Source organism: Levilactobacillus sp., from assembly GCF_022646225.1.
GTDB lineage: Bacteria > Bacillota > Bacilli > Lactobacillales > Lactobacillaceae > Levilactobacillus > Levilactobacillus suantsaiihabitans.
Map to the genome: position 1 here is coordinate 346030 of NZ_JALCJA010000002.1, position 57671 is coordinate 403700.

The window sequence follows — 57671 nt, forward strand, 5'->3', positions numbered from 1 at the left end:
GAAGGGTAGGGGTCTCAACGCCAGGCAACAAAAAACGAGCCTGGGACAAATCCTCCCCAGGCTCGTTCGCATTACCTTGACATAGCTGAAACGTGCGCCAACAGGCAGCCGGTTCAGCTTAAAACTGCTAACCGGCTGATCGCCTGTTGACGCACTCTCTTTTTATTCAAGCTGTTTGACCAATTTCGGATTGTAGACCAGTTTCTGGATGTGCTTGGTGATCTGGCCCATCCGCGGAAAGCCGCTAAAGCCGCTCTGGCCGTTGCCGTGGGTCATGATGACCAGCACGTAGCGTTGGCCGTTGGGCAGGGTGACGATGCCGGCGTCGTTGTTGGTATCGGCGAGCCAGCCGACCTTATCAGCGACGACCGTTCCCTTGGTGGCCGCGGCCGCACCGGCGGGAATGCCGTCACGGTAGACCTGTTGCTTCATCAGCGACAGTAACCAAGTGCGGTTGTGGGCGTTATTAAATGGTGCCTCGGCCCGAGCCAATTTGACCAAAATTTTACGCAGACTAGTCGCCGTTGTGGTGGCCTCGTTGCCGGCGACAAAGGTCGGTGAGTAGAGCCCTTCGCTGGCCAGGTAGGCGTTGATGCCGTCGAGGCCATAGGTATCCAAGATGCTTTCCGGAAAATCATTGGCGCTGTTGACGATCATTCGGTGGAAGCCGTCTTGATTGGTGGTCGTCCAGGTGTAAGCGTGCTGTTGCGTGAGGTGGAACAGGTAGGCCGCAATGAACAGTTTGTAGGTGCTGGCCGAGACCTCCGGCGTGTGCGCGTTGGCGGAAGTCGCCAGTTTGCCGCGCTGGTAGAACTGTTTGGCCACGGCTGATTGTGCAGAGTGACTGCCAGATACAGCGCCTAAATTGTAAAAACTGACGCTGGTATTGCCGTCAGCGGTAACGTGTTTCAAGTATGTATGGAGCTGCTTTTTGACGTGCCGCTGTTGGCGGGTAATCTGCCGGCTAGTAGCGGGTTGATGAGGGGTGACGGCTTGGGCCTGTGAGGTATTCTTCTGGCGCGCTTGAACGCTGAAGATACCGGTAAAGCCCAGAATCACAATGGCCGCCGCCATGACAACGATACGGTATTTGAATAAGAGTTGACCGAGGGAGGCGGTCCGAGCATGTTTCATTGGCATATGATCACTTCTTTTGGGGTTGGTCTTCTGAACTAATTAATGGTTTTAATTATACGCCCATTTTGCGATGGCGTATACGTGAAAATGAAGGGGTGGCAAAATAACTGTCCTGGCCAGCCAGCATTGGGTGAGGGGAGTCAGCAACTAATTTGGCTGAAAGAGGCTAGGTCACTAATCTCAGGATTGGATGAGTGGCCTAGCCCTTTTCATACGCCTTGTTTGGCACCGCGTTACACTTCTTGAACCAGCCCGTCAAAGAACCGCTTCAACGAGGTCTTGCCGCCGGTCGTGCGGGTGCCCTCCAGCAGCAACATTTCACTACGCACGTTTTTGTACTCGTACAAGGTATTGGCGTATTCGACCACGATTTCGTCGCCCATACCGTCCAGACTGATGTTGGCCAGATTGGTCAGGCCCGTCTTGATGGCGCGGCGAATGCGTTGGAACATGATCTTCTTTTCCCGGTCGTCGATGTGGTAGGCGGCGTTGAAGTCGATTTCGCGAAAGCTCAGGTTTTGGTCGAGCATGATCTGGGCCACCGCCAGGATGTCGGAGGAGCCCGCCTCGGAGGTGATGCCCAGAAAACGTAGAATAGAAAGAATCTTTTCCTTTTGTTGTTGCTTCTGATCCACGACCGGGGCCGTGGCGACCGCACCGCCGCCGACCAGCGACTGGATGTTATTGAGCTTGGTGGCCATCTGCACGCTTTGGGCGACCTTTTCGACCACGGTCTTCACCTCAATGACGTTGATGGGTTTATCAATGAAGAATTCAATGCCCGCTTCATAGGCCTCGGCACGCAGATCACTGTCCTTGACCTGAGAGATCATGATGGCGCGCAACGCGGGTTTGAGCGCCTTAAGTTTCTTAACGAGTTCAATGCCGGAAATGCCCGGCATCAAGAGGTCGGCCAAGACAATGTCCACGTCCATCAACATGATGTCGGCCAGGGCCTTTTTGGCGTCGTGGGCAATGCCGACCACCGTATTGTCGGGGTTCTTTTCTAGGATTTGACGCAGAATCATGGGAATCGAGGGGTCGTCATCAACAATGTAGAAATTCATTAGGCATCTGCCTCCTGTTCTAAGCGTTTTTTACTGAGTTTCACGGCAAAATTCGTCCCCTTGCCCAGCTCGGAATCGACGTGAATGTCGCCGTCAAATTGCTCTTGGGCAATGATCTTCACGTGTGACAAGCCAATGCCGCGGTAGACGTCGCCGTTTTCATTGAACTTGGTGGTAAAGCCGGGCTGAAAGATCATGGCCAGCGTGTCGGGGTCCATACCACTGGCGTTGTCACTGACGTTAAGCAAGATGTCGTTGCCGCGGTCCACGACGCTGACCACCACGGTGCCGCTGGGCTGGTCCGCCATGGCGTCGACGCTGTTGAAAATCAGATTGGATAAAATCGAGACCAGGTAGTAATGGTTGGGCACCATCAGATCCACGTGGTTGTGGACCTCAATCGTCACGTTAGGAAACTTGGGCTTGATGGATTCCCGGATGTAGTCGGTCGTGACCTTAAGGATATCTGCGAGCTGCATGGCCGTATCGTGGTCGTCATTGAAATAATCGCCCAGGCCGCGAATCACGTTTTGATAATCCTTCTTGATCTCATGAACGTCGCGGGCAATTTGGAGGGCCTTATCGCGTTCGGCCTCACTGACGTTGGCCTGTTGCAGGTCCTGATTCAGGGTGTAGGCGTTCTTCATGACGTTTTCAATCTCGCTGATGTTTTTGCGCATGAAGTAGACTTCGCTGTTGACGGCCGAGGCAACCCAGATGAAATGGTAGTAGCGCTGTTCATGGTTTTCCTGACGCAGCATCAGTTGGAAGTAATGGTAGAGAAAGGCCAACAGGCAACTGACGGTGCTGCGAATCAGGGCGGTGACGAAGAGAATTTGAAAGAGTTGGTAGGTGTAGTGCGCAAAGCCGGTGAGCAGGCTGACTTCCAAGAGGTTGGCGACGTAATCGCAGAGCACGATGGTTAGGAAAAAGGTCGTGTTGCTTCGTTGGCCGCGACGCCAGTACAACAGGTAATATAGCAGGCCGTAACAGAGGTAAAATGCCATGTCGGCCAAAATATAAATGACGTTATCGTGCGAATTCACGTCGTGGCTGATGAACAGCAACAGCCCACGAAACACGGGTGAGGCGATGGCCACCGCTACCGTAAGCGAGATGGGGTTGAAGTCGCGGTTGAAGTACAAGATGACCGGCAGGATGAAGACGGACAGGGTGACGATGAATCCTGGGGCATATGTTTGAAAATTCACTTGCGAGGCTAAAGCAATACAAACCGCGGATAGCAAGATGCGCTGGTAACGCTCGTGGGTAAAGAAACGGGACTGCTTAAACATGAATTGGACTCCTTAGAAAAAGTTTTAACAAAGTTTTGAAGATCTGTGAAGTTTTATGAAACCGCTTACTATACTTATGATTGTAAATAACAAAGGAGGAACTTACAATGTTTAATCTTCGTAATCGTAGCTTTTTAACTTTATTGGACTACACCCCTAAGGAAATGGGCTTCTTACTGCAATTGGCAGAAGACTTGAAGAAGGCCAAATACGCCGGGACGGAACAACAAAAATTAACGGGTAAGAACATTGCGTTGATCTTCGAAAAGAGTTCCACGCGGACGCGCTGTGCCTTTGAAGTCGGTGCGCACGACCAAGGCGCCCACGTCACTTACTTAGGACCAACCGGGACCCAAATGGGCAAGAAGGAATCCGCTGCAGATACAGCTCGCGTGTTGGGCGGTATGTACGACGGGATTGAATATCGTGGGTTCTCCCAACGGACGGTCGAAACGTTAGCCAAGTATTCCGGCGTGCCGGTTTGGAACGGCTTGACCGATGAAGACCACCCGACTCAAGTGCTGGCGGACTTCTTGACGGCTAAAGAAGTACTGAAGAAAAACTACAGTGACATTCACTTTACTTATGTGGGTGATGGCCGCAACAACGTGGCCAACGCCTTGATGATCGGTGGCGCAATCATGGGGATGACCTTCCACCTGGTTTGCCCAAAGGCCTTAAAGCCAACTAAGGAACTGCGGGACAAGGTCAACGCCATTGCGGCCAAGACCGGAGCGGACATCTTGATCACCGATGACATCGACGAAGGGGTTAAGGGCTCTGACGTGCTCTACACCGACGTTTGGGTCTCCATGGGTGAACCAGATTCCGTTTGGAAAGAACGGATCGAACTGTTGTCACCATACCAAATCAACAGCGAAATGATGAAGAAGACGGGCAACCCGAACGTGATCTTTGAACACTGCCTGCCGTCCTTCCACAACGCCGAAACCGGTGTGGGTAAGGAAATCGCTGACAAGTACGGCATCACCGAAATGGAAGTGACCGACGAAGTCTTTGAAAGCGATGCTTCGGTCGTCTTCCAAGAAGCTGAAAACCGGATGCACACCATTAAAGCAGTGATGGTCGCAACCTTAGGCGAATAATCGGAGGCAGACACATGGCTAAAATCGTAGTGGCTCTAGGCGGTAACGCCTTGGGCAAATCTCCAGAAGAACAATTAAACTTGGTGAAGCACACGGCCAAGTCCTTGATTGGCCTGGTAGCGGCCGGCCATAAGGTGGTCATCAGCCACGGTAACGGTCCGCAAGTCGGGGCCATCAACTTGGGCATGAACTTTGCCGCCGAACACGGCCAGACTGCGGCCTTCCCATTCCCGGAATGTGGGGCCATGAGTCAAGGCTATATTGGCTATCATTTGCAACAAAGCTTGCACAATGAGCTCCACCGCCAGGGCATTCAAAAGGATGTCGCTTCGGTGGTCACCCAGGTCGAAGTCGACGAGAGCGATCCGGCCTTTGACCACCCGACCAAGCCAGTGGGTTCCTTCTACAGCAAGGAAGCGGCCGACCAGATCGTGGCCGAGAAGGGCTACACCTTTGTGGAAGACGCTGGCCGCGGGTATCGGCAAGTGGTGCCGTCACCGTTGCCAAAGTCGATCATTGAAATCAAGAGCATCAACGACTTGATTGAAAATGACAACTTGGTCATCGCTGGTGGCGGAGGCGGGGTGCCCGTCGTGACTACGGCAGACGGCCTTAAGGGCGTGCCAGCCGTGATCGACAAGGACCGCTCCAGTGCTCTGTTGGCCGCTAACATTTCGGCAGACCAACTGATTATTTTGACCGCCGTGGACGATGTGTACGTCAACTACGGCAAGCCAGAACAACAAGCACTGCGGGAATTGTCTAGTCAAGACGCGCAACGCTACATTGACGAAGGTCAGTTTGCGCCCGGCAGTATGTTACCGAAGATCGAGGCCTGCCTGGGCTTCGTAGCTGGCGGTAACGGACGGATGGCCCTGATCACGTCACTCGATCACCTCGACGATGCCTTAGCGGGCAAGGTCGGGACGTTGATCAAAGCTTAAGTCATTAAATTAACGGAACGTGGTCCAATTGTGCGGAGATGTTGGTGACACCCGTTCTTGGACCACGTTTTGTGTTGGCTAAGCCATCAATCACTTTAAGGGGTGAACTTAATGGATGCATCAGTAGAACCAAAGCCGAAGAAGAAATTCAAATTACGGATGCCCGGCGCGTTTGTGATCTTATTCATTCTGACCATCGTCGCCGTCATTGCGACCTGGGTCATTCCGGCCGGCTCATATTCTAAGCTATCATACAGTGGGTCGCAGCTTCAAATCTCGCGGCCATCCGGGAAAACGGTCAAGGTCCCGGCAACCCAAGAACAGCTGGATAAGCTGGGCGTTAAGATCAACATCAAGGAATTTACGTCCGGTGGCATCACCCAAGAAGTCTCGATTCCCAATACGTACCACCGGCTGAAACAACGGCCGGCTGGTCTGGGCGCCATTACCAGTAGTATGGTGCGCGGGACCATCGAGGCCGTGGACATCATGGTATTTATCTTCGTCTTAGGGGGCCTAATTGGCGTGGTTAAAGCCAGTGGGGCCTTCGAATCCGGCTTGATGGCCTTGACGAAAAAGACCAAGGGCCACGAATTTATGTTGATTTTCCTGGTTTCCATCCTGATGGTCCTCGGGGGTACGCTCTGTGGGATTGAAGAAGAGGCCGTGGCCTTTTACCCAATTCTGGTGCCTATCTTCATTGCGATGGGCTACGACTCGATCGTCTGTGTGGGGGCCATCTTCCTCTCCAGTTCGGTCGGGACGGCCTTCTCGACCATCAACCCGTTCTCCGTCGTAATCGCGTCAAACGCGGCCGGTATCAACTTTACCGAGGGAATCAGTTGGCGGATCGGGGGGTTGGTCGTCGCCGCCATCTTCGTGATTTTCTACCTGCACTGGTACAGCAAGAAGGTCAAGGCAACGCCGTCGTTCTCCTACACTTACGAGGACAAGAGTTCCTTTGATAAAATGTGGTCCGTGGCCTCCGATGACACCAGTAATCAAGCCTTTACGCTGCGCAAGAAGATCATCTTGATCCTGTTCGTCATCACGTTCCCCATCATGGTGTGGGGCGTTATGTCACAGGGCTGGTGGTTCCCAACCATGGCCTCGTCATTCCTGCTCTTCGCGATTATCATTATGTTCATGACCGCTACCGGGAAATATGGTATCGGTGAAAAGGGCGTCGTGGATGCCTTTACGAACGGTGCGGCCAGTCTGGTCGGGGTTTCTCTGATCATCGGGCTCGCGCGGGGCATCAACCTGGTCATGAACGAAGGGATGATCTCGGATACCATCCTGCAATACTCGTCATCACTGGTGGCACACGTGAGTGGTTCGGTCTTCATCATCGTTATGATGCTGATCTTCTTCGTCTTGGGCTTCATCGTGCCATCCTCCTCTGGCTTGGCTGTGCTGGCGATGCCAATCTTCGCGCCATTGGCCGATACGGTCGACATTCCGCGGTTCGCCGTGGTAACGGCCTACCAATTCGGGCAATACGCGATGCTCTTCTTGGCCCCAACCGGCTTGGTCATGGCCACCCTGCAGATGTTAGACATGAAATACTCGCACTGGTTCAAATTCGTTTGGCCAGTCGTCGCGTTCGTGTTGGTCTTCGGTGGCGCCATCCTGGTGATGGAAGTCATGTTCAGTTAAAGGTTGAAGGACAGAAATTAGCTAGAATTAGTGTCACTGTACGACTCATGGCGTTAGGATTAGTCGCTGACCGCGTCATAGCAGAAACTGGTCGCCTACCGTTCGCCAAATATGGGTTGGAACGCTGGGGCGGACGGGCCGAGCCAAAGGACGGTCTCGGCACCTCGCTTTGAGCCGAAGCCCACGTCTCAAAGACGCCAGTTGTCTAAGCGGCCTGAATCGCGCCGCTAAGACAACTCCCACGGCTGAACCCATATTTGGCGAACTCTCGGCTAAGGTAGTGCTTGCCAATAACAATTAGCTTACCCCTTGGTAGCAGCGAATTTATTAGCTAGCTTTCGACCAACACAGTGTTCCTAATAGATGGCAACTTGCCGGAAACTTGGCTTCACCGCGTTTAGGTGTCCGAACACCGCCATTCCGGCATCACCGCGTTAATTCTATTTTCAACCTTTAGTTAAATATTACTGCCAACTATCACAGCAGAACGATTTGAATCAACGGGAAAGGTCGACTTGCGGGTCGGCCTTTTTGATGTGGGTGTAAGCTTAGACACAGGCAGCAGGAAATTTATTGAATAAATTACGCGCCACCACCAATAAAAACTGATAAACTAAAGATATCGACAAAAATAAAGCGGTTACATAATTTCAAGGAGGAGTTAGACATGAAGTATCGGCATTTAGGTAAATCAGGGTTGCGCGTCAGTGAATTGGCGTTGGGCAGTTGGATGACGGACGTTAGCGACGGTGCCAAGCAGGACCTGGCGGCGCAGAGCATTAAGTTGGCCTATGAAAAGGGCATCAACTTCTTTGACTGCGCGGACGCCTACAGTGGTGGCGCGGCTGAACGGTTCTTAGGCAAGACGCTCAAGCAATTTCCGCGCAAGGAACTGGTCGTCTCCAGCAAGGTCTTCTTCCCGACCGGCGATGGCGTCAACGACCGTGGCCTGTCGCGCAAGCACATCACGGAATCCGTGAACCAATCGCTGACGAACCTACAGACGGACTATTTGGACCTGTACTTTTGTCACCGCTTTGACCCGGAAACGCCGCTGGCAGAGACCTTGAGTACCCTGAGCGGCTTGGTCGACCAGGGGAAGATTTTGTATTACGGCGTCAGCGAATGGCGGCCAATTCAGATTCTTGAGGCGCAACTAATTATTCAGGAACGGGGCCTACACCCAATGACGGTGGTTCAGCCGCAATACAACATGTTCGACCGCTACATCGAACACGAACTGCTGGACGTTTGCGAAAAATTAGGCTTGGGTGTCGTGCCATTTTCGCCGCTGTCTCAAGGTTTGTTGACGGGTAAATACCGCAAGGGTCAACCGATTCCGGCTGGCTCACGGGCCACGTACCAAGGCCAGATCAAGGCGTTACTGACCGATGACAACCTGGACAAGGTGGAGGCGCTAATCAAGATGGCCAAGGAATTAGACACCGACCTGGCCACGTTTGCCTTGGCCTGGGGCTTGCGTGATTCCCGAATCTCCAGCTTGATTACCGGTGCCAGCAAGCCGGCGCAGTTGCAAAACAACTTGAAGGCACTGGACTTAGAGATTCCGGCTGAGTATGACCAACGAATCAATCAGTTATTTGGGTTTAAGAAGTTCTCGCGGCAAATCGGCTAATACGTAATCTGATTCAATGAAAATAGAGTTCTCCACGTAATTGTTCGTGAAGAACTCTATTTTTTCTACTATTGGTTAGAATGCTATTCTTTAATTGATTGGCCGCCATCAATGACTAGTTGGGCACCGGTAACGAAGCGACCTTCATCGGAGGCCAAGAATAGAGCAGCATAAGCGACGTCTTCTGGTTGGCCTAAGTAGTGTAACGGAATGTTGTCGACGACTTGCTTTTTGATTTCAGGATTATCCGTGAAGTCCTTAATCATTGGTGTTTCAATGAATCCCGGATGAATGGAGTTGACTCGAATGTGATCAGGACCAAAGTCTTTGGCTGCACCCATTGTCAGCAAACGAGTGGCGCCCTTAGACGCGGCGTAAGCGCTGAAACCACCAATCCCATGAATACCAGCAAGTGAAGAAATGTTCACGATGGAACCGGCGCCTTGTTTCTTCATCGCGGGAATGACGTGTTTAATTCCCAGCATGTTGCCTAAGGCATTGATATTCATAACTTTATCCCACTCAGAAACGGAGAGTTCTTCGGGTGGTAACTGGGCGCCAGTAATGCCGGCATTATTGATTAAAATATCAATCTTGCCAAATGCTGCCAGCGTCTGATCGACCACAGCTTGCCAGGAATCTTCACTAGAAACATCTTGGGTGATAGCGAGCGCCTCATGTCCCTCGTCCTGAATCGCTTTAACAGTAGCAGTTAAGTCATCTTCGAGTACGTCTGTGGCAACAACTTTAGCCCCTTCTTTGGCAAATAACTGGGCTTCGGTAGCACCTTGACCGCGGGCAGCCCCCGTAATAATTGCAACTTTACCCTGTAAACGTCCACTCATAAGAAACACCCTTTCTAAGTTATCATTTGTGATTACGCTTACATTCTATAAAAAAATAGGCGTTGGCGTAAATTTTAATCAAAGGTGCCACCTAAAATAGATGCGTAAATGGCACACTAATTAATTAAGTGTGCCATTGCCGTTTTGCAGAATTTTTTTGTGAATAGTCTGATTGTTGAGTGTAAAGAAGGGGGCTACAATCAGTTGATAATAGAGATAGGCCATCTCACTGGCTGGTTCCTGAAAGTCGTGACGAATCCAGTCAGTGATTAAGGCTTGAGCACCATAGCCCAGGCAATGTAGTACCAAATCAGTTGCGCGACGGGGGTCAATGGTGCTGGCTGGAGCGAGTTCCCTTAATCGTTGTTCGGTAATGCCGCGCGAATTGGTGATAATGGCCGTGGTGAAGTTAAAATGACTACTAGTGCTCAGAAACTTTAATAGGGCATGATGGGCATCCAGATAACGAAAAAGATGCGCCACAAATGCGGTGTCGGCCCATTTGCTGGCAGAAAAAAGTGGCACGAATAACTGCAAAGTATCATTCCAGAGTTGATGTTCCAAGGCAGCGATTAGCGCATCGATGCTGGTATAGTAACGGTAAAAGGTTCTGCGAGAAATACCGGCTTGTGCCGTGACGGCCACTACCGTGAGTTTTTGGTTAGGAGCTTGCTCCAGCACGGTCATGGCGGCCGTTATAATTTTCTGTTGCGTTAATTGTTTTTTAGTCAGCATAATTTTCTCCAGTGAAATTCGTCTAAATTAGCCTGATTATAGCATGGATAGCGGTACAGTGTGGTATCCTTATTATTCGTAAGCCCCCGCGTAAACGGGGAAAAGGAGGGACCACTTTGGCATTAACGACCGCCAAAAATTATTTATTACTGACTGAACGCATCGACAAGCGGCCCATGCTGCGGACCCGGTTCACGACACAGGCCTACTTGGTCTTGGCCGCTGTCTTGGACTTGGTGGACCAGGGCATCTTGGCCGCAAATGCTGGGCAGATGACGATTGCCGATGCGACGCGGTTTGACCAGCTGCCGCAGTACTTGAACGCCTTTAAGATTCGGCTGACGAGTGATTTGGCCCAAGATTCGCAGCTGAAGACGGCGTTGAAATTGGTCACCAGTTGGGACATCGTCAATGCGCTTTACGACGGCATTGGCGCCGAGACGCTGGCGGAGCAGACCACCGAGCGGGTGATTTTCCAAAACAACCTGAAGCCCCACGTCATCTATGAACCCACGGCTGCGAGTCGCCAGACTGTCATCACGGCGCTGAAACAGCAGCTGCTGAGCGCCCGGCCAACCACCGCAGCGGTGAATCTGTATCTGATTCTCGCCCAACAAGGCGCGCTGGCCTGGCTGTATTCGGCCGATGAAGTGGCGCAACTGCAGGCAGCCGCCGTCCAGCACACCGACTGGGGGACGGTTCAAGACCTGGTCAGTTTAGCGGCTGAGATTATCCAAGCGAAAAAATTTGAAATGGACGGCTGGCTGAGCTAAGGCCAGTTGGTCGTCAAGTGAGGGCCCTTCGTTAAAATAACGAGGGACTCTTTTTTTGTGCCACTGAATCGTTCAGAAGGTTGATAAATCAACAAATTACCCCATTGGACGGTATCCTTATTAACTGAACAATTATGCAGGTTAGGCTTGTTTTAGCTTGGCGCGCGACATATGATGGAATTGTGAAGTAATTCTCAAAAGGAGATGGGTGGCATGTCATTAACGATTGCTGCTTTACGAGAAGCGCCGGGAGAAAACCGGGTCGCCCTCTCGCCAGAAGTCGTGCGTAAATTGGTAAAAGGTGAGTTTCAAGTCCTGATCGAAACGGGGGCTGGCGACCGGTCCTTCTATCCGGACGCCGTCTTTGAGGCCGCGGGGGCCAAGATTTGTGACCGCCAAGCCGCGATTCAAGGCGCGGATGTGTTGGCCACGATTGGGCAACCCGGCAAGGACGTCGTCGATCAGCTGAAGGCCGGCCAGACCTTGTTAGGGTTGTTACAACCACTGACGGATCTGGACTATGTGCAGGAGCTCGCAGCCAAGAAAGTCAATGCGTTGGCCTTTGAACTACTGCCCCGGACCGTGTCGCGGGCCCAGACCATGGATGTCTTGAGCTCGCAAGCCAGTGTGGCCGGGTACAAGGCCGCGTTGCTGGCGGCCGACCGGTTTTCACGGTATTTACCCATGATGATCACGGCTGCCGGGACCGCCAAACCTACCAAGGTATTGGTCTTGGGGACCGGGGTAGCTGGCCTACAAGCCATCGGGACGGCCAAGCGGCTGGGCGCGATGGTGTCGGGCTATGACATTCGACCGGCCTCTCGTGGTGAAGTGGAATCGCTGGGAGCCACGTTTTTGACGACCTCCGTTTCCGCCACTGGTGAAGGCGGGTACGCGCGCGCCTTGACGCCAGAAGAAACGGCGCAACAACAGGCTGAGTTAGCCGCCTTCATTGCGCAAAACGACGTCATCATCACGACGGCGCAGGTTCCCGGACGGCGGCCACCGCTGCTGGTCACCCAGAAGTCCGTGGATGCGGCCAAGGCCGGTACCTTGTTCATTGACTTGGCAGCCAGTGCCCTCGGTGGCAACGTGGCCGGGTCCCAACCGGACAAGACGGTGACGACGGCCCAGCAGGCCCAGATCATCGGCGCCGGGGATATGGCCAGCCAGTTGCCCGCCTCCGCCTCGGATATGTTTGCTAAGAACGTTCAGGCGGTCTTAAGTGCCATCGTTCAGGACGGTAAATTGGTCTTGGACGTGGACGATGAGGTGATTGGTGAGCTGTTGGCCACGACCAATGGTGAAATTATCAGCAGTCGGGTTCGCGACGCGCTGAAATTGCCGGCGCGCCCAGCGGCTAAGCCAGCAGAATCAACCGAAACCAAAGGAGTTGATTAGGCATGAGTCAGGAATTATTTACGAATTTAGCCATTTTTGTTCTCAGTCTATTAGTGGGATTCGAAGTCATGAGTAAGATTCCCGCGACCCTGCAAACGCCCATGATGTCTGGGGCCAACGCGATTCACGGCGTGGTCGTGGTCGGGGCCTTTGTCATTGCCGCGGAAGCCAACAGTGCGCTATTTTACGTGCTGGCCTTTCTCGGGGCCTTCTTTGCCGCAGTCAACGTGGCTGGTGGTTACACCGTGACCGACCGGATGTTGGGCATGTTTGACCGGAAACCGGCCGCGAAGAAGGGGGAGGCTGAGCAGAAATGAGTGCGCTACAAACAGTTTCAGCGTTAATTTATTTAGTTTCGGCGGTCTGCTACGTCTTAGGGGTCCACTTGATGCGTTCGCCTAAGACGGCCCGGCGGGGGAATGGCCTCTCCGCCGTGGGGATGTTTCTCGCCGTTATTACAATTATTGTGACGATCGTGGTCGAGGGCAAGATTGATGCCATCGGCTGGATCGTCTTGTTGCTGGGCCTAGCGCTGGGAATCCTTTACGGGGTCGTCAAAGCACGCAAGGTGCCGATGACCGACGTGCCCCAGTTGGTCAGCCTCTTCAACGCCGTGGGTGGTGGCGCGGCTGCCACGATTGGGATCTTCGACTATCTGTTGAAGGGCGACGGCGCTAATCTGAGCGTGGCCTTTTCGCTACCAGTCTTGCTGGACGTCATCATCGGGGGCATCACGTTCTCCGGGTCACTGATTGCGACGGGCAAGCTGTCCGGTCACGTTTCCGGGAAGCCAATCAGTTTTCCGGGCGCTCGGCTGCTAAACATCGTCGTGGTCCTGGCTATTCTGGTCTCGGCCTACCTGGTGATCGGCTTGCCGACCAACGTTTGGTACGTCACGCTGGCGTTAGCGATGAGTCTGGTCTTTGGCCTGCTGATGACCTTACCAATCGGTGGGGCGGACATGCCCGTGGTCGTGTCGCTGTTAAACGCCTTCACCGGGTTGGCTGTGGCCTTTGCTGGTTTTGTCATTAACAACCAGGTCCTGATCATTGCCGGGGCCTTAGTCGGGGCCGCCGGAACCATTTTGACCTTACAAATGGCCGATGCCATGAACCGTTCCGTGGCCAACATCTTGGCCGGAGGCTTTGGGACGGGCGATAGCGACGGTGGCGCTGCTGCGGCCGATGTGCCTGTCGACGTGAAGGAGACTTCCGCCGACGACATTGGCCTACAACTGGCCTACGCCCACAGCGTCATGATCGTGCCAGGCTACGGGTTAGCCGCCGCGCAAGCCCAACACGAGGTTGCCGAATTGGCCAAGGTCTTGACGGACCAAGGCATCGTGGTCAATTACGCGATTCACCCGGTTGCTGGGCGGATGCCTGGACACATGAACGTGCTGCTGGCCGATGTCAACGTGCCGTATGACCAAATGAAGCAGTTGGATGACGCCAACCCACTGTTTGAGAGCACCGACGTGTCCTTGGTCATTGGGGCCAACGACGTCACGAACCCACTGGCCCGCGAAAGTGGCAACGCCATTTCCGGAATGCCAATCTTGGACGTCGACAAATCTAAGTCGGTCGTGGTCATCAAGCGGTCGATGAGTACCGGGTATGCCGGCGTGCAAAACCCACTGTTCGCCATGGACAACACACAGATGTTCTTCTCCGATGCCAAGAAGGGGCTGCAAGAGATTGTGGCTGCGACGAAGCAGTATTTGGCGTAATCAAGAGTGGGCCAACTGGCGGTTAGCTGGTAGCGCCGATAGTCAAATCTAAGGATTTCAGTGAAAAACGCGTCCTAACAAAATTCGTCCTGGTCGACGAACGCTGTTGGGGCGCGTTTTTGTAACCGATTGTTCTCATTTTAGTAACAGAGGGGTTGCCAGACCTGCGTCCCTATGTTATAGTGTACTAGCGAAATATAACACTAGGGAGGTAGGACAAATGCAGTTCGATGATAAGGTGCCAATTTATTACCAAATCAAAAATTATCTTTATCATGAAATGATGACCGGTCAGCTGAAACCCGGGGATAAGTTGCCGGCAGTTCGCCAGCTAGCGGTCGATCTCACGGTCAACGTGAATACGGTGCAACGCGCACTCGGGGAAATGATTACGGAGGGTATTCTGGAGTCCAAGCGGGGCAAGGGCAACTTCGTCACGATGGATGAACCCCGGATTACCCAGTTAAAGGAGCACTTGGTCATGGAGCAGTTGGAGCGAGTCTACGAACAATTACATGCATTGAACTTAACCGATGAACAAATCATCGAGAGCTTGAAACGATTTATCGCCCAAAGGAGGCAGCAGAATGACTAATGTGTTAGCAATCGAACAACTCACTTACAAGCACAATTTGAAAACGATTTTGAATAATGTAGATTTGACCTTGCAGACGGGTAAAATCGTGGGCCTCCTGGGCGAAAACGGCGCGGGGAAGACCACGTTGATGCGTCTGGTGACGGGCAGTGCCAAAGGGTCTGGGACCATCGCCGTGTGTGGTGACAGTGTGGCTGCCCACCACAAGAGTCACGTCAGTTTCACCGAACAACTGCGGGGCTTCAAGAGCAACACCCGAGTGGACCGCGTTGCCAATTTTTATCGGCTGGTCTACCCGGATTTCGATGGCCAACGCTTTGAAGAGCTGGTTACCTTCCTGCAGATTGACACCAGCCTGAAGCTGGGTGCGCTGTCCAAGGGGATGAAGGAAAAGGTGGTCATCGCCTTGACCCTAGCGCGGCAAACGCAGCTGTACCTGCTAGACGAACCCTTCAGTGGCATCGATTCCATGAGCCGCAAGAAGATTATTAGCAGTATTATCAAATGGAAGCCAGCCGACGCTACCATGGTCATTTCCGACCATTACGTGGCTGAGATTGCGCCGATTTTAGACGAGGTCGTCATCGTCAAGGACCAAACGATTTACGCCCATAAGGCCAGTGACGCCATTCGTGAAGAATTTGGCATTGGGATTGAAGCTTACTACGAGAGTTTGTATGAAGGGAGTGTCAGCCATGACTAGTTTTGGCAAAGTCTTTCAAGTGATGAGTCGCGAACGGTTCCGGACCACCAACAAAATCCTCTTGGCCGAACTGGCCGTGATGGCTGGAACGTTACTGTGGAGCGTGGTGACCCGCGGTATTCAAAGCGGTGAGTTCTTCGGCGTGGCAGCGGCTTGGTCGGGACCGGCGTTCCTGGCGGCCTTTATTTTCATGAGTGTGGCCAACGAACACGTTTATACCCGCGACACTTACCGGTTGATTCCGATTGGGGAAACGAAATTATATCTCACGAATTTGTTATCATCCTTCTTGATGTTCCTGTACTTCGGTGTGATTCAGGTCGTGCTTTACGCCATCACCAGTACGATTGATGCCAAGTTCTTGAACAGCCTATTTGCAGATCTGATGGATCCTCGCTATCCGTTGGGTGAGGCCATCAAGGTTGTCATTGGCCTGGGGCTGATGGGGCTCGCGCTGGTCGTTCTCGGCTGGACGACGATTTCGCTGGTCCACCTGGTGGTCAGTGCCACCAACAACTTCCTGCCCAATGTCAGTCGACGGGCCATTGACACCGTGCTCTACATCATCGTCATCTACCTGGTCGTGCGCGTGGCGGCCTTCATGATGCATGAGTTCAATAACTTGAGCGACATGATGAGTGCTAGCGGTCAGACGCTGTTCGGCATGAACATTGTGGGCTTCCTGGTCATTGCGGCGATTGAAGCTGTCATCAACGTGGTCCTGCTGAAGAAGTGGGTTGAAACGATTCCGAATTAATCAGTGGAATAGAAATTGCTAAACGAGAGTGGAACGGCTGCCTTTTGGCGCACGTTTCGGCCATTTAAATTGACGCATAAGGGTCTGGGATGTTTTATCCCAGGCCCGTTTTTGTGGGTGAATGGTTTTTTAAAGTGATGTTTGAAATTAGTGAAAAATTTTAAATTGCTGTGCATGTAACGAAAGTACGGGATCGGGTCTTCTTGTAGGATCATGCACAAGTTCAATAGAAATTATTTGCTAAAGAAGCTAGATACGTGTGCGTCAGTACTAGGTATTCAATTTTTTTGAATGGAGTATCCATTTTTATTTGATTGAATATTCACAATATAAGCATAATAATAGGGCTGTATAAGAGATTGAAGCTTTAATTTATAAAAATTGTTCTTTGAAGGGAGTTGGAATAGAAGAAGTCAGCAGAGCAATGAAAGCGCAATCATCGAATGGTGATTGATAATTGGTTATCAGCAAATCCAAAGAAAGAAGTGAATGTGAAATGGCTTTCAAGAGAATGTTTGATTCAGTTGAGTGTCACGAAGGTGAACCAATGCGGGTTATTACGAGTGGTGTGCCTACAATTCCTGGAGATTCTGTGTATGAGATGGAAGAATGGCTGAAGAAAAATGATGATCAAGTCCGTCTATTGATGCTACGCGAACCTAGAGGTATTCCAGCCACATGTGCAAACTTGATCGTGCCTGCTAAAAATCCCAAGGCCAAGGCAGGTTATATCATTATGGAACAAACGGAATATCCAATGATGAGTGGGGGCAATACAATTGCGGTTGCCACCGCCTTACTAGAAACTGGCCAAATTCCAATGACAGAACCAGTCAGTGAATTCGATTTGGAAGCGCCTGCTGGCTTGATTCACATTAAAGCTGACTGTAAAAACGGCAAAGTAACCCGTGTCACCTTTAAGAATGTTCCGGCCTTTCCAGTATACTTAGACAAAGAAATTGACGTACCACACTTAGGAAAGGTCAAAGTTGATATTGCTTGGGGTGGGATGTTCTATTGCTGTATTGATGCAACGCAATTCGAAGGCTTGCATCTGGTACCAGAAATGGGGAGTGAAATTGCTAAAATCTCCTCGTTAGTGACGACAGCAGCAATCGATCAATTGCCGGTTAACCACCCTGACTATCCAGGAGTTGGTATTACATTGTCAATGATGCATGAGCCATCAGATGATCCTGATGTTTATATGCGTACTTCCAACTGGTACCCAACTGGAAAAGTTGATTTTGATAAGCCAGAGACTTGGAAGGGTGCCTTAGACCGAGGTGTCTGTGGTACCGGGACTTGTGCCCTAATGTCGATTGAGCATGCCAAGGGACGCTTGAAATTAAATCAACCGTTCATTAACGAAGGTTTGCTAGGAATTCGATTTGAAGGTCGAGCCATTGAAGATACCGAGATCCACGGTCATAAAGCTATTGTGCCTACTGTGGGGGGACAATGCTGGATTTATGGATTTAACAAGTGGGTCTTGGATGATACGGATCCGTTCCAAAACGGCTTTACCATCGGTGATATTTGGTGAGCAATTAAAACCCTGATGGGAGGAGCGATGTTGTTTGGAACTATCAAAATTATCTTCGTTTAGAAAATGGCTAATGATTGGACTACTAGCATTCTTCGGTCGAGCGATTGCCAACGTTCCTTACTTACGCGAAGTGTATTATGATCAGATTATTAGTGCACTGCACATTACGAACACACAGCTGGGATTGCTGTCTAGTGCGGTGGGAATCGCTAGTTTAGTTGGTTACTTTTTTGGTGGCTTTTTGGCCGACAGAATTAGTTCGAAGAAAATGATTATGGTCTCTGGTGTTGTCGGGGGATTATTCTCTCTGTGGTACATGGCTCTGCCGTCTTTTCCCATTTTATTATTGATTCATGCTGTATTAGCCTTAGATGGCACGCTGATTTTCTGGGCAGCGTATGTCCGGATTATTCGGATATTAGGAGGTAGTGAAGGACAAGGGAAATATTATGGCTTTGCGGAAGGTATTCGTGCAGGGTTTGGTATTCTTCTTCCCATTACCACGACATTTATTTTGGCGCAATTTGTGAATGTTAAGCTGGGAATGAAGTCAGTCTTATTATTTTATGCAATTTGTTACTTTGCGACTAGTATCTTGGCAGCTTTCGTCTTGGTTGATGTTCGTGAAGATACCCAGCCAGATCAGCCGCAGGCCAAAATAACTAAGGCAGACTATGTTGCGCTATTAAAAACGCCAGGACTATGGCTAGTCTCGTTCTTAATTTTTGGCACTTACTTAGTCTTTTCACTTCAGTCGTACACGACGCCCTATTTGACAGGAATGGGAGTCTCAAATGGTGTTGTCAGTATGGTGGCAACGTTCCGCTCCTACGGGGTTGGTGTGATTGCTATGCCGCTGTTTGGAATCATGGCAGATAAGTGGCTGAAGTCCTCAGCCAAAGCTTGTGTGATTGGCATGACGTTGCTATTGCCATGTGCGCTAGCGATGCTATTTATCCCTAAGTCTGCACCAGTGGTTATCATCATAATGACCTTAGCTATTGGATTCTTAGCTAGTGGCACGCGCGGCGTTTACTATGCCACGCAAGATGAAGCACGGATTCCGGTTACGATGACGGGGACTGCAGCTGGCATCATTTCTACTATTGGATTTTTACCTGATGCATACGTCTTTACGCAAGTTGGTGCTTGGCTGGATAAGTATCCGGCTACGCAGGCTTATCATATGATTTGGATTTACATGGCAATCGGTTGTTTAATTGCCATCGCTGCTGGTGGGGGCATTCTGTGGCTAGCCCTTCATCAGGGAACCAAGGTTAAGTCTAATGTTCAGACGCAGGATGTTGCATAGTCAGTAAAAAGCACCACTCTAGATTTTCTAGGGTGATGCCTTTACTGGTTATGCAGGGATTGTGGCGAGGAAAACTTTGCTGCGAATCAACTGACCAAGGCGCTGAACAATATCTCGATGTGTCTGATCCTTGCTAGTTAGTCCGACTTTCAGTTTGAACGGACAGTCGATTAAGTCAGTGGAGAGAATACGCATGTCAGTGGTAATGAGCGATTCGGGAAGTAAGGAGACGGCTACACCAGCTTGTACCGCTGAAGCAATGTTATCCATCATGGTGCTTTTAAATACCACTTTAAAGTTAGCGTCAGTTTTTTTCAGACATCTTAAGGAGTAGTTATTCACAATGCAATTATCTGAGAATAGCGCAACTGGGAGGGATTGGGAAGCGTCAAGAGTTAGATCATGACTAGCTACCCAGAACATTTTCTCTTCCCAGAGGGGGTAATCGTCTGAATATTGCGGTTCCATAGCAACTAAGGAGATGTCAACTTTCCCTTCAGCCATTTGTTTCCGTAAGATACGGCTACGAGAGGCAACAATGTCAAAATTGTAATCGTTAAATTCTTGTTTGATTGTCGGATAGACTTTTTTGACGAGAAAGGCAACATAATCTGTGGGAACGCCAAGAGTGAGGGCGCCTTGCCAATCAGCATTGTTCAGCGAATTGAATGCGGAATCATTTAGCTCTAAGATTTGTTGGGCGTATTTATACAGCGTTTCACCGGCCTGAGTCAGTGTAAGGGTATCTTTTTCCCGAATAAAAAGGGGTTCGCCCACTTGCTCCTCCAATTTTTTGATCTGGGTACTGACAGAAGAGTGAGAACGGTAGACCATTTCAGCGGTCACATTAAACTTTTTAGTTTCAGCGGCAATGACGAAGGTATTCAAGTATTCGAGATTAAAGCGTTCTTGCATTCTATCAAATCCTTTTATATTTTCGAGTTCCTTGTGCAAATCGTAGCATATAATCATTGCTACTTCAACGCTTAGTGAAAGCGTTTTAATTTATTGAACTCTAGGTTCATTATCATTTGATTGTCACTGAGCATGAGGAGCATATAATCGAAGATGGAAATACAAGTTAGGGATGCGCATCCGATAGCTGTATTGAGATTTAATTAATTTTGTGAATTTTTGAGCTACTAGGAGGAAATGAACATGACTGATATTCCAGAAAAAATGAGCGGTGTTTACTTAACGGGTAATGGTGGTTTTGATAAATTAGAGTACCGAGAAGATATTCCAGTGCCAACCCCTGAAGCCGGTGAAGTCTTGGTTAAAATCGGTGCAGCTGCGGTCAACAACACGGATGTTAATACGCGGACTGGTTGGTATAGTAAGAAGGTTAAAGAGGAAAGTAATGCCGGTGGCGTCAAAGGGTTCAAAGAAGACGTTCATGAAGATGGTACTTGGCTGGGTGAAGCCATGCATTTCCCACGTATCCAAGGGGCAGATGGCAGTGGCGTTATCGTTGCGGTTGGGGATGGTGTCAGTCCTGATCGAATTGGACAACGTGTCTTGATTCGGACGATGCAAGAGCTACCAGCTAGTGATGAGGGCTTGGAATGCATTACGTTTGGTTCTGAATGTGATGGTAGCTTTGCGGAATACACCAAGACCTTGTCATCAGAAGCATTTGAAATTCATTCAGATCTAAGTGATGGAGAATTGGCGACTTTCCCATGTTCATATTCAACGGCAGAAAACTTAGTGGTTCGGGTTGGCGTGAACAAGGGTGACGTTGTTTTAGTCACCGGAGCTTCCGGCGGTGTTGGCTCAGCACTGGTTCAATTAGTTAAGATTCGTGGTGCTAAGGTCATTGCCGTTTGTGACCCAGGGCAAGAAGATCGGGTCAAGGGTTATGGCGCTGATGAGATTCTGCTACGTGGTGATAGCTTTGTTGAGAAGATTGGTAAGATGAAGGTTGACGTTGTTTTGGACATGGTTGCTGGTCCACAATGGCCGGAATTGTTGGAAGTCTTGAAGAAAGGCGGTAAATATGGTGTCGTTGGTGCTATTGGTGGGCCAATGGTGGACTTAGATGTACGTAACCTGTACTTAAAAGACTTGAGTTTATTCGGGAGCACCTATCAGACTAGAGAAGCCTTCACGAACTTAATTAGCTATATTGAGAAAGGTCAAATTAAGCCAGTCGTTGCTAAAGAATTTCCATTGAAGGATATCGTTGAAGCGCAAAAAGTCTTTCTGTCCAAGACGTTAGTCGGTAAGATTGTTTTGAACGTGAACCCTCAAAACTAGAAAAGATTAGCTGATGCTCAGAAAGGTGTAGGCATATGCGGCTCAAACAACGGCTTAAATTCATAGACCTCAAAGTGTTTTTAGTTCCAGCAGTTTTAGTTTTGTTGGTTATTGTAGCGGGGGTATTTTATCATAAGCAATTTGGACAATTGGTAAATGCAACCTTTCAATGGTCACAACGGTATTTCAGCTGGCTCTATGCATTGGTTACCTTTAGTTTTATCCCGTTTTGTGTGTGGGCAGCCTGGGGCAAGCAAGGTCAAATTCGGTTGGGGGGCAAGCAAGCTCAACCTAGTATGTCAATGGCAGCTTGGATTTCGATTACGTTTACCTCAGGCATGGCTCTAGGCGTTGTCTTCTACGGTGTTAGCGAAGGTCTGACGAATTATATGAAGCCGCCGCCCTTTACGCACTTACTGCCGCATAGTGCTGCCGCTGCCGAAACCGCACTACAGTATGTATACTTGCACTGGGGATTTCAGGCTTATGGTATTTACACGGCAGCGGGTCTGTGCTTCGCCTTTGCACTGTGGAATTTGAAACAGAAATTTGCGCTTAATTCGGCATTGCAGCCATTATTGCATGAACGAGCAAATGGCTGGATGGGTCAGCTAGTCAATTGGTTGTGCCTATATGTCTTGGTGGCCTCACTGGGAACCAATGTTGGGTTAGGGACATTGCAGTTATCAACGGGATTTCGCTATATGACTAAGTTGGCAATTAAGCCGTTGGTGTTACAGATCCTTATCATTGCCATATTGGGCATAATCGGTATCTACGCGGCCTGTTCCGGTATTCACCGGGGTATCAAGTTAGTCAGTAACATTAACATGAGTGTTTTCGCAACGTTACTGGCTTGGGCGTTTATCTTTGGTGGATCCGTATTCATCTTAAATAATACGTTGTCTTCAATTGGCGGCTATCTGAAGAATTTTGTTGAAATGGGATTATATTTAGAACCTGTGAAACAGACGGGATGGGTAGCCAAAAATACAATTTATTATTGGGCTTGGTGGACAACAGTAGCACCGATCACGGGCTTGTTTTTGGCTCGGTTGGCTAGGGGACGAACGATTCGTCAGTTTGTGTTGGTCAATTTGCTAGTGCCAGTTGGGTTCATCTTCATTTGGTTTGGAACGTTTGGTTCATCAGCCATTTTTACTCAGATGCATCATGTTGATATCTGGCGTGATTTGCAGACGCAAGGTTATCCGGTGGCATTCTTCGCTTACCTGAACACGTTACCTTGGGGAAAATTGGTGATGATTCTGGGATTGATTGCGGTGATTCTCTCATTCGTAACTCAGTACGAATCAATGATTTATTCCATTGCTGAGATGTCAGTAAATCAATCAGAGCTGTTGCCAAATGATCATCGGGTCAATTATCTGAAGATATTTTGGGGCATAGCGATATCATTGATGGGATTCATCCTGATTCAGTCAGGCGGGCTGACCACAGTTCAGACGTCGGTGGTTGTTCTTGGAATTCCGATTCTCTTGATTCTGGTTGCCTATGTTTTTGGGTTTGTCAAAGCAATCAGAAGGTATGATGAAACAATGCTTGCAATCAAGCGTGTGGACGACGCTAAAAACTAAATCGGCCTTGCCGCGGGCACCGGTAAGGCTGACATCAAAAACGACCACCGAGTTTTTTCTCGGTGGTCGTTTTCACGTATTGGTAAGTTGCTGCTAAATGTCTTGTAGCTGTTGCCGAATTGCTGGAATAGCTGCGCCAATAGCAACGGCATGATTGTTGACGGTACCGAGGCGGAGGTAGCTCTCCGTTTCCGGAAAGACAGAGCGCTGCTTGAGTCGTTGCTTGAGATCAGCTAGATTTTCCGCCGTTAAGTATTTCGTCAGATTTCCTGCGATAACCAGCGGAATGTCCACGAACATGTGCAGGTTGTAAATCGCTGCGGCCAGGTAATCTAGGTATTGGTCAAAGCGTTGGCTGACTGCCGGGACGCCTTGGGCAAGCTGATCAAAAAAGTCGGTACAGGATTCGTCCTCATGCAGGAGCGAGTTCAAGGAGCAGTACGTTTCAATGCAACCACGCCGCCCGCAATAGCAAACAGGTCCGTTGCTGGCATTGAGCGTAATGTGTTCCATGGTGCCATTCCGGCCGCTGGGGCTGTTCAACATGTGGCCGTTCACGATAACTGCGGTTCCGATGTGTTCACCAATCGAAAGGAAGATGCCGTCTGTGGGATGCTGGCTGTATTCAGCACGGGCTACGCAGTCGGCGTCATGGTAGAAGGTGACCGGGAAGGGGAGGTATTGCGCAAAGGTTGCGGCCTTCATGCCGGTACAATTAAGAATCTTGCCATAGAGAATCGTGGTGCCATCGCCGTCGATTAAGCCCTGAATACCGATACCGACGTGGGCAATCTGATTTTGACTAAAACCGTGTTCCTGGATCAATGTCAGGATGGCCTGTGCTAGGGCTTGGGCGTATTGATCATCGTTGGCAAAGTCCAAATTACTGGTTTGTAGAGCCATCACTTCATTTTTTAAGTTAAGCACGGCCAGTGTTGCCCGGTGCGCGAAAATTTCAACGCCGATACTCAGGCTGACGTTGGGATCAATCGAGTAGGCAGTCGCCCGGCGACCAATGAGTGATTTCAATTGTCCATTTTTCACGATTAATTTTTGCTCAGTTAATTTTTGCAAGTTAGAGCTAACCGTGGGGAGGCTCAAGTTCAGCTGATCCGCGATGTCTTGCTTAGATAATTTTTCATTGTCGTAGAGTAAATGGTAAATGTCTGAGTAGTTGGAATGTTTGATGGATTGCATATTACTGGTACTCATAGCTAACTCCTTTACATATTTTGTAGGTAACGATGGTGAGAATCCGACGTTAAGCGGCATCCTCAGACACAACCATCTGTTATTACCCTACAGTGTAGCACAAATTGGGCAGAAGAAAGTCGATTTGTAAAATAATGTAACCGCTATCTTTAGGAGGCTGTTTGCCAGTGATTTTGACAAATTAGCTATTGAAATAAATGATCAATTGAAAAGAATTGAAAAATAATTCTCTTGATGGTATAGGACAAAAACAGCTAGCCAATCGACAATTCTGTTAAATTGGACTGATTGTGAAATGAATAATTATAGGGAAAAAGGATTGCGCCCGAAAACGTTTGCAGATATAATAGCAATCGAATTAGTTTTATAAAACGATTTTATAAAACAATGTGAGCAAACTTAGAGAGGTGCTTGTGGTGAAAAAGTATATTTCCTATGCGTTAGGAACGTTTGGTCATGATGCGTTTTACAATACGCTGAGTATTTACTTCATGATGTTTCTGACGAGTCAGCTGTTTACGAACAGCGGCGACGAAAAGATGGTCGGAATCGTGACCACGATGGTTGTCGTGATTCGGGTTGGTGAAATCATGTTTGACCCGATGATTGGGGGCATCGTTGATAATACGAATACCCGTTGGGGAAAATTCCGACCGTGGATCATGATTGGATCCGTGGTAGCGGCTATCGGCTTGGTCTTTCTGTTCTCAGACTACTTTGGTTTAGCCTGGAACAGTCCGATTTTTTACTTAGTCTTGGTAGCGATTACATTCTTGATGATCGATGTTTTTTATTCGTTTAGCGATATTGCGTTGTGGTCGATGTTGCCAGCCGTTAGCCTGGATAACCGGACCCGAACGAAATTTGGGACCGCTTCACGGATTGGGTCAACGTTGGGGGCACAGATCGTCATTGTCATTATTACACCGGCGATTCTGCTGTTTTCACATCTGATTTCTAAGGTGCCCTATGGTCAACAGACCCGTGCTGGTTGGACCGGGTACGTCTTGATCGTGGCCTTGTTGTGTGTGGGTGGTGCGCTGATTACCTGCCTGAACATCAAAGAAGAACATAATCTGATTCGGGCCAACGTGAAGCACACGACGGTATCCGATATTTTCCGGGCCATTGGTCACAATAAGCAATTGCTGTGGATGGCCGCCTCATACTTCCTATTTGCCTTCAGTTACGTGGTCACCAATTCGCTGTTGATGTATTACTTTACTTATCGATTGGGTAACGCAGCGGCCTATACTTGGGTTGGTGTCATCACGTGTATTCTCGGTGTCATTTCTGTGGGTCTATTCCCCACACTGGAAACGCTGATTCACCGTCGGGCTATCTACATTGGTGGGATTGCCTTTATGCTGGTTGGGTACGTGATTTTTCTGCTAGCTGGGCAAAATCTCGGATTGGTCCTGCTGGCAGTATCGTTTTACTTCTTCCCTTACCCGTTGATTTTCTTGGCCACGCTGATGACGATTACCGACAGTGTCGAATATGGTCAGCTGGTTAATGGTGTCCGCAATGAATCCGTTACGCTGTCAGTTCGGCCTTTGATCGATAAACTCGCTGGGGCTGCCTCTAACGGGATTGTGGGCATCGTCGCTGTTGTGGCGGGGATGACAGGTAATGCCAAGCCGTCTGATATTACGGCGGCTGGGGTCTCGCAATTTAACTTATTTATGTTCTACATTCCCATCGTCTTGCTGATTCTAGCGGCACTTCTGTTCTATTTCAAGGTCGATCTGACGGAAGCCAAGCACCAAAAGATTGTGGCAGAATTACAAAAGCGGTTGAAGCGGGATCAGACCCTGAAGGAGGCGGATTCAGAAGTTAATTAATTTACGAAAAATGAAAACGGTGTCAAAAAACCATTGACTTTTAAAAAGAATGGCATTATGCTTATTCACGAATTAAACAAAGTCGTTTTATAAAAAGACTTTGAAATTTAGGAGGAATTATTCATGGGTATTTTAGATCGCATGCGTTTGGATGGCAAAAAAGCCTACGTTACTGGTGGGGCTCAAGGTTTAGGTAAGGCCATGGCCACTGGGTTGGCTGAAGCCGGTGCGGATGTTGCCATTGTTGATATCAACATCGACAAGGCGCAAGAAACTGCCGCAGAAATTGCTAAGGCTACGGGCCAAAAGGCCATTGCCATTCAAACAGATGTTACGGATCCTGACCAAGTTCAAAACATGGTCGACACGGTCGTTAAGGAATTAGGTGGTTTGGATGCTGCATTCAACAATGCTGGGGTTTGCTTGAATGTGCCAGCCGAAAAGATGACCTTCGCCCAATGGCAAAAGGTTGTCAACTTGAACCTGAATGCAGTGTTCCTATGCTCCACGGCAGCTGGTCGTTACATGTTGAAGCAAGGCTCAGGTTCCATTGTGAACACGGCTTCCATGTCTGCACACATCGTTAACCGGCCACAACCACAATGCTCTTACAACGCAACCAAGGCTGGGGTTATTCAATTATCCAAGTCCTTAGCAATCGAATGGGCTAAGAAGGGTGTGCGGGTTAACACCATGAGTCCTGGTTACATGGGAACTGATTTGACTCTGAACTCCGAAGACTTGAAGCCATTGATCAAGACCTGGAATGACTGGGCACCGCTTGGTCGTTTGGGTGAACCAAACGAATTACAAGGTATGGCCGTTTACTTGGCCGGTGATACTAGCAGCTTCTCAACTGGTGCCGACTACTTAGTTGATGGTGCCTTCACTGCATGGTAAATCGCTGTTGGTCCGTCGCTAGCTAGGCGTGTCAGTGAGCACGATATCGCGATGGACGATGAACAGAAATTTTAGGAAAAGAGAGGAACACCACTCATGAAGTATTTAATTGGGACTGACATCGGGACTTCCGGAACTAAGAGTATTTTAATGGATACTACCGGTAAACTGATTGCTCAGGATTTGGAAGAATATGATGTTTTGACGCCCCGACCACTGTGGGCTGAACAATGGCCAGATGTTTGGGACAAAGGCGTGCGCGATTCTATTCGCGCCGTTGTAAAAGCTAGCGGTGTCAATCCGGACGACATTAAGGGTATTGGGTTAAGCGGTTTGTACGGTGGCTCTGGCGTCCCCGTGGACAAGGACATGAATCCAGTACGGCCAGACTTAATTTGGATGGATCGCCGAGCGGCTAAAGAAACGGAATGGGTTAAAGCCAACGTTGATTTGAAACGGTTATCTGAAATTACCGGGAATGACGTTGTTGACCCTTACTACGGCTACACGAAGGTTTTGTGGATCAAGAATCATGAACCAGAAAACTGGAAGAAGACAGCGATGTTCTTGCCACCAAACAACTATGCCATTTACAAGTTGACCGGTGCGGTCTCAATTGATTACTCTGCTGCTGGTAATATTGGGGGATTCTTTGACATCAACACGGGGACCTGGTCCAAGGAAATGATGGACGCGATGGGTGTGCCGATGGATAAGATGCCACAGAAGTTTGTGGATGCCACTGAGGTCGCTGGCCGACTAACGGCAGAAGCTGCGGCCGACTTAGGCCTGAACGAAGGCACGCCAGTCATTGCTGGTGGGGTCGACGTGGGTGCGGCTAATATCGGTATGGGTGTTTTGGAACCCGGTCGTTATGTTGCAGCCATCGGTTCTTCAATGAACGCGGCCTTGGTTAGCGAAAAGCCTATCAAGGGTCGGGGCATGATCGTTTGGCCATACCCTTACAAGTCACGCGAGTTGGTTTATAACTTTAGTGGTTCAGCAACTGCCGGAGCCATTACCAAGTGGTTCCGGGATAACTTCGGGGATGCCGAAGTTGCCGTTCAAAACCAGGGCGGTCATAACGCTTACGTAACCCTTGGTGAAGAGGCGAAGGATGTTCCGGCCGGCAGTCGTGGCTTGGTCGTCTTGCCTTACTTCATGGGTGAGCGGGCACCGGTATGGAACTCCGATGCTAAAGGGATGGTCTTCGGACTCTCACTAGTACACACGAAAGCCGATCTATTCCATGCCTTCCAAGAAGGGGTCTGCTACGCATTGCGGCACAGTATCGAAAGCACGGGTCGCGATTTAGGCGACTACATTGTGATTGCCGGTGGGGTCACCCACTCCAAGGATTGGGTCCAAATGTTTGCTGACGTTACGGGCTATGCCGTTCGGACGCCGGTCGATGATGCGGAAGCTAACCTGGGTGACGTGATGTTAGCTGGCTTGGCAACCGACACCTTGACCACCGATGAGGTTCAAAAATGGCAGGTCTTAGGTGAGAAAGTTGAGCCACGGGCTGCGCAACACGAGACTTACAACAAGTATTACCAATTATATCGGAACCTATACAAGGATTTAGGCAACGATATGCATGATCTATCAGTGATTTCGGGCATTGCGGAATCATAAATACATTGGGTTCAAAAACGGCTACCCCGGACACAGGTGGCCGTTTTTGTGTGCAATCAGTTAACCGGTTGAAGGCTGAAAGACGAAACTACCCAGTGGCCACATTAGTTTGTTGCCCGTAACATTTCCGCCCTAGGTCCGTCTCTCATTGACAAGCCGAAACATCGTTAGTATCCTGAATTAAGCACGTTTCTACAATTCTCATTATCTGGAAGGTCGTTTACCTACATATGCATAAGAACCGCTTCTCCTTTAGCTTGATCATGGTTGGTGCGTTCCTCAGTGTCTTGAACCAAACGCTGATGTCCACCGCCTTACCCGCCATTATGCGGGCGTTCCACATCACGACCGCCCAGGGACAGTGGCTCAACAACGGCTACCTGCTGATCAATGCGTTGATGATTCCCACCACGGCGTATTTGATCAAACGCTACACGACGCGTCAGCTGTATTTGACGGCGTCACTGATTTTCATTGTTGGCTCCCTGATTGGGGCCACGGCGGCCTTTTACCCCGTCTTGATCGTCGGCCGAATGATTCAGGCCTTGGGGGCCGGCATCATCATTCCGCTGGTCAACGTGGTGGTAATGACGTCGACCAAGCCCAGTGAACGGGGCGCTGCGATGGGCATCGTCGGACTGGCCTTGAACCTGGCGCCAGTGCTGGGGCCGACCGTGGCCGGGGTAATTTTGACCCACCTCAGTTGGCCGTATCTCTTTGGGCTGACGTTGCCGCTGATGTTAGTGGACGTGGCCTTGGCACCGAAATTTTTGAAAAATGTGGGCGAACTGCACCAGCAGCGACTCGACCGGACCGGCTTACTGCTGTCCGGGTTTGGCTTGACGGCGGCACTTTACAGCTTCTCCAACGTGGGTGAAACGGCGTTTTGGTCGGTGAAGGGCGTCGTGCCGTTGGTGATTGGGCTGGTGTTACTGGGACTCTTCGTCAAATGCCAGTGGACCAAGCGTTACCCGCTGTTGAACCTGCACGTGTTTCGGTATCGGCAGTTTAATTTACCGCTAATTATTAATATGTTGTTAATGGTCACGATGTACGGTAACGCCATCATCATTCCGGTGTTGGTGCAAAATGTGTTTCACCAGAGCGCCTTCGTGTCGGGGCTGACGCTGCTGCCAGGGTCGGTCTGCACGGCCATTATTTCGCCACTGAGCGGCCGGTTTTATGACAAATATAATTTTCGGCGGATGGTGATGATCGGGCTGACCATCGACATGAGCGGGTCGTTGCTACTGAGTGCGACCGGCAGCCATTCCTCGATGGCTTACGTGGTCGCCGGGCAGACGATTCGCCAGCTGGGCCTGGTATTGGTGCTGATCCCCATTCAGACGCACGCCTGGTCGATGCTGCCGTTGGCCATGATTCCCGATGGTGTCGCGGTGTACAACACGCTGCGACAGGTGGCGGCCTCCTTTGGTACGGCCCTGCTGGTGGCCATCATCAGTCTGACCAGCACCAGCCACATCCACTGGTCGATGAACAGTCAGCTGGTTGGCATCAAGTTCAGCTATTTGCTGTCAACGGGGATGGTCTTCGTCTGCTGGTTACTGGCGCGGCAGTTGAAGAAGGCTGATGGTTTGGGCGAGGTACCTGAGAAATGAACGACAAAAGACGCAACCATCGCCGGCTGCGTCTTTTTTAAATGAATAAGTAATAAAGCCCACTGAGGCCGATGAACGCGTAGATGACCCGTTTCATGGTGGCGACGTTGAGGCGGGGCTGCAGGTGGGCTGCGATGGTCGTCCCGGTGATGGCGCCCAGCATGCCGATGAGGATGAAAGGCACCAGGTGGGCGGTCACGATGCCGCTGGCGACCCGCAGCGTGGTGATGTAAAAGGTATCGATCAAAAAGAATGTTTGCAGGTCGGCCAGGTATTGCGAAAGCGACCGGGCTTTGGACAGAAAGTACAGGGCCATGAGTGGACCGCCGATGCCAAACAGCCCGTTGAAGAAGCCCGAGATGATCATGAATGCCCCGGCAACGAACCAGGGATAGGCGGTGTCGCCGGAATTTTTATGCAATGAAAAGTACAGGGACAGGGCTACCAGGAGGCCGCCCAACATCATCCGCAACAGATGGACATCTAATACGTGACCCAGGTGCACCGACCAGCTGGCCACGCTGGCGTAGACCAAAAAAGGAATGATGATGCGTTTCAAACGAATCTCATGGCGGTTGCGGATCACCAAGGTCACGACGCTACCGAGCATCATCAGCCCCGCCACCCCGGCACTCTGGTCGATGGGCAAGATGTTGGGCAAGAAGATCATCATGATGATGACGGCCCCAAATCCTGTGAGTCCCTGGACCAATCCACCTAAAAATCCCGCAATAATGACAACTAACCAAGCCACACCCGTTTCCTCCTTCACTAGTATCTTTAGTGTGGCCGAAGCCCTGACGAAAGTCAACCGGTCGCTGGGCTTGACAGGGGGACGGAGAACTCGTTTAATAAGGTTAACTAAATGAAGAGGAGTGGTTTGAAATGGATGCGCGCACGACGCCTTACTTTTCTTTTGCGGATGCCAAGACAGCGGTTAGTTACTATCAGGAGGTCTTTGGAGCGACGGATGTTTATCGCCTCAGTCCGGATCGCGACCAGGCGAGAATCTTTGGGGTTCCCGATGGCGTCGACCTTACCGACATTACGATGTACGGCGGCTTTAAGATTCTCGGCCTGAATTTCAGTTTTTCCGATGCCTTTGGCGGACAAACGCAGCCGTCCAACCAAGTCTCGGTCATGCTGGACATCAACAGTGCCGACACCCAGGCGGTGGCCGCACTGGACCAGCTGTACGCCCGGTTGATGGCTTCCGGTAAGGTGACCGTGAAGATGCCGTATGCGCAGCAGTTTTGGGGCAACAAGATGGGGACCATCGTGGATCAGTATGGCATCACGTGGATGCTCAGCTGCTCCCCGTGGGCGGACCAGCGGTAGACATTTGGGACACAAAAAAGCCCTCATCAATCCGAGATGAGGGCACCAGTTGATCCATAGGTTACATTTGGAATGTACAGAGCAACTGGGCAGGCGCGAACCTGCATTGACTAGTGTACCTGTTTTCGTGGCAAATAGCTAGGAAAAGTTGGCAAGTTGGCCAATTTAAGCTCATGCGACTGGAAATAACGGGTAACTGGCGGAGCTGATTGGGCAGTTGACCGGGTAATGCATGCCACAACGAATGGCGGTTCACCTGAATGATTGGCGGGTCGATTCTCTAAGGGGGTCGACCCGATTTTGCTATCTTTTGAACTGGTGCCATGCTATACTCACTCCCAAGACAAATTCGGGGAGAGAGACTATGAAAAAACAACTAACAACATTACTGGCGGTGGGCGTCATGGCGACCACCATGGGGAGCACGTCCGCGCAGGCCGCCACGGAGACGGCTAATCCGACGCCAATTTCAAGTAGCGGCTGGTTACACAGCGATGAATCTCAGCGAGGGGCATTTAAAAACGCCTACTACCGGCTCAAGGCCAAGACACCGGCCAAGCTAGCGGCGTATCGCGCTCAGGGTGGGGCCATGATCCAACGTAAGCTGACCTTGCCCAAGGGCACGATTATTAGTGCCACCAAACAGGGCAAGTATTTGGTGAAGACGGAAAATAGCCAGGCCGCCGACGTGCGCTATGGCCTGAAAGCGGCAACCTTGAAGAAGATGGGGACCGTGGGCCAAGGGACCCTGGTGCTGAAGATCAAGGCTAGCCAGGCGACTAAGATCAAGCGACCGGTCTACGCGCTGCCATACGGCGGTGGGCAATTGCTGAGTGGTGGCTTGAAGGCGCTGAGCCAAGTGCCTAAAATCACCAGTAACCAGATTCGCATCACGGCGGACGGTTACCTGGAATACTACCCGAACCACCCGCACGTTGTGACGGGCGACGGCGGCTATCAGTGGACGTATGCGTTCAACCAGCGGCCTACCAAGAGCGTCAAGATTACCAAGGCCACGGCCAAGGGGAGTCGCGTCTTCTTGTACACTAAGGTGAAACCAGCCGGCGTTGCCAGCAGTCGCGTGGCCAAGACCGGTGCTCACCAATATCGGGTCAAACTGACCAATTTACACACGCCGTACGCCTATACGGATAACTGGCTGGGGGACGACACCGGTGTCGCCAGCATGTACACTATTGGTAAGACGACTGCTTATACCGTCATTGGCGAGGGATTTAATTAAATTAGCAGGCTATTTAAACCTGACAGATAGGGTCTGGGAGGCTTTTCCCAGGTCTTTTTTCTACGCTGAAAATAGCAGCTTTAAACTAAATAGTTAGCTTTTAGTTAGTTTTAGTTTACAAAAGCTAACTATCATGCTAAGATAATGCCATCAAGAACAAGGAGGCCATTTTCAATGACAGAGAAAAGTCGAGATCTGATGAAAATTTTTGGCAAATTACTACAGAATCGGGCGTTACTGATGACGGTAGGACATCAACCGGGGATGGGCGGCCATGGTGGTGGTCGCGGCCAGATGGGACTCTTGCAAGTCTTGAGTCAATCGACCAACGGCTTGACCAATGCCGAAATCGCGGAGATTTTGGACATTCGGCCCAGTTCCGTCAGTGCGCTGATCACCAAGCTGGTGGATACCGGATTGGTTGAACGGGTGCCCAGTGAAACGGATAAGCGGGCGGTAATCGTCAAGCTCAGCACACAGGGACGCGAGCTGTTTGACCAATATGATCAACGCATGGATGATTGGTCGACCAAGTTGTTCGCCGGCTTGACGGCAGCGGAACAGACTCAGTTGACGGAGCTATTGACCAAGCTAAGCCACCATGTGGACGACCTGGACTGGCACGAGATGATGGGTGGCCATGCTCACCCACACTTTGGTCGGGGCGGCCACGGTCCCATGGGTGGTTGGCCACGGTTCTAAAATTTGGAGGCATAAGGGATGGCACAGAGAAGAGCAATCGCCACGACCGCGCGACAACGGCCAACTGGTAAGTTTAATAGCAAAGCATTTTTAAAATTGATTCGGCAAACGCAACCCAAGTACTGGCAGTTGTGGGTCGGCCTCTTCTTGGGCCTTCTAGCCACGGGTGCCCAGTTGGCAGTTCCCAAGCTGGCACAATCTTTGATCAACGGGCTGGGACAGGCGTTGAATCGGCCGCTGCTGATTACCGTCATTGCGTTGTTTATCGTGAGCGCTGCAGTTAGTGCCGTGTCGGGGGCGCTCCTAGGGTTCTTCGGTGAAAACGTGGTCGCCCGGTTGCGAGAAACGTTGTGGCAGAAATTGGTGCGCTTACGGGTCAGCTATTTCGACAACGTCAAGACCGGAGAGATGACCTCGCGGCTGGTCAATGACACCATGCAGATCAAGAATCTGTTGGCCAATTCATTCCCGCAGATGGTGACCTCGTTGCTACAACTGGTGGGGGCCTTGGTGATCATGCTACTGATGGACTGGCGGATGACGACCATCATGTTTGTGGCGGTGCCCGTCGTGATGGCGGTCATGTTTCCCATCATGCGCCAATCCGGCAAGATTGGTCACCAACGGCAGGATGCCATGGCGACCTTTAGTGGTGCGACCGATGAGACGCTCAGTGAGATTCGGTTGGTCAAGTCCTCAAATGCGGAAACTTACGAAACCACGGCTGGCGTTCAGCAGATCAATGATCTTTACCGTATTGGCTTAAAAGAGGCCATCTATGATTCGATTGCGGGTCCCGCCATGACGGCGGCCATGCTCGCAGTCTTCGTGGGCGTTCTGGCCTACGCCGCGGTGCGGGTATCTGCCGGGACTATGTCGATGGGGACCATGTTTTCATTTCTGATGTATCTGTTCCAAATTATTAGCCCCGCCGGCACGTTGGCGCGCTTCTTCACGGATCTGTCCAAGGCCAATGGCGCAACGGAACGGGTGCGGGATCTGCTGGCCGAGCCGGAAGAGCAGTTGACGACTGGCGCTAGTCAATCCGTGACGGCGCAACCGCTAGCCATGCACCACGTGGATTTCGCCTATGAAGACGAGGGCCCGCTGATCTTGCATGACGTGAACTTTGAAGCGCAGCCCAACACGGTCGTGGCCTTTGCCGGACCGTCTGGTGGCGGGAAGTCGACCATCTTTGGCATGATTGAACGCTACTACCAGCCGCAACGCGGGCAAGTCACGATTGGCGATACCGATGTGAACCAGGTCAACCTCACCGAGTGGCGCTCACAAATTGGCTACGTGAGCCAGGACTCTGCCATTATGGCCGGCACGATCCGGCACAATCTGACGTACGGGTCAGCGCAAACCTACAGCGACGAGGAGTTGTGGCATGTCTTGAAATTAGCTTCCGCGGACACCTTCGTTCGCAATATGGCAGATGGACTCGATACGCAGGTCGGTGAGCGGGGCGTCAAGGTCAGTGGTGGGCAACGGCAACGGTTGGCCATTGCGCGGGCGTTCTTGCGCGATCCCAAGATTCTCTTATTGGATGAAGCCACTGCGAGCCTAGATTCCGAGTCAGAGGCTATGGTCCAACAGGCGTTGCGTGAATTGATGAAGGGGCGGACGACGCTGATCATCGCTCACCGCTTGAGCACAATCGTCGATGCGGATAATATCTACTTCATCGAGGACGGCCATGTCAGTGGCCACGGCACTCATCAGGAGTTGATGGCGAGTCTGCCCATCTACCGCGATTACGTGCGGATCCAGTTTAAGGAGTAGGCAAAAGGACCACAATTATTGGCAGCTGCCAGTAGTTGCGGTCCTTTTGGCGTACGCAAGATTATTTAACGAGCTTTACAGCGTGTTGGGTGTAGGCCAAGTGCCAACCCTTAGGGAGTCCGGAAACGTGACTGAACTTGCCTTTGTGATTGTGGAATGACAGGAGCTTGGTGCCATTCTTCAGGGCGCCCTTGGTCAGAGTCAAGGTTCCGCCAAGCTTAGCAGTCTTCTTGATGGTTAAATGGCTGTTGCGGGCGAGTTTCAATTTCCCGTGTGTTTGGTGGTAGTTGCCGGCAACGGTGACTTTGGCCGTGCTGAGTTGTAAGGTCCCGCCGTTTAAAGTGACGTTTCCTTTACCAGTGGCCGTGGTCGTTGCCAGTTGCAGGGCCCCGGCCTTTAAGGTCGTGCCGCCCGTGAAGGTGTTGCGGCCACTTAGCGTCAACTGGCCGGACCCGTTTTTGGTCAGGCTCCCTTTACCGGCCAAGTCGTTGCGCCAGTTATCCTTGGCGTTGAAGCCACCTTTTTGGGCGTCCATGGTCACCGCAACCTTATCATTTAGGGCCCCGTAACCGTTGGCAGCGGAGAAGAGATCCAGACGACCCCAGCCTTCGGCGTCATCCATGACGGGGTAGCCAGCGGGCATGCCCGTCGTGTAGAGGACATCACGACGTTGCGTGGCGCTTAAGTAAGGCAACCGCGTGGCTAACAGCACTTCTGCCCCCTTTGGGACACGCATGGCGGCTGACGTATCGCCCGTTTGGTTGAACCCATAGGTCATGCGGAAACGGTAAGCGTCGCGGTTAGTTTGGTAGTCGCCAAAGTCATCCGTGGCCTTGGCGACAGGGCTCTTGAGCAGGGCATCACTGTGAGCGACCTGGTAGGCTTGCTTCATCAGGTCTTGATTGTTGCTGTCGTTGAGCGTTGCGGCGGTCATGGCGGTACCGACCATGCGGCCCCCCATGACGGCTAGTGGGGAGTGCCGCCCGGCGAGGACCCGGTCGTAACCGACTTCGGAGGAACGGGTGATCAGTTCTTGGAAGCGTTCGGGAACGGCGTAGGCTAGCGTTAAGCCGGTCTCAAAGGCGGCAGTGGTATGGCCACTAGGGAAGTCGTAGTCGTCGGCCTTGGCGTGGGCCATGACGTTGGCTAAGGCAGGGACAACCTTAACGTCCTTACTTTGCCGGTAGGGCCGTTCATATTTGACCACGTGCTTGATCACGCCGGTCCCGGAGAAGGGGGACCGGGCGGTGGTATTGACTAGCTGGACTAAGGGCCCCAATTTAGATGAGGTGTCGGCCCAGTTGACTTTGCTGTAAGGGGCGTTGGCTGGAAGCGGGGTGCTGGGCATCGACGTGAAGTCGGTCTTGGCATCCGCGTTTTGGATGAAGGCATTGGCATAGGGACCTAAGCCGGAAATCAAGTTGTAGCGCAGATCCCGGCGATCCGTTAGGTAGGACCGTTCGGCTTCGCTGTCATTACGGTGTTGCGTAATGTCGGCAGCCTTGGCCACGTTTTGGTCGAGCAGGCTGGCATTCAGCTTTTTGCCGTCTGCCCAGTATGTAGAAAATTCGGCCATTTCGCCCACGACGGGATTGGTCTGGGGCGTCGTGTTCTTGGCGACGTTGGCTTGATAAGTGTCAACGAAATAGCCATAGGGCGCGGTGTGCGCGGTTAAATCATCGGTGCGCTTGCTGGCTTGGGCGGTCGTCGTGACCAAGGGTAAGGTCACCGCGGCAAGGGAAAGTAAAACGGCTGCTTTTTGGGTCCAAGGATGTTGGCGTACTTTCATGAAAATTCCACCTTTCAAAATGAACGGGTCGACTAACTTTTCTATTTTCAGGTACATTTTCATCATACCCGAGCAAACTTTCAAAGTCAGTAGGGTTAATGAAAATGATACAGAAAGCATACCAAATCAATACATAGCGTTCGTTTTAAGCCGGTAAAGCAAGTGACTTAACTATTGAATGTGGCCGATGACTTAGTGGATGAAATGAAAGCGATTCGTTTTGCTATCAATTTAAAGCAGCATTCGATATGATGTTGACGGAAGTTGGTTTTTCAAAAAGGACTTGGAAAGGAATTTTGTGATGATTACTGTCAATGAATTAACGACCAACCTAAAGCAACCCCTGCAAGTTGAGCTCCTGACGGGTGAAGAGTGGTATGGCGGCAGCATTGCGGATGGCTCCCAGTACCCCTTACATCAAGGGAGCGATTATCAACTGGACCTGATTCACCTGGTCAATGGGAATCAGGTGGCCCCGGCCTTCATTTCGACCAAGGGCCGGGTGATTACCAGCTATTCGCCGTTTAAACTGACGGTGGCTGACGACCGGTTGAACCTCATTGCGCGTGACCAGGTGCGCTTGGTTGCTGGAGCGGATGGCCTCAAAGGCGCGCAACAGTGGTTGGCTCAGCACACGTTTGAACTGGGAAGCATGCCCCCGGCCGACTTTTTCGAGCTGCCGCAGTGGAACACGTGGATGGAGTTACTTTACCAGCAAAATCAAGCGGACGTCTTGGCTTACGCGCATCATATCATCGAAAATGACTTTCCGGCAGGAATCATCATGATCGATGACTTGTGGGCGGATTATTATGGTCGCTGGCAGTTCTCGACCCGGAAGTTTCCGGATGCCCCCGCGATGGTCCAAGAGTTACATCAGTTAGGGTTCAAAGTCATGGTGTGGGCCTGCCCCTTCGTGAGTCCTGATTCGCAGGAGTATCGGGATCTGTTGGCACAGGGGATGCTGCTGATGCGACCGGATGGCAAGCCAGTCGTGCGGGAATGGTGGAACGGCTTCAGTGCGATCTTAGATCTGAGTAATCCGGCGACCTATCAGTGGTTTAAGGAAACGCTGCAGGACCTGCAAGCCAAGACGGGGGTCGATGGATTCAAATTAGATGCCGGTGATCCGCATTTTTACCAGGCCGATGACGTGTCGCAAATGGCCTTGGCGCCGGAGCAGCAGACTGAATTGTGGGGCCACTTTGGTCAGGAGTTTGCCTACAATGAATTTCGGGCGATGTATAAGAATCAAGGCGCGCCGTTGGTCAATCGCCTACAGGATAAGCGATTTGAATGGGGTGCCGAGGGGCTGGCGGAATTGATTCCCGACACCATTGCCCAAGGCCTGATGGGGTATTATTTCAGCTGCCCGGACATGATTGGTGGCGGTGAGATTCGCAGCCTGGTGACACTGGATCATTTTGATCAGGAGCTAATCGTCCGGTCCGCGCAGTGTTCCGCGTTGATGCCCATGATGCAATTCTCGCTGGCGCCTTGGCGAGTGCTGGACCAAGACCACTTGGATTTGTGTCGGGAAGCGGCCGATTTGCACCAACGCTTTGCCCCGACGATTTTAAAATTAGCCGAGACGGCGGCCAGAACTGGAGAACCCATCGTCCAGTCGATGGCCTATGACCACCCCGAGACACCCCGGGCTTACTTAAAGACGCAGTTCAAATTGGGACCATCGTTACTGGTAGCCCCAGTGATTACGGCACAGGCGACCACCAAGGCGATTTATTTTCCGGCTGGTGAATGGCAATCGGTGACCGACGAGTTCGCCCAACCAGTGACTGGACCCGCCGAAGTCGAGGTTCCCGTCACACTCGCGAGCCTTCCTGCCTATCAACGCGTCTAACAATCTGACAGAATCGAGGAAGAAAGCATGGAAATGGAGCAAAATGCCAAGCAAAATAAAGTGCTAACCCGAACCACTTATGCCTTTGGGGCGTTTGGCCATGATTTATTCAACCAAGTCATGAATAGCTATTTCATTATGTTTGTGACCAATCACTTGTTTAACGGGAGCGATACGGCGGCCAACAATCGGATGATTGGGATCATGACCACGATTATCTTCGTCTTGCGGATCGCCGAGTTGTTCATTGACCCCTTTATTGGCAATACCATTGATAAGACCAATACGAAGTGGGGCAAATTCAAGCCGTGGGTGATTATTGGGACACTGATTTCGGGTGTCTGCATGATGCTATTGTTCAGTAACCTCTGGGGCTTAACGGCACGGCCATTCTTGTACCTCTTTGTATTTACGTTCATTTACATTGTGATGGATATTTTCTTTTCGTTTAAAGATATTGGTCTCTGGTCCATGTTACCGGCGCTGTCATTTGATTCCCTGGAACGGGAAAAGACGGCGACCGTGGCTCGGATTGGCTCCACGTTAGGTGGGACTATCGTGACGGTGACCATCATTCCAGTGATTCTGTTCTTCTCTAAGACCAATACCGGGGGAACAGGGGATTCCCGTGGCTGGTTCATTTACGCCGCAATCGCTGCCATCATCGCAATTTTGGGAGCGCTTTCTATTGGCTTTGGGACTCGCGAAGTGGACTCGCCGTTGCGTGAAAACAAAGAAGAAACTGGCTTTAAACAAGTCTTGAGCGTGCTAATCCACAACGACCAACTCATGTGGCTGTCGTGTGCTTATCTACTCTACGGCATGGGCGCCTACCTGACCAATTCACTGATGCTGTACTACTTTACGTATGTGTTGGGGCACGCGGCAATGTTTTCCATCTTGGGTATTGCCAACATGATCATTGGTTTTCTGGCTGTGTCGATGTTTCCGGCATTAGCGAAGAAATTCAAGCGGCGTAATGTGTTCGTCTCTTGCATCGTGATTTTGTTGGCTGCTCTCAGTGTCTTTGCCTTTGCGGATCAAAACGTTTGGCTGGTCATCGTGGCCGGTGCGCTCTTTAATTTGCCGCAGCCGCTGATCTTCTTGGTCGTGCTGATGACCTTCACGGATATCGTGGAATACGGGCAGTTGAAGCTGGGCCACCGGGATGAATCGCTGGTGCTGTCGGTGCGGCCGCTGATCGATAAGTGTGCCGGCGCCATTGTCACCGGAATCACTGGGATGACGGCGGTGCTGGCCGGTATGGCGGGTAACGCCAAAGTGGCCGACATCACGGCTAGCAACGTATTGACGTTTAAGCTTATCATGGTGGTGGGCCCGGCCATCGCTGTCTTGCTGGGAACGTTTATCTTCTTAAAGAAGGTCAAGATTACGGAAGCCAAGCACGCGGAGATCGTCGCTGAACTGGAAAAGACTTGGAATCAGCAGGATGATACGAAAGATTAGCGTAAAAAAAGCAGTATCTCAACCTCTAGAAACGGTGCGGATACTACTTTTTATTAACGGCTGAATATTGAACCTAAAATTAATGCACTGATTGCTGTAACGACGGTGTTCCGACACCTAAAATTGGTGAAACCAAGCACCTGCGTCAGCCAGGGTTCCGCCTGCTCTGAGGAACGCCTCCAGCCTGAGAAGCGGGCTTCCGGTTCGCTTGAAAGCCTGGCGAAACCAGCCAGTCTCTCAAGACGTCCCGCGCTGTAGGCTGAGAAAGGACCTCAGCCAACACCGCTGACACAGCTGGCTCCACCCTGGCTGCCTCCGGCAAGGTTGGCGGCTATCAGCAACACCGTGTTAATGAAAGACCGGTCGTCAATGTAGCTCCTATTTGGGGTTAAGACAACTGTTACTAACACATACTATCGTAGCCGAGAGTTCGCCAAATATGGGTTCAGCCGTGGGAGTTGCCTTAGCGGCGCGGTTCACGGCGCTTAGACAACTGGCGTCTTTGAGACGTGTTCTTCGGCTCAAAGCGAGGCGTCGAGACCGACCTTTGGCTCGACCCGTCCGCCCCAGCGTTCCAACCCATATTTGGCGAACGGTAGGCGGCCAGTTCGTATTATGTGGCTGTAAACGAACTATTCTTGACGCCATGAGTCGCATGCTAACAGTAGTTTCAGCTGATTTCTGTCTTTCAACCATCAGTTAACGGGATAGCTCGCGAGTAAGTTGCTGATTGCCCCAGTCTTCCAGGGCGGTCAGAATGTTGTGAAACATGACGCCACTGGTGGTCAGGCGATAGCTGTAGTCGTCCTCGGGAATGGTCGTGACGAGACCCCAGTCACTCAGCTGCTTTAAGCGGAGTAGCAGGTTGAACGTGGAAATGCCACGGACCGTTCGTCGGAGTTCCATAAAGTCAGTGGGGGCGGCGTCTAGTTGATACAAAACCAGAGCGTACCAGCGCTGGTGTAGCACCTCAAGGCCCAGTTCACTGCCAAGGTTGAGTTGCGTTAATGCCATGATCGTCTTCCTTTCCGAATGCCAATTAGCTTAGCATTTGACCGATAGCTTGTCTACTAGATCGCTCAACGCCCGTTTTTTAAATTAATTTAGCCATCGGGGGTTACAAAATGCCGCTTAATTTCGTTGGTATTAGTGAGGGCGATTTACCAAGGCGCCTGGGACAAATCTTCCTAGGTTCGTTCGCGTCACCTTTATATGGCTGAAATGGGCGCCATTTGTCTCACTCTCGTCAGCGCTTACAATCTATGCTACGATGGGATTAAGTGTTAACCAATAGAAGGGAGTATGCACATGTCAATTTCAGTTACGCAACAGCAATTTCACCTGCAAACGGCTCATACCAGCTACATCTTTCACGTGATGGCCAATGGGGAGCTGGGCCAGCTCTATTACGGTCCCCGCATTCACGACCAACCCACTTTCCCTGAGCTGACCGTTCGAGAAGAGCACGGTGCAATTCCGGCTTGGCGGCTGGACCAGCCGGACTTTCAACCGGAAACGCTGAAGCAAGAATTTGCCAGCTTGGGCAAAGGTGACTACCGGGACCCGGCCTTTCAAATTACCGGTCCCGATGGTAGTCGTATCAGCGAATTTCGCTATCAGGATTATCAGATCTTAACCGGCAAGCAGCGACTAGACGACCTGCCGTCAACGTTTGACGACAGCGAAGACGACGCCCAGACGTTGGTCATCACCCTGGTCGATGCCGTGTTGAATCTGACGCTGACCTTGAGTTATGCGGTTTTCCCGCATCAAGACGTGATCGTGCGTAGCGCCAAATTCACCAATCAAGGCGAAAAGACGGTCATGCTCGACCGGGCCTTGAGCCTACAATTGGACCTGCCGGACGCGAACTATGACCTGCTGCAATTCTCCGGAAGTTGGGCGCGTGAACGCCACTTGATTCGCCAGCGATTGCGGAGCGGAATTCAAAGCGTCGGCAGTCTGCGGGGCGCCTCCAGTCACCAGCAGAATCCATTTATCGCCTTGGCTCGCCCGGAGACCACTGAGGACCACGGGGCGGCGCTGGGCGTGAACCTGGTGTACTCCGGCAACTTTTTGGACCAAGTCGAGGTCGACGCCTTTGGCACAGCTCGCGTCTTGACGGGGATCAATCCGACCGAATTTGGCTGGCAATTGGCCGCGGGACAAAGTTTTCAAACGCCGGAAGCCGTCCTCAGTTACACCAGCGCCGGCCTGAACCAATTGAGCCAGCAGATGGGGACCTTCTACCAGCATCATTTGGTCAATCCGCATTTCGCCCAACAGCCACGGCCGGTGTTGATCAACAATTGGGAAGGTACTTACTTTGACTTTAATGAAGACAAATTGACGGCAATTGCCCGTGACGCCAAGGAACTGGGCATCGAAATGTTCGTCTTAGATGATGGCTGGTTCGGTCACCGAGACGATGACACCACGTCGCTCGGGGATTGGGACGTTTACGCGGCTAAATTGCCGAACGGCATCGCCCATTTGGCGGACCGCATTCACGGCATGGACCTCCAGTTTGGTCTGTGGTTCGAACCGGAAATGATTTCTATTGATAGTGAACTGTATCGGGCGCATCCCGAATGGACCGTCGTGGCGCCGCACCGGCAAATGACGCCGGGGCGGAACCAATTTGTGCTCGACATGGCCAATCCGTCGGTCGTGGACTACCTGTACGGCAAGATTAGTCAATTAATCAAAGAGGCGCATCTGGATTACATCAAGTGGGATATGAACCGCAATATCACGGAATCGTTCAGCGCGACGTTGCCGGCCGAGCGCCAGGTAGAGTTCGCTCACCGTTACATGTTGGGCGTTTACCAACTGTACGCACGGTTGACGACGGCTTATCCGCAGGTCTTGTTTGAATCCTGTGCCTCTGGTGGTGGGCGGTTCGACCTGGGAATGATGTATTACGCGCCGCAAGCCTGGACCAGTGACGACACCGATGCCGTGGAACGGTTACGTATTCAGTACGGCACGTCTTATGGCTACCCGCTGGCGATGATGGGCGCCCACGTTTCCGCCGTGCCCAATGACCAGACGGGACGAATCACGCCGATCGAAACGCGTGCGGCGGTGGCCTACTTCGGTGACCTGGGCTATGAACTCGATGTGACACAATGTTCCGCCGCCGAAAAGGCCGCCATTAAGACGCAAGTGGCCTTCTACAAGGCCCACCGCAAGCTGTTCCAACAGGGGACGTTCTACCGGTTGGATAATCCATTTGACGGTGACAAAAACGTGGGCAGTTGGCAAGTTGTCAGTGCCGACGGTCGTCAAGCTGTCGCGGCCCGTTATCAAATTTTAAATCAGCCCAATCCCGCCTACAACCGCCTGTACCTGCGCGGTTTGCGGCCAGACCAACGGTATCGTGTCAGCGGGGATGACCACGTCTACTTTGGCGACGAGCTGATGCACGCCGGTTTGTTCATCCCCCACCTGTTGGCCACCACTCAAGGCGTGGAAGCGTCCGCTGACTTCAGCGCGCGCGTCTTTACGATTGATGCGGTCGATTAATTGGGAAAACTGGTGTATAATTCTCATCAAATCCTCATAATTCAGGAGTGATGCGTATGAAAATTTTAGTGACGGGTTTTGACCCGTTCGGCGGCGAGACCACCAACCCAGCCATTGAAGCCGTTAAACGGTTGTCGGCCACGATTGCCGGAGCGACCATCGTGCCATTGATGGTGCCGACGGTATTTCAGACCGCGGGCACCGTGGTGCGCCAGGCCATTTTGACTGAGCACCCCGACGTGGTCTTGAGCATCGGCCAAGCCGGTGGGCGCGCGGCCTTGACACCGGAACGCGTCGCCATCAATTTGGCTGATGGGCGTATCCCAGACAACGCGGGTGACCAACCCAGTGACCGACCGCTACAGGAGACAGGGGCGACGGCTTACTTCACCCAGTTACCGGTGAAGGCAATGGTGCGGGCGATTCGCGCGGCGGGGCTCCCCAGCGCCGTATCGACGACGGCTGGAACCTACGTGTGCAACGCGTTGATGTATCAAGTCCAGTATTTGCGGGCCACGGAATTTCCGACGTTGCGCGCGGGCTTCATGCACATCCCGTTTCTCCCCAGTCAGGTCGTGGCCAAGCCGGGGGTGCCGTCGTTGTCCCTAGCGGATGACGTGCGCGGCATCACCGCCGCCATCACGGCCATCGTTGAAGCTGAATAGACGCAAAAATGCGGTCTGACGGACTATTCGCCAGATCGCATTTTATTTCACTATCGTGTTAGACGCGTAAGTTTTCGCCGACCAATCCGACGAATGCGCCTTCCTTGTGGGCGTCTGGGTGGGCAATCAGCCATTTGTTCGTCTTGAACAAGAGCCGATTCATCGGGTCCTGGGTGTCGACGGTGAAGTCGAGGTCGAGGTTCGTGCCGGCGGGCAACATGACTAAGCAGCGGAAACCGTCTTGACCAGGGGCTTCACACGGTGCGAAGTGTAGCGTGGTGGCGTAGACTTCAATAGCCGTGCCCTTGGGAATCAGGAAGGCTTCCAGCTGTGAGGTGTCGTAGGTCAGGTCGTCGTGGATGTCTTGGCGTTTGCCCAGTAACAGGACAAAATCGGTCGCCGCCACGTTGATTTCGGAACTGCTGTGGAATTCCAGACAGTTCAGCAGATGATTGTGGCCGATGCAGTAACCCGTTTCGGTCGGCACGCCGCCGTAAAGCGTTTGTTCCAGCCGGTGAGCGGCCGTGGTGTTGGCTAAAGATTCGGTGTTGGCCACGTATTGCGTCTTTTCTGGCGGGTAAGGAACCGCGTTCAAGTTTGTAATCAGTTCGTCCAAGTCACCAGCGGCAACGATGCGACCATAGGGCCGGAAGCGTTCGTCGGTTACGTCAAAAATTTGCATCAGAATCATCCTTCCAGTTGTAAGTTGCTTTCAGTATGCGCGGGAGTTATGAACATTTTTTGACTTGCGGGTAAAGAAATTGCGGATTTGCAAAATGGTACCGTGATAGTCTTAAGTGTTTTATAATAATCAACATAAAATAGAACTGGAGGAAAATAGTGATGCAGAAATATTTGGCAGAATTCTTTGGTACTTTTATGTTAGTGTTTCTGGGGACAGGTGCGGTAACCGTAGCTGCTGGGAACACGCTGACGATCGGCTTGGCATTTGGGTTAGCAATTACGGTATCAGCGTATGCGTTTGGTGGTATCTCTGGTGGGCATTTTAATCCAGCAGTTACGACGGCCATGGTGATTAATCGGCGAATTAGTGGTAAAGATGCTGTGTGGTACGTTATTGCTCAAGTTTTGGGGGCAACGGTAGCGTCGGCAGTGATGAAATTATTTGTTGGTGGCTTGGGTTTGGCTACAAATCAGCTTGGACAAACAGATTTCCCTAAAATTTCTGCTGGATTAGCATTTTCTGTTGAAGTCATCGTGACTTTCTTATTTTTATTAGTAATCTTGAATGTAACGAGTAATCAGCACGGTAACAGCAATTTTGCTGGACTGACAATTGGAGTTACTTTGGCCTTTCTGATTATTGTAGCTTTGAACTTAACGGGTGGATCATTAAATCCGGCGCGGTCATTTGGTCCGGCTATCTTAGCTGGGGGAAGTGCCCTAAACCATTTGTGGTTGTATATTCTAGCACCGGAAGTCGGTGCAATTATTGCAGCTGTTGTTGCAAGAGTTATGGGAAGCGAAGACTGAGTTAGGATTGATGGACATGAGTTAAGTGTGGTGAGTTGGTCGGTAGTTCGTTTGCTGGGCTTTAAGCAATGAAAAACACTGATGTTAGCGTGAATTAAAATTCAAGCCAACATCAGTGTTTTAATTACGATTAAATTTATCCCACGATTAAAAGTTCGGAGACTTTGCCGCGTCCTTGAGATTTAGCTGATATCATGCGGGAAGCCTGTATTCTGTTGATGGTAAAGTCGGAATACAATGTATCAAAGAAATCATCTGCAGGATCACTTTGATGAGGATCAGAATTGCTAAGCGCGAAATGAGCTCCTTTTTTTGAGATTTTTGATACAAATTTTGCGAGCTCCTGCTGCGATGTATCATTGAAACTAGACTTAGCATAACTAGTAAAACTCGATGAATCGGTTAAAGGCCTGTAAGGCGGGTCGAAGTAGAAAAAAGTTCCCGGTCCAGCAAATTCCTCGGTTATACGATAATCCCCAAGCATAATCTCAGTGTTTTGTAGTAGTTCGGAAAAGTTAATGATATTCGACTTATTGAACAGGGTAGCTTGCTTTCTTTGGCCAAAAGGAACGTTGAATGTTCCTTTTGAATTAACACGGTAGAGACCATTGAAATCAGTCTTGTTAAGGAAGATAAAATAACATGCTTGATTTAAATTAGACGAAATTTTCTCTTCGAGTTGGGTGTTAAGAATATCATGGTCGGATTTTCTAGCAAGGATGTTTTCGTTAAAGTTGTTGCGGATTGTATAATAATAATCTTTTTGTTCAATAGCGGAAAGATTATTATATTTTCTTTCAATTGAGCTTAGCTTAGCCACTAGTTCAGAAAGATGATCTCTCACATTAAGATAAAGGTTAATTAGATCTGGATTAATGTCCAAAATAACTTTCTTTTTAAAGGTATACTTACTTGAAAGAAATAATAGTAAAGATGCACCGCCGGCAAAAGGCTCGACATAAGTATCAATTGTACTTAAATCAATTTGAGCAGCGACCATCTGTTCAATTATTGGTGCTAGTTTTTTTTTCCCGCCAGCCCACTTTATTATAGGGGCTATTGGTAATACTTTTTTTGGTTGATCCATGATTAAAAAAGGGCTCCTTCTTCATTTTTGATACGACGAGTCGCTATATCTAAATAATTGCTTGAAAGTTCAATTCCGATACATTGACGTTGAAGCATCTGACAGGCTACAGCAGTGGTACCACTGCCTAGAAAGGGATCGAGAATTAACATCTCTGGCGTGGTGGATGCTTCTATCATTCTTATGAACAAGCTTAAAGGCTTTTGGGTTGGATGATAACCGAAACGTTTTTCAATCTTTTTGATAACAGGAGTTGACCATACATCAGTCATTTGTTTCCCATAATTACGTTCGCGCATAAGTTGATAATTGAATACTTGATGGCTTTGCTTGTCTTTTTTGGCCCAAATAATTGTTTCTGTAGAATGAGTGAACATTCTACAGCTCAAGTTAGGTGGCGGATTAAGCTTTTGCCAGGTTATGTTGTTCAGAATACGATAGTCGTTTTTCTTCATCAAATAGCCAACTTCAAAGATATTGTGCATGCTACCAAAAACCCACAGTGTTCCATCATACTTAAGAATGCGTTTAGCTTCGGATAAGAAAATATCGTTGAATTGTTCCGTACTTTCATATTCAGCACTTAGCTTATCCCAGCTTCCCTTGTCGACACTGACTTTTTTGCCGCCACGATTTGAGAACCCACCATTTGATAGAAAATATGGTGGATCGGCTATGATAACATCTACCGAATTTGGACGCATGAGCTTCATCAATTTTAATGAGTCACCTTGGTATAATTTGATAAGGTTATTTTTGTAATAAGCGTCTTTCATATGGGATAACTTTCCTCCGATAACTCACTAGTTAGTGTATTATGTGATCACTTCTATTTGTTAAGTATACGGGAAAATAAAAAATTATCGTCGGAACAGACGTTCACTTAGGGAATTCTAATAAAATACGTGGTTATAAAAGTCCCCTTTGTTTTTAGTTTGGCATTTGAACAGCTTAAGCTAGATGCGTCATTTGAAATGTTGAATTGACTTAAAACTTATGCAATTCTTCAAAGTATTGTATTTCATTATAAAGTAAAATACGAAGCGAATCGAGAGAATTCATGTAAATTAAGCAGAAAGTAAAATATTTTGCGACATTTAAGAACACTTAGAGAAGCTGATGCCATGCAGATTTTTATACGTTGTACTTCATATTTGAGTTACTTGATTCTAAAATACTTGAACTGTTAAAATAGGTGGCAAGACTATAGAAAGGCGGGGAGTGTAGTGGCTAGGGGAACGAATAAAGCGAGTAAGAATGAAGTTTGGCAAAAGATTTTTGATAGATCCGGGGATAGGATATTTGATTCAATAGATAGTAAAGGATACTTTGATATCACAGCTCCAGAACTAAAGCAGGCCAGTAATGAGGTGGATGGGCCGGATGTCCGTAATCTGGCAAAGTTTGATAAGTCGTACAGCTTGCCAGATGCGTTCAAGACAGGTACCGGTACAATAAAGGATTACATCAATATAATGCCGTTAGGATATATAGATAAGGTGTATACATATCGTTTGGGAAGGTTTAACGCTTATGCACCATTGGAAATCGAGGAGAATGAATCACCTAAAATGCTTGAGTTCCCCAAGGTACAAACGATTTCTCCAAAAACAATTCCTTCAGAGAATGCATATATTGATGCTGCTTTTTCTAGTGGAATGTTAGATCAGGCACTTGGCAGTGGCAAAGATCATTTTCTACCTGTACTTCACGGGCGGATGGGCTCGGGCACTATGAATTTTAACATCGGAGTTGATAATCCGCAGAGTTTGCAAATTAATGGTGCTCAAATTGAGATTGATGCGACCTTTGAGGATAGTCAGTCAGTCGTTGTTATTGAGGCTAAGGCTGTGCCGGAAGCCGACTTTCTTGTGAGACAACTTTACTATCCGTTTTATGTTATTAGAAATCGAGGTGTAACAAAACCAATTCGTCCAACATTTCTCTTGCTACTTGGTGGAAATTATTATTTTAATGAATATACCTTCGATGATCCCAATAATTATTCAACAATTAGAATGGTAAGTCAAAAAGCATTTCGCTTTTTTGATAATTTAACGATTACTTTGGACAGGATTGTTGGTATATATAGGCGTAGTAGAATTGTTTCGGAACCGGCTATACTTCCACAAGCTAACTCGTACCTTAGATTTGTAAAGACACTGGCTCTTCTAAACGAAGCGGGCAATGAAGGAAATTCGGAGACTGGATTGAATAAGCGAGATATTGCAAGCGTATTCGGTTATGCTGAACGTCAGGGAGATTACTATGGAAATTTAGTTTTGTACTTGGGCTTATGCTCAAAGGAAAAAGAACAGTTTATCATTAATGATCGTGGAAGAAAGTTATTAGTAAAATTGGATGGTAATGAAGGAAAATTAGCATTGATTGAACTATTACTTCAACATCAGCCGTTTCGAATTGTATTTAAGTATTTGTTGGATAATCCAATGAAGCGTACTTCGGCTCTTTCGTCAGATGATAAATGTATGCTGGCGTCTGAAATAACTCCTTACTTAACGAAAAACTATGGCAAATCAACGATTCTTCGAAGAATTGAAAGTACTGCTGCCTTGGTTAGATCAGCCATTTTCGAGTCTATTGATGAGCCACGATGAGCTTTCATGCTAAACTAAACAAAGAGAGCAAAGAGAACGCAAACCAAATACTTGGAGGCGTTTCAAATGAATCTAAACACCATCAAAACCATCACCAACCTCGGGGCCGGAACCATGGGGCACGCCACGGCGTTGCAATTTGCACTGAAGGGTTATCCGGTGCGGTTGCTGGATACCAGTGACGACGCGTTGCAACAGGGGATGACCGCCATCAAACATGACCTGGCGACCTTTCGCGAGGCCGGCTTGTTGCACGAGGCGGATGCCGCCATTCTCGAGCGGATTACGCCGACGACCGACTACGCGGCCGCGCTGGTTGATAGTGATTTTGTGATTGAGTCAATTATTGAGGACTTGGATGTGAAGAAACAAGTTTGGCAACGGGTCGAATCGCTAGTCAGCGACGAGACCATTTTGGCAACCAACACCTCGGGCCTCAGTCCGACCGCGATTCAATCCGTTTTGCGCAAACCTGACCGGTTCGTCGTGGCCCATTTCTGGAATCCGGCGCAGCTGATGCCGCTGGTGGAAGTGGTGCCCGGCAAGCAGACAGCGCCCGCCACGGTGACGTTGACCGTAGCCTTGATGAATCACATTGGCAAGCACGCGGTTGGTCTCAAACAAGAGTCGCTGGGCTTCGTCGGCAACCGGATTCAACTGGCCGTCTTGCGCGAAGCCCTGCACATCGTGGATGAGGGCATCGCCACACCGGCAGCCGTCGACGACATTATCAAATACAGTCTAGGCCGGCGGTGGAGCCTGGTTGGCCCGATTGCCAGTGCCGACCTCGGGGGCCTTGACGTGTTCGACAACATCAGCAAGTACCTCTATGCCGACCTGGGGGCCACGCAAGGGGAAGATCCCGCGCTGGCGAAGAAGGTGGCGAACCACGAGCTGGGTCTCAAGACCGGTCGTGGCTTTTACGACTGGAACGGTGACGATGGCGCGAAAATCGTTGCGCAGCGAGACCGTGACTTGCTCAATTTGCTAAAACAAGATCAACAGTAACCATGAAAAAGCCGCGGAAGTTTTCCCCGGCTTTTTTGCTATTCAGTTTTTTCCTGTTCTTTTACGTTAATCAGACGCGTAAATTCCTGTTTGCCCAGCAGGTGGTGCAATGCCACGTCTTGGGGCTGATGTTCGCGTCGACCCAACCAGTAGAACAGCAGGCCCAAGCCCAGCCACACGGCGAGCATGATGTACTCCGTCGGCCAGGCCAGCGCAACCGGTGACTTGGGATACAGGGTCGCTACCGCAATCAAAATTGCCAGCAGACCGCCCAAGAGACTGGGCCACAGGTGTTTCAGCCGAAAGCCACCGTTCAGTGTTGGGTAGGTCCGCCGAATGCGCCACAGGGCCGCAGCCGTGATGGCCCAGGCCATGGCCACGAAGAAGCCGCCGAGGTCCAGGAAGTAGGTCATGGCGCCTTTCCCCAGCCAACCGAAGCCGACCGCAAAGACCAATACCAGGACCGTCGCGTTGACCGGTGTATTGTGTTTTTCATTGATTTTGGCAAATTGGGGTGGCAATAGTCCCGCCCGTGCCAGGGATAAGATCAGCCGTGGTGCCGCCGTGAACAGGCCGATGAAGCTGGTCAACAGGCCCAAAAAGGCAATCAGATAGGCTGCCGTGCCCAGCAACGGGAAGCCCGCCGCGGTGAAGGCCGTGATGGAGCCCATGCTGAAGGTGGCCGTCTTTTCCCACGGGTAGACCCAGGCGCTGGCCAGGAGGACCACGATGTAGTAGCTTGCCGCCAGCAAAATGGCGCCGACCACTGCCTTACCGATCTTCCGCGGGGGCATCGCGGCTTCTTCCGCCAGAATCGTGACGACCTCCCAACCAGTCAGAAAGGTCATGGCAGGCAGGACGAAGCGGACCACGTTGGCCCACGGCGTACTATCCGCGGCGAAGGCCGGCCAGAAGTTGTGGACGCTTCCTTGCGAAAAGCCGGTGATAATCAGCAGGCCACCCAAGATGACCAGTCCGATAAACAACACGGCTTGTACGCCCGCCGTCAGCTTGGTGCCGCGAACGTTAAGCGCAAAAATGAAGAGTGTGAAGGCCACGCCAATCGCCAGTTCCATCAAGGAAACGTGGGCCCCGGCAATCGTGTAGCCCGGCCCCGTCGAAATCTGGGGCACCAGGGTCGCCAGCAACATGCTAGAGGCCGTGACGTAAAAGGACAGCGCGCTCAAATAGGCGCCCAAGATCGCCCAGCCGGTCGCAAAGCCCCAACGTTTCCCAAACGCCAGGTAGCTGTAAACCACGGGTCCACCACTACGCGGAAAGATGGACGACAGTTCCGCAAAAGACAGTGAGGCCAACACCGTGATGAGCGTGGCCAGCATGAAGCCGAAGATTTCGCCCCCGGCGCCGTACTTGTCAAAGAAAATCCCGTTGGTGTAGATCCAGCTACTGCCAATCACGCTGGACGCACCTAAGATCAAGAGGCGGGGAAACGAAATGTGCCGGGACAGGTTCTGCATAATAATCGCTCGCTTTCGTTGATTAGTAAAATAATGAAGGGCGGCATCACTTGTGAAATAGCTGAATTTATTCTACCTGATGGTAACGCTTACAACAACTAAAACGGCTCGCACAGTTCACAAACTGAAAAAATTGTCTCGTTGGAAAAATATTTGACCAATCTTTACGTAGTTGTTCTGTAAAGGGGGCAACAACCATGACAATACGCAAGCGCTTGGCCCGGTTGGGCAACGACCAGCGCCACCGATTTCAGGGGACATTCGAACGCTATGGCTTAAAGGCGGGGTATCGCGGCCAGGAGGCGACCATTTTATTGCGCGAGGTCCGGCTCCTCGGTAATCAGCAGCTGATGACGGATCACCTGTGGTTTAACTTGACCAAGGGGTTTCAGAAATTGGGCCAGCTAAAGGCCGGAGACGTGATTCAATTCGATGGCCGGGTCAACAGCTATCTCAAGGGCTATCAGGGCAATTTATTTGCGGCCACGGAGATCGACTACCAGGTCAGTTGGCCGACCAAGATCACCCGCATTTCCGGCGGTAAGCGACCGCCATTACCGGATTGGTGGGAGCTGGTTGACTTCATTCAGGATCGTAATCAGGCGTAGAAAATTGGCAAAAGAATTGCACCAGCGGCGGATTTCCACTACAGTAGAGCCAATAACAACGGTTTGAAATGGAGGAATTTAACATGCCAACGCCCTTACGATTCGATGATACTCAAGGACAAGACCACACGGCCCAGGTCGACGGGCAACCGGTCACTTACCGGGCGTTTATGGACCTGACCTACGTGACGATGCCCGTGGACCCAATTCAGCGGCTCAACGTTTTCGTGCCCACGCCATACTTTAATGGTGGGACAGTCAACGGGTACCAACGTGTGACGGCGCCTATCTTCATGCCTAATACCGTGGGCGGCTACTTGCCGGGGCCCCAAGACTTCCCAGGTAATCCGGCCGTTTACAGTCGTGGCGATACCATCTTACGGGCCCTGCAACGTGGCTACGTGGTGGTCGCGGCGGGCTTACGCGGACGCACCCAGACGGATGGTCAGGGGCAAAATACCGGCAAGGCGCCGGCCTTTATCGTGGATATGAAGGCGGCCGTGCGCTACGTGAAGTTCAACGCCGGGCGCCTGCCGGGGAATCCTGAACGTATCATTACCAATGGGACCAGTGCTGGTGGGGCCACGTCCGCGTTGATGGGGGCCAGCGGCAATGCTGACTTTTTCGAAAGCCGCCTGCAAGACCTGGGGGCGGCCCCGGCCACCGACGACATTTTTGCCGTGTCGGCTTATTGCCCGATCCACAACCTGGAACACGCCGATGCGGCGTACGAATGGGAATTTGGCGGGATCGACCAGTGGCACCGTCAACGGATTCGTGTTGAGGATAACCGCCAAATTTGCACGCCCATTCACGGCCATCTCAGTGAGCAGGAACGGGCGCTGTCACCGCAACTTAAGGCGGCGTTCATCCCGTATGTCAACGGTCTCGAATTAAAGGACCGCGCAGGGAACCCCTTGTCGCTGGATCACACGGGCGAAGGGAGTTTTAAAACGCAAATTCTGCGCTACCTCAAGGATTCGGCGCAGACGGCCTTGGATGCGGGCCAAGACGTGACTAAGTATGCCGGCGTGATCGTCAGTGGCCATACCGTGACCCGTATCGACTGGCCCCAGTATTTGCGCGCGATTACCCGGATGAAGTCCGTCCCCGCCTTCGATGCGCTGGATTTACGCAATCCGGAAAATGACCTGTTCGGCAATCGCCTGACAGCGGCACGGCACTTTACGCCGTTCGCGCAGGCTCATAGCGCGGTCCCGGCCACATTGGCCGATGCCGATTTGGTGGCAGCGATTAATCCATTAACGTACTTATTGAAAAAGCAAAGCCACGTGGCCCCACACTGGCGGATTCGCCACGGGGCGGCCGACCGCGATACATCCTTTGCCATCCCCGTCATCTTGGCAACTAAATTGGCCAATCGCGGCTACGACGTGGACTTCGCCCTACCTTGGGCAACGCCACACAGCGGGGATTACGACCTGCCAGACCTCTTCGATTGGATCGACGGGTTGTGCCAAACTGCGGGGTAGCGAAACCGGATGCCTGCGTTTTGGTTACCCGGCTTGGCCGCCTACCGTTCGCCAAATATGGGACTGGAACGCGGTGGGCGGACCGGTCTTGCCCTCGCTTTGAGCCGAAAATCGCGTCTCAAAGACGCCAGTTCCCTAAGCGGCCAAAGTCACCGCTAAGGGAACTCCCACGGCTGAGCCCATATTTGGCGAACTCTCGGCTACGGTGGTGGTGATGACCGACACGGAGTTGGGCTCGCGGTAGCGACTAATGTTGCCGTTGAACCTAGGCCAACGTTGTGTCACTAAGCAGTTTCCCACGGCTGATGCCGGCCTGCGGTTAGGTTAAATCGCTGGTCATCCCACATTCAATCTGTAGGTAGAAATATCCCCCCGCAAGTCGTTAGTCACGTCACATAACTTAGCCCCAGCGTTTTGGTTTACTTTTCCGGGCAATCTCCCTATCATGAAGGGAACACGAAGGGGTGACGAAGATGCAGAGACTGTATGGTTGTGTGCCCTTACTCAATGTGGTTGGAAGCCTGATGTTTCTCTTGATCATCTCGCTACAGCCGGCGACTTACACGAGCTTAGGCGTCGAATTCGACTGGCGGCAAGGCAACCTGCTGCTCACGGCGGTCTTGATTGGATTGGCCTTAGCGACGGCGTTTGCCCAGCGGCGGCGGACCAAGCGCTGGGGGCTCGGTGTCAACGTGATCATCATTGTGGTTATGACAGTGGCCCTGTGGCGTGCCCAGGTGCCTGACGTCATCAGCGACTACCTGTGGTTGTGGGCCTTGCTCATGATTTTTAACCTCGGCTTGATTGGCTGGGGCTGGCTGAAATTACGACCACAACAAAATAAGCGTGGGTCGAAAGGCGATTAGCCGGCGAGCGTGAAGACGGATAACCGAATAATCCAGGTCTGAGATTGTTTGGTTATCAGTTTTAAGCGGAACCGGCTGCCCTTTGGCGCACGTTTTAGCTATGTAAAGGGGATACGAAAGAGCCTGGAAAAATTTTCCCAGGCTCTATTTTTAGTACTATTTTAATGGCAAGCTAAATCAAAATCCCGTTACAGTGGTCGACCTCGTGTTGGATGATCTGGGCCACGAAACCGGTGAAGGTCTGATGTTGTGGCTGAAAAGCGGCGTTTAAAAAGTCCACGTCGATCGTCTTGAAGCGCTGCGTTGGCCGTTCGCCACTCAGCGACAGGCACCCTTCGCTGGTCTGGTAGGGACCGGCGTGTTTGGTGATGACTGGGTTGAGCATGGCGATGGGCAACAGGCCCAAGTCAACGACGATGATGCGCCGATTGATGCCGATCATGTTGGCGGCCATGCCCACACAGTTTTCGCTATTGGCCTTCAGGGTATCGAGCAGATCGGTCACGGTCGCCGCATCCGCCACCGTGGCGGGGGTTGAGGGTTGGGCCAGGCGGGTCTGGTCGTGGATCACAGGTTTGATCATGAATAGGTTCCTCCCAAATGAGTCGTTTACTTAGTATAGCACGTTGACTGACCGCGCTGAACCAAAAGCCGCTGTAGGCGCTGCGCCGTGCGATAACTGCGCGTACTGGTCTGGTGGTAAAACGGGGTGCCGGTCAATCGGCCGTAGCCGGAATGGCGGAAGTCTGGCGCGGTGACGGTCCAAAAGATCAGGTGTGGCGTGATGGCCACGCGGTCGTTGGCGGTCAGCTGGTGCGTCAACCAGGTATCCTGGTCAAGCGCATAGGTCGTCAGCTTAAACAGTAACATGTGCTGACCCGGGGCGGCGTCCGTCCACCAGTCCGGTGCCTGGGCCAGCTCGTGCAAGAAGTCCGGACCGGCCATGAGGCCAAATGGCTGATCAAAGTCGACGTGTGTAGCCAGCAGATTTGCCACGCGGTCCGTGTCTGCGGTCAGCGGGGTGTCACTGGTGAACACGCCGTTGCCGGTATTGCCCACGGTCTGTACCCGAGCGAAGCCGGCCGCCTGTAGCCAGTCGTGCAAGTCCGCCATGGGGATCCGGTGGGTTGTGCCGGTATTGATGGCCCGCAAGATCAACAAGTTGTCCATGGGTCAGTCCTCCTGAGTCAGCGCCGACACGAAACGCTGCGTGGCGGCAGCAACCGTGCCACGGGGATAGACCAGCTGTAGGTGGCTGATCAGCGGTTGGGCAAAGGGCCGCGTCACAAAGGCGTCCGACAGAAAGGGGGCGGCGGATTTGGCGAACAGATAGGTCACCCGCGTGGTGCCGGTGATCATGGCCAGCAGCGTTTCGATGTGTGGCGTGGTGAAGCGAATGTTGGGGGTGATGCCAGCTTGCTGGTAGCGTTCGCCCATCTTTTCGTACACGCCGGAGCCCGGATTGAGGCTGACGACTTCAAAGTCGGCCAGGTCGGCCATGGTCAGCTGAGACTTGGCGGCGAGGGGATGATCGGCGGCCAAAACGACCTTGAGGGTATCGTCGGCGAGGGTCACGGTGGCAAATTGTGAGGGGTTGAGCTGTTGGCTTTGGACGTCGCGCAAGATTCCTAAGTCGAGTTCCTGATTTTGTAATTTGTGCAGGAGAGCCACTCCCTCCAGCTCCTCGAGGCGAATGTTGAGGTGCGGATAGGTCGCCATGAAACGACTCATCTTCGTGGCCAGACCGTATTGAGCCATGACGGGCACCGTGCCGACGTGGATGGTCCCACGCTTAAGGTCGCGGTATGCCGCCAGTTCACTAGTCATGAGCTCGTATTGCGTCGTCATTGTCTGCGCGTAACGGAAAAAGACCTCGCCGCTTTCGGTGATGCTCAGCTGGCGCTTGTTTCGCGTGGAAATCAGGGTACTGTTCAACTCGGTCTGAAGTGATTTCAGGCGTTTGGACAGCGCCGATTGGGTCAGGTGCAGGGCAACGGCAGCGTCTGAAATATTGCGGATTTGATAAACAGTGATGAAGTTGTAAAGGTCGGCAATGGTCATGGGTAGGTCCTTTCTCAAATTGGCTGTTATTCCTGTTAAGCATAACAGTAGTCGAAATCTGAATTGTTTGCAACCGTTTTACAGGCTAAGATAGACGGTGTAGATGACAAGGAGGTCAGCACATGACAAATGAACCGTATGATTTACGCAAAGTTTTAGCAGAGTTACAAACGCATCCCGGGCAGTACCACGCCACCGACGTGCCCGTGGATCCCAATGCCGAACTGTCCGGCGTGTACCGCTATATCGGTGCCGGCGGGACGG

Annotated in this window: 51 protein-coding genes (1 of these 51 running past the window's edge); 34 read left to right on the forward strand and 17 right to left on the reverse strand. The window is 51.0% G+C overall.

Annotated features, from left to right (window positions below; all coding sequences use genetic code 11):
- Positions 1–162 precede the first annotated feature (162 nt).
- The 3 genes from LKH74_RS04325 to LKH74_RS04335 form a co-directional block, all read right to left on the reverse strand.
- The gene (locus LKH74_RS04325; protein WP_287788364.1) at positions 163–1140 is read right to left on the reverse strand and encodes a serine hydrolase; all 978 of its coding nucleotides are present in this window, start codon (positions 1138–1140) and stop codon (positions 163–165) included.
- A gap of 230 nt (positions 1141–1370) precedes the next feature.
- Complete coding sequence (locus LKH74_RS04330; RefSeq protein WP_135366993.1) at positions 1371–2204, reverse strand: DNA-binding domain-containing protein; 834 nt, start codon at positions 2202–2204, stop codon at positions 1371–1373.
- Positions 2204–3499, reverse strand: a complete 1296-nt coding sequence (locus tag LKH74_RS04335; RefSeq protein ID WP_135366992.1) for a sensor histidine kinase — start codon at positions 3497–3499, stop codon at positions 2204–2206. The genes LKH74_RS04330 and LKH74_RS04335 overlap by 1 nt, the downstream gene beginning before the upstream one ends.
- Positions 3500–3606: 107 nt before the next feature.
- On the opposite strand from LKH74_RS04335, the gene argF reads away from it, so the two are divergent.
- The 4 genes from argF (at position 3607) to LKH74_RS04355 (ending at position 8844) form a co-directional block, all read left to right on the forward strand.
- The gene (argF, locus tag LKH74_RS04340) at positions 3607–4605 is read left to right on the forward strand and encodes an ornithine carbamoyltransferase (RefSeq protein ID WP_135366991.1); all 999 of its coding nucleotides are present in this window, start codon (positions 3607–3609) and stop codon (positions 4603–4605) included.
- 14 nt (positions 4606–4619) lie between these two features.
- Positions 4620–5549, forward strand: coding sequence for a carbamate kinase (arcC, locus tag LKH74_RS04345; protein WP_287788365.1), 930 nt, complete (start codon positions 4620–4622; stop codon positions 5547–5549).
- Between the two features lie 111 nt (positions 5550–5660).
- On the forward strand, positions 5661–7208 hold the full coding sequence (locus LKH74_RS04350; protein WP_135366989.1) for a YfcC family protein: 1548 nt from the start codon (positions 5661–5663) through the stop codon (positions 7206–7208).
- 667 nt (positions 7209–7875) lie between these two features.
- A complete protein-coding gene (locus LKH74_RS04355) occupies positions 7876–8844 on the forward strand; it encodes an aldo/keto reductase family protein (RefSeq protein ID WP_135366988.1) in 969 nt (322 codons plus the stop codon).
- Positions 8845–8927: 83 nt separating this feature from the next.
- Here LKH74_RS04355 and LKH74_RS04360 read toward each other — a convergent pair whose 3' ends face one another.
- Positions 8928–9689: an SDR family NAD(P)-dependent oxidoreductase gene (locus LKH74_RS04360; RefSeq protein ID WP_287788366.1), complete on the reverse strand. Its 762-nt coding sequence runs from the start codon at positions 9687–9689 to the stop codon at positions 8928–8930.
- A 120-nt stretch (positions 9690–9809) separates the two neighbouring features.
- Positions 9810–10424, reverse strand: coding sequence for a TetR/AcrR family transcriptional regulator (locus LKH74_RS04365; RefSeq protein WP_287788367.1), 615 nt, complete (start codon positions 10422–10424; stop codon positions 9810–9812).
- Positions 10425–10540: 116 nt separating this feature from the next.
- On the opposite strand from LKH74_RS04365, the gene LKH74_RS04370 reads away from it, so the two are divergent.
- The 9 genes from LKH74_RS04370 to LKH74_RS04410 all read left to right on the forward strand — a co-directional run bounded on the left by LKH74_RS04370 (position 10541) and on the right by LKH74_RS04410 (position 19243).
- A complete protein-coding gene (locus LKH74_RS04370; protein WP_287788368.1) occupies positions 10541–11197 on the forward strand; it encodes a hypothetical protein in 657 nt (218 codons plus the stop codon).
- A gap of 213 nt (positions 11198–11410) precedes the next feature.
- Entirely contained in the window at positions 11411–12598 is a 1188-nt protein-coding gene (locus LKH74_RS04375) for an NAD(P) transhydrogenase subunit alpha (RefSeq protein ID WP_287788369.1), read from the forward strand.
- A 2-nt stretch (positions 12599–12600) separates the two neighbouring features.
- Positions 12601–12915, forward strand: coding sequence for an NAD(P) transhydrogenase subunit alpha (locus tag LKH74_RS04380; protein WP_125575806.1), 315 nt, complete (start codon positions 12601–12603; stop codon positions 12913–12915).
- A complete protein-coding gene (locus tag LKH74_RS04385; RefSeq protein ID WP_287788370.1) occupies positions 12912–14327 on the forward strand; it encodes an NAD(P)(+) transhydrogenase (Re/Si-specific) subunit beta in 1416 nt (471 codons plus the stop codon). Before LKH74_RS04380 ends, LKH74_RS04385 begins: the two co-directional genes overlap by 4 nt.
- 220 nt (positions 14328–14547) lie before the next feature.
- The gene (locus tag LKH74_RS04390; protein WP_135366984.1) at positions 14548–14922 is read left to right on the forward strand and encodes a GntR family transcriptional regulator; all 375 of its coding nucleotides are present in this window, start codon (positions 14548–14550) and stop codon (positions 14920–14922) included.
- On the forward strand, positions 14915–15625 hold the full coding sequence (locus LKH74_RS04395) for an ATP-binding cassette domain-containing protein (protein ID WP_287788371.1): 711 nt from the start codon (positions 14915–14917) through the stop codon (positions 15623–15625). The genes LKH74_RS04390 and LKH74_RS04395 overlap by 8 nt, the downstream gene beginning before the upstream one ends.
- Positions 15618–16382, forward strand: coding sequence for an ABC transporter permease (locus LKH74_RS04400; RefSeq protein ID WP_135366982.1), 765 nt, complete (start codon positions 15618–15620; stop codon positions 16380–16382). The genes LKH74_RS04395 and LKH74_RS04400 overlap by 8 nt, the downstream gene beginning before the upstream one ends.
- Before the next feature lie 496 nt (positions 16383–16878).
- On the forward strand, positions 16879–17928 hold the full coding sequence (locus LKH74_RS04405) for a proline racemase family protein (protein WP_135366981.1): 1050 nt from the start codon (positions 16879–16881) through the stop codon (positions 17926–17928).
- 34 nt (positions 17929–17962) lie between these two features.
- Entirely contained in the window at positions 17963–19243 is a 1281-nt protein-coding gene (locus LKH74_RS04410) for an MFS transporter (protein ID WP_135366980.1), read from the forward strand.
- 48 nt (positions 19244–19291) lie between these two features.
- Here the strand turns inward: LKH74_RS04410 and LKH74_RS04415 are convergent, their stop codons facing one another.
- Entirely contained in the window at positions 19292–20158 is an 867-nt protein-coding gene (locus LKH74_RS04415) for a LysR family transcriptional regulator (protein ID WP_287788372.1), read from the reverse strand.
- A gap of 243 nt (positions 20159–20401) precedes the next feature.
- Between LKH74_RS04415 and LKH74_RS04420 the strand changes: the two genes are divergently transcribed.
- Both LKH74_RS04420 and LKH74_RS04425 read left to right on the forward strand, forming a co-directional pair.
- The gene (locus LKH74_RS04420; RefSeq protein ID WP_287788373.1) at positions 20402–21502 is read left to right on the forward strand and encodes an alcohol dehydrogenase family protein; all 1101 of its coding nucleotides are present in this window, start codon (positions 20402–20404) and stop codon (positions 21500–21502) included.
- 35 nt (positions 21503–21537) lie between these two features.
- Positions 21538–23100 (forward strand): BCCT family transporter, encoded by a 1563-nt coding sequence (locus tag LKH74_RS04425; RefSeq protein ID WP_287788374.1) that lies wholly within the window; start codon positions 21538–21540, stop codon positions 23098–23100.
- Positions 23101–23193: 93 nt separating this feature from the next.
- On the opposite strand, the gene LKH74_RS04430 is transcribed toward LKH74_RS04425, so the two are convergent.
- A complete protein-coding gene (locus LKH74_RS04430) occupies positions 23194–24312 on the reverse strand; it encodes an ROK family transcriptional regulator (RefSeq protein ID WP_287788375.1) in 1119 nt (372 codons plus the stop codon).
- A 416-nt stretch (positions 24313–24728) separates the two neighbouring features.
- Here LKH74_RS04430 and LKH74_RS04435 point away from each other — a divergent pair, with 416 nt between their 5' ends.
- From LKH74_RS04435 to LKH74_RS04450, 4 genes are all read left to right on the forward strand, one after another.
- Positions 24729–26156 (forward strand): glycoside-pentoside-hexuronide (GPH):cation symporter, encoded by a 1428-nt coding sequence (locus LKH74_RS04435; RefSeq protein ID WP_434737646.1) that lies wholly within the window; start codon positions 24729–24731, stop codon positions 26154–26156.
- Positions 26157–26279: 123 nt separating this feature from the next.
- Positions 26280–27056 carry an SDR family oxidoreductase gene (locus tag LKH74_RS04440; protein WP_135366974.1) on the forward strand — a complete coding sequence of 259 codons (777 nt, stop codon included), beginning with the start codon at positions 26280–26282 and terminating at the stop codon, positions 27054–27056.
- 96 nt (positions 27057–27152) lie between these two features.
- Entirely contained in the window at positions 27153–28694 is a 1542-nt protein-coding gene (locus LKH74_RS04445; protein WP_135366973.1) for an FGGY-family carbohydrate kinase, read from the forward strand.
- Positions 28695–28924: 230 nt separating this feature from the next.
- Positions 28925–30313 (forward strand): MDR family MFS transporter, encoded by a 1389-nt coding sequence (locus tag LKH74_RS04450; RefSeq protein WP_135366972.1) that lies wholly within the window; start codon positions 28925–28927, stop codon positions 30311–30313.
- Between the two features lie 37 nt (positions 30314–30350).
- On the opposite strand, the gene LKH74_RS04455 is transcribed toward LKH74_RS04450, so the two are convergent.
- Positions 30351–31067, reverse strand: a complete 717-nt coding sequence (locus tag LKH74_RS04455) for a sulfite exporter TauE/SafE family protein (RefSeq protein ID WP_287788377.1) — start codon at positions 31065–31067, stop codon at positions 30351–30353.
- A 131-nt stretch (positions 31068–31198) separates the two neighbouring features.
- Here LKH74_RS04455 and LKH74_RS04460 point away from each other — a divergent pair, with 131 nt between their 5' ends.
- The 4 genes from LKH74_RS04460 to LKH74_RS04475 all read left to right on the forward strand — a co-directional run bounded on the left by LKH74_RS04460 (position 31199) and on the right by LKH74_RS04475 (position 35384).
- Positions 31199–31651 carry a VOC family protein gene (locus LKH74_RS04460; protein WP_287788378.1) on the forward strand — a complete coding sequence of 151 codons (453 nt, stop codon included), beginning with the start codon at positions 31199–31201 and terminating at the stop codon, positions 31649–31651.
- Between the two features lie 364 nt (positions 31652–32015).
- On the forward strand, positions 32016–32894 hold the full coding sequence (locus LKH74_RS04465; protein WP_287788379.1) for a hypothetical protein: 879 nt from the start codon (positions 32016–32018) through the stop codon (positions 32892–32894).
- Positions 32895–33068: 174 nt separating this feature from the next.
- On the forward strand, positions 33069–33596 hold the full coding sequence (locus LKH74_RS04470; RefSeq protein ID WP_287788380.1) for a MarR family winged helix-turn-helix transcriptional regulator: 528 nt from the start codon (positions 33069–33071) through the stop codon (positions 33594–33596).
- Between the two features lie 18 nt (positions 33597–33614).
- Positions 33615–35384 carry an ABC transporter ATP-binding protein gene (locus tag LKH74_RS04475; protein ID WP_287788381.1) on the forward strand — a complete coding sequence of 590 codons (1770 nt, stop codon included), beginning with the start codon at positions 33615–33617 and terminating at the stop codon, positions 35382–35384.
- 61 nt (positions 35385–35445) lie between these two features.
- Here the strand turns inward: LKH74_RS04475 and LKH74_RS04480 are convergent, their stop codons facing one another.
- Positions 35446–37173, reverse strand: a complete 1728-nt coding sequence (locus LKH74_RS04480; RefSeq protein WP_287788382.1) for a phosphatase PAP2 family protein — start codon at positions 37171–37173, stop codon at positions 35446–35448.
- 301 nt (positions 37174–37474) lie between these two features.
- Between LKH74_RS04480 and LKH74_RS04485 the strand changes: the two genes are divergently transcribed.
- Both LKH74_RS04485 and LKH74_RS04490 read left to right on the forward strand, forming a co-directional pair.
- Positions 37475–39034 carry a glycoside hydrolase family 31 protein gene (locus LKH74_RS04485; RefSeq protein ID WP_287788383.1) on the forward strand — a complete coding sequence of 520 codons (1560 nt, stop codon included), beginning with the start codon at positions 37475–37477 and terminating at the stop codon, positions 39032–39034.
- 27 nt (positions 39035–39061) lie between these two features.
- Complete coding sequence (locus LKH74_RS04490) at positions 39062–40501, forward strand: glycoside-pentoside-hexuronide (GPH):cation symporter (protein ID WP_287788384.1); 1440 nt, start codon at positions 39062–39064, stop codon at positions 40499–40501.
- Between the two features lie 699 nt (positions 40502–41200).
- On the opposite strand, the gene LKH74_RS04495 is transcribed toward LKH74_RS04490, so the two are convergent.
- Complete coding sequence (locus tag LKH74_RS04495; protein WP_287788385.1) at positions 41201–41515, reverse strand: winged helix-turn-helix transcriptional regulator; 315 nt, start codon at positions 41513–41515, stop codon at positions 41201–41203.
- 294 nt (positions 41516–41809) lie between these two features.
- Between LKH74_RS04495 and LKH74_RS04500 the strand changes: the two genes are divergently transcribed.
- Positions 41810–44029: an alpha-galactosidase gene (locus LKH74_RS04500; RefSeq protein ID WP_287788386.1), complete on the forward strand. Its 2220-nt coding sequence runs from the start codon at positions 41810–41812 to the stop codon at positions 44027–44029.
- Between the two features lie 56 nt (positions 44030–44085).
- Positions 44086–44694 carry a pyroglutamyl-peptidase I gene (gene pcp / locus LKH74_RS04505; RefSeq protein ID WP_287788387.1) on the forward strand — a complete coding sequence of 203 codons (609 nt, stop codon included), beginning with the start codon at positions 44086–44088 and terminating at the stop codon, positions 44692–44694.
- 58 nt (positions 44695–44752) lie between these two features.
- On the opposite strand, the gene LKH74_RS04510 is transcribed toward pcp, so the two are convergent.
- Positions 44753–45376 (reverse strand): DUF4867 family protein, encoded by a 624-nt coding sequence (locus LKH74_RS04510; RefSeq protein ID WP_135366960.1) that lies wholly within the window; start codon positions 45374–45376, stop codon positions 44753–44755.
- Between the two features lie 161 nt (positions 45377–45537).
- Between LKH74_RS04510 and LKH74_RS04515 the strand changes: the two genes are divergently transcribed.
- The gene (locus LKH74_RS04515) at positions 45538–46188 is read left to right on the forward strand and encodes an MIP/aquaporin family protein (RefSeq protein WP_135366959.1); all 651 of its coding nucleotides are present in this window, start codon (positions 45538–45540) and stop codon (positions 46186–46188) included.
- A gap of 136 nt (positions 46189–46324) precedes the next feature.
- On the opposite strand, the gene LKH74_RS04520 is transcribed toward LKH74_RS04515, so the two are convergent.
- A complete protein-coding gene (locus tag LKH74_RS04520) occupies positions 46325–47275 on the reverse strand; it encodes a DNA adenine methylase (RefSeq protein ID WP_287788388.1) in 951 nt (316 codons plus the stop codon).
- Between the two features lie 2 nt (positions 47276–47277).
- The gene (locus LKH74_RS04525; RefSeq protein WP_287788390.1) at positions 47278–48051 is read right to left on the reverse strand and encodes a DNA-methyltransferase; all 774 of its coding nucleotides are present in this window, start codon (positions 48049–48051) and stop codon (positions 47278–47280) included.
- Positions 48052–48501: 450 nt separating this feature from the next.
- Here LKH74_RS04525 and LKH74_RS04530 point away from each other — a divergent pair, with 450 nt between their 5' ends.
- On the forward strand, positions 48502–49893 hold the full coding sequence (locus LKH74_RS04530; protein WP_287788391.1) for a type II restriction enzyme: 1392 nt from the start codon (positions 48502–48504) through the stop codon (positions 49891–49893).
- A 66-nt stretch (positions 49894–49959) separates the two neighbouring features.
- Positions 49960–50901, forward strand: coding sequence for a 3-hydroxyacyl-CoA dehydrogenase family protein (locus LKH74_RS04535; protein ID WP_287788393.1), 942 nt, complete (start codon positions 49960–49962; stop codon positions 50899–50901).
- A 38-nt stretch (positions 50902–50939) separates the two neighbouring features.
- Here the strand turns inward: LKH74_RS04535 and LKH74_RS04540 are convergent, their stop codons facing one another.
- Positions 50940–52379, reverse strand: a complete 1440-nt coding sequence (locus LKH74_RS04540) for an APC family permease (RefSeq protein WP_287788395.1) — start codon at positions 52377–52379, stop codon at positions 50940–50942.
- Positions 52380–52576: 197 nt separating this feature from the next.
- Here LKH74_RS04540 and LKH74_RS04545 point away from each other — a divergent pair, with 197 nt between their 5' ends.
- The 3 genes from LKH74_RS04545 to LKH74_RS04555 all read left to right on the forward strand — a co-directional run bounded on the left by LKH74_RS04545 (position 52577) and on the right by LKH74_RS04555 (position 55346).
- On the forward strand, positions 52577–52987 hold the full coding sequence (locus tag LKH74_RS04545) for a hypothetical protein (RefSeq protein WP_287788396.1): 411 nt from the start codon (positions 52577–52579) through the stop codon (positions 52985–52987).
- Between the two features lie 83 nt (positions 52988–53070).
- Positions 53071–54480 carry a subtype B tannase gene (locus tag LKH74_RS04550; RefSeq protein ID WP_287788398.1) on the forward strand — a complete coding sequence of 470 codons (1410 nt, stop codon included), beginning with the start codon at positions 53071–53073 and terminating at the stop codon, positions 54478–54480.
- A 473-nt stretch (positions 54481–54953) separates the two neighbouring features.
- On the forward strand, positions 54954–55346 hold the full coding sequence (locus tag LKH74_RS04555; protein WP_287788399.1) for a hypothetical protein: 393 nt from the start codon (positions 54954–54956) through the stop codon (positions 55344–55346).
- A gap of 172 nt (positions 55347–55518) precedes the next feature.
- Here the strand turns inward: LKH74_RS04555 and LKH74_RS04560 are convergent, their stop codons facing one another.
- From LKH74_RS04560 to LKH74_RS04570, 3 genes are read right to left on the reverse strand one after another with little or no spacing between them, the layout of a single operon-like run.
- The gene (locus tag LKH74_RS04560; protein ID WP_287788401.1) at positions 55519–55929 is read right to left on the reverse strand and encodes a peptide deformylase; all 411 of its coding nucleotides are present in this window, start codon (positions 55927–55929) and stop codon (positions 55519–55521) included.
- Positions 55930–55955: 26 nt separating this feature from the next.
- Positions 55956–56516: a DUF1697 domain-containing protein gene (locus tag LKH74_RS04565; RefSeq protein WP_287788403.1), complete on the reverse strand. Its 561-nt coding sequence runs from the start codon at positions 56514–56516 to the stop codon at positions 55956–55958.
- A 3-nt stretch (positions 56517–56519) separates the two neighbouring features.
- Positions 56520–57407 carry a LysR family transcriptional regulator gene (locus LKH74_RS04570; RefSeq protein ID WP_287788405.1) on the reverse strand — a complete coding sequence of 296 codons (888 nt, stop codon included), beginning with the start codon at positions 57405–57407 and terminating at the stop codon, positions 56520–56522.
- Between the two features lie 122 nt (positions 57408–57529).
- On the opposite strand from LKH74_RS04570, the gene LKH74_RS04575 reads away from it, so the two are divergent.
- A protein-coding gene (locus LKH74_RS04575) for a UbiD family decarboxylase (protein WP_287788406.1) crosses the window boundary here: on the forward strand, positions 57530–57671 show its start. Its footprint extends 1325 nt past the window's final position; only the first 142 of its 1467 coding nucleotides appear in the window; its start codon is at positions 57530–57532; its stop codon lies beyond the right edge, outside the window.

What these genes read in the sequence shown, in the direction of transcription:
- LKH74_RS04480 (WP_287788382.1), bottom strand. Translation starts at nt 37,173, where the DNA reads ATGAAAGTACGCCAACATCCTTGGACCCAAAAAGCAGCCGTTTTACTT.
- argF (WP_135366991.1), top strand. Translation starts at nt 3,607, where the DNA reads ATGTTTAATCTTCGTAATCGTAGCTTTTTAACTTTATTGGACTACACC.
- arcC (WP_287788365.1), top strand. Translation starts at nt 4,620, where the DNA reads ATGGCTAAAATCGTAGTGGCTCTAGGCGGTAACGCCTTGGGCAAATCT.
- LKH74_RS04335 (WP_135366992.1), bottom strand. Translation starts at nt 3,499, where the DNA reads ATGTTTAAGCAGTCCCGTTTCTTTACCCACGAGCGTTACCAGCGCATC.
- LKH74_RS04565 (WP_287788403.1), bottom strand. Translation starts at nt 56,516, where the DNA reads ATGGACAACTTGTTGATCTTGCGGGCCATCAATACCGGCACAACCCAC.
- LKH74_RS04360 (WP_287788366.1), bottom strand. Translation starts at nt 9,689, where the DNA reads ATGAGTGGACGTTTACAGGGTAAAGTTGCAATTATTACGGGGGCTGCC.
- pcp (WP_287788387.1), top strand. Translation starts at nt 44,086, where the DNA reads ATGAAAATTTTAGTGACGGGTTTTGACCCGTTCGGCGGCGAGACCACC.
- LKH74_RS04535 (WP_287788393.1), top strand. Translation starts at nt 49,960, where the DNA reads ATGAATCTAAACACCATCAAAACCATCACCAACCTCGGGGCCGGAACC.
- LKH74_RS04465 (WP_287788379.1), top strand. Translation starts at nt 32,016, where the DNA reads ATGAAAAAACAACTAACAACATTACTGGCGGTGGGCGTCATGGCGACC.
- LKH74_RS04460 (WP_287788378.1), top strand. Translation starts at nt 31,199, where the DNA reads ATGGATGCGCGCACGACGCCTTACTTTTCTTTTGCGGATGCCAAGACA.
- LKH74_RS04475 (WP_287788381.1), top strand. Translation starts at nt 33,615, where the DNA reads ATGGCACAGAGAAGAGCAATCGCCACGACCGCGCGACAACGGCCAACT.
- LKH74_RS04385 (WP_287788370.1), top strand. Translation starts at nt 12,912, where the DNA reads ATGAGTGCGCTACAAACAGTTTCAGCGTTAATTTATTTAGTTTCGGCG.
- LKH74_RS04365 (WP_287788367.1), bottom strand. Translation starts at nt 10,424, where the DNA reads ATGCTGACTAAAAAACAATTAACGCAACAGAAAATTATAACGGCCGCC.
- LKH74_RS04540 (WP_287788395.1), bottom strand. Translation starts at nt 52,379, where the DNA reads ATGCAGAACCTGTCCCGGCACATTTCGTTTCCCCGCCTCTTGATCTTA.
- LKH74_RS04325 (WP_287788364.1), bottom strand. Translation starts at nt 1,140, where the DNA reads ATGCCAATGAAACATGCTCGGACCGCCTCCCTCGGTCAACTCTTATTC.
- LKH74_RS04395 (WP_287788371.1), top strand. Translation starts at nt 14,915, where the DNA reads ATGACTAATGTGTTAGCAATCGAACAACTCACTTACAAGCACAATTTG.
- LKH74_RS04560 (WP_287788401.1), bottom strand. Translation starts at nt 55,929, where the DNA reads ATGATCAAACCTGTGATCCACGACCAGACCCGCCTGGCCCAACCCTCA.
- LKH74_RS04355 (WP_135366988.1), top strand. Translation starts at nt 7,876, where the DNA reads ATGAAGTATCGGCATTTAGGTAAATCAGGGTTGCGCGTCAGTGAATTG.
- LKH74_RS04570 (WP_287788405.1), bottom strand. Translation starts at nt 57,407, where the DNA reads ATGACCATTGCCGACCTTTACAACTTCATCACTGTTTATCAAATCCGC.
- LKH74_RS04500 (WP_287788386.1), top strand. Translation starts at nt 41,810, where the DNA reads ATGTCAATTTCAGTTACGCAACAGCAATTTCACCTGCAAACGGCTCAT.
- LKH74_RS04555 (WP_287788399.1), top strand. Translation starts at nt 54,954, where the DNA reads ATGCAGAGACTGTATGGTTGTGTGCCCTTACTCAATGTGGTTGGAAGC.
- LKH74_RS04400 (WP_135366982.1), top strand. Translation starts at nt 15,618, where the DNA reads ATGACTAGTTTTGGCAAAGTCTTTCAAGTGATGAGTCGCGAACGGTTC.
- LKH74_RS04510 (WP_135366960.1), bottom strand. Translation starts at nt 45,376, where the DNA reads ATGCAAATTTTTGACGTAACCGACGAACGCTTCCGGCCCTATGGTCGC.
- LKH74_RS04420 (WP_287788373.1), top strand. Translation starts at nt 20,402, where the DNA reads ATGACTGATATTCCAGAAAAAATGAGCGGTGTTTACTTAACGGGTAAT.
- LKH74_RS04350 (WP_135366989.1), top strand. Translation starts at nt 5,661, where the DNA reads ATGGATGCATCAGTAGAACCAAAGCCGAAGAAGAAATTCAAATTACGG.
- LKH74_RS04520 (WP_287788388.1), bottom strand. Translation starts at nt 47,275, where the DNA reads ATGGATCAACCAAAAAAAGTATTACCAATAGCCCCTATAATAAAGTGG.
- LKH74_RS04380 (WP_125575806.1), top strand. Translation starts at nt 12,601, where the DNA reads ATGAGTCAGGAATTATTTACGAATTTAGCCATTTTTGTTCTCAGTCTA.
- LKH74_RS04485 (WP_287788383.1), top strand. Translation starts at nt 37,475, where the DNA reads ATGATTACTGTCAATGAATTAACGACCAACCTAAAGCAACCCCTGCAA.
- LKH74_RS04430 (WP_287788375.1), bottom strand. Translation starts at nt 24,312, where the DNA reads ATGAGTACCAGTAATATGCAATCCATCAAACATTCCAACTACTCAGAC.
- LKH74_RS04550 (WP_287788398.1), top strand. Translation starts at nt 53,071, where the DNA reads ATGCCAACGCCCTTACGATTCGATGATACTCAAGGACAAGACCACACG.
- LKH74_RS04330 (WP_135366993.1), bottom strand. Translation starts at nt 2,204, where the DNA reads ATGAATTTCTACATTGTTGATGACGACCCCTCGATTCCCATGATTCTG.
- LKH74_RS04375 (WP_287788369.1), top strand. Translation starts at nt 11,411, where the DNA reads ATGTCATTAACGATTGCTGCTTTACGAGAAGCGCCGGGAGAAAACCGG.
- LKH74_RS04490 (WP_287788384.1), top strand. Translation starts at nt 39,062, where the DNA reads ATGGAAATGGAGCAAAATGCCAAGCAAAATAAAGTGCTAACCCGAACC.
- LKH74_RS04415 (WP_287788372.1), bottom strand. Translation starts at nt 20,158, where the DNA reads ATGCAAGAACGCTTTAATCTCGAATACTTGAATACCTTCGTCATTGCC.
- LKH74_RS04450 (WP_135366972.1), top strand. Translation starts at nt 28,925, where the DNA reads ATGCATAAGAACCGCTTCTCCTTTAGCTTGATCATGGTTGGTGCGTTC.
- LKH74_RS04390 (WP_135366984.1), top strand. Translation starts at nt 14,548, where the DNA reads ATGCAGTTCGATGATAAGGTGCCAATTTATTACCAAATCAAAAATTAT.
- LKH74_RS04545 (WP_287788396.1), top strand. Translation starts at nt 52,577, where the DNA reads ATGACAATACGCAAGCGCTTGGCCCGGTTGGGCAACGACCAGCGCCAC.
- LKH74_RS04405 (WP_135366981.1), top strand. Translation starts at nt 16,879, where the DNA reads ATGGCTTTCAAGAGAATGTTTGATTCAGTTGAGTGTCACGAAGGTGAA.
- LKH74_RS04515 (WP_135366959.1), top strand. Translation starts at nt 45,538, where the DNA reads ATGCAGAAATATTTGGCAGAATTCTTTGGTACTTTTATGTTAGTGTTT.
- LKH74_RS04440 (WP_135366974.1), top strand. Translation starts at nt 26,280, where the DNA reads ATGGGTATTTTAGATCGCATGCGTTTGGATGGCAAAAAAGCCTACGTT.
- LKH74_RS04470 (WP_287788380.1), top strand. Translation starts at nt 33,069, where the DNA reads ATGACAGAGAAAAGTCGAGATCTGATGAAAATTTTTGGCAAATTACTA.
- LKH74_RS04495 (WP_287788385.1), bottom strand. Translation starts at nt 41,515, where the DNA reads ATGGCATTAACGCAACTCAACCTTGGCAGTGAACTGGGCCTTGAGGTG.
- LKH74_RS04525 (WP_287788390.1), bottom strand. Translation starts at nt 48,051, where the DNA reads ATGAAAGACGCTTATTACAAAAATAACCTTATCAAATTATACCAAGGT.
- LKH74_RS04445 (WP_135366973.1), top strand. Translation starts at nt 27,153, where the DNA reads ATGAAGTATTTAATTGGGACTGACATCGGGACTTCCGGAACTAAGAGT.
- LKH74_RS04425 (WP_287788374.1), top strand. Translation starts at nt 21,538, where the DNA reads ATGCGGCTCAAACAACGGCTTAAATTCATAGACCTCAAAGTGTTTTTA.